Genomic DNA, 42160 nt, shown 5'->3' with positions numbered 1-42160 from the left:
AGCAGGATGGGGTACTGCCCGGTGCTGAACTCCTCCAGGATCTTGCGGTGGCCCTCCTTGCCGCTGGTGGTGTCGGCGTCCATGCGCAAGACGCCCACACCAGGAAACAGCGCCTTGAGATCCAGTTCCACGCGCTGCGTGCCCACGCCGGTGTAGTTCAGAAGCCGGCTGTTGCATTTGTCGCAGCGCGTTGGCACGCCTCGCTCATACCCGCACAGGTGGCACTTGAGACGCTCGTCCACGCGATGAAAGGTGAGCGAGATGTCGCAGTTCACACACATGGCCAGCCAGCCGCACGCGCCGCACTGCACGTAGCGCGCGTGACCGCGTTTGTTCAGGAACACGATGGCCTGGTGGCCCGCCTTGATGGTCTCGTCGAGGCGTTCAATGAGGTGCTGCGAGAACACCTTGCCGCGGGACTCCTCCTCGCGCATGTCCACAATCTGAATATCGGGCATGGCACCGCCGCCCACGCGGTCGGGCAGGCGCAGCAACTGGTAGCGCTTGTCACGCGCCAGGCGCAACGACTCCGCCGACGGCGTGGCCGAGCCCAGCACCACGGCGAGCCCTTCCTCCTTGCCGCGCACCATGGCCACACTGCGCGCGTGGTAGCGCGGCTTGTCGTCCTGCTTGTACGACTCGTCCTGTTCCTCGTCGACGACGATGAGGCGAAGGTCCTGTACCGGGCTGAAGACCGCACTGCGCGGCCCCACCACCACGCGGTGCTCGCCCTGCTGGATGCGCTCCCAGATGTCGAAGCGCTCCGGGCCGGTGAGACGGCTGTGAATGATGGCCACCAGGTCGCCGAAGGCACGGCGGTAACGCGCCGTCGCCTGGGGCAAGAGGCCGATCTCGGGCACGAGTACGATGCAGCCGCCGCCGCGGTTGATTACCTCGCGGATGGCGCGCAGGTAGACCTCGGTCTTGCCGCTGCCGGTGACACCGTAGATGAGCGAGGGACGGAACTCGCGCGCGGAGATGTCCTGCTCAATGCGCGTAAGCGCATCAAGCTGGGCAGGCGTCAATGTCTCGACAACGCTCTCGAGTGACTCCAGCGGCGAGACCTTTTCAACGGCATCAATGCACACGAGGCCGCGCTTGGCGAGTCCGTCGATGACGTCGCGCGCGTATCCCCACTCCGAGAGGATGGCCGGAATCGGCGCCTCGCCACCCGCGCTCAACAGTTCGGTGAGCAGCGCGAGCTGCTTCTTGGCGCGCGAGAGCTTCTTTTGCACGGCGGCGTACGCGTCGCTGGCCTCGCCTGCCGCGCGCAGCGCGTCGTCGGCGATGCGCAAGAGCCCGGTGGGCCGGGGCTTTACCTTGGCGCGCTTCAAGCTGGGCGGGATAACCGCCTGCATCGCTTCGCCGCGCGAGCATCCATAGTAGGAGGCGATCCAGTTGGCCAGCTCCAGCAGGTTGGGGGGCGCAAAGGTCTCCTGCAGCCCGGCGATCGGGCGGGTGCGCGGCACGTCGCTGGTGAGCGCCAGCTCCACCACCACGCCGTTGAGGTTGCGCCTGCCGAAGGGTACCTCCACGCGATAGCCCACCTGCACCCGCCCGCGAAACTTCTCGGGGATCTCGTAGGTGAACGACTGGTCCACCGGGATGGGCAGGACGACAGACGCGTAGCGCGGCGTCGACGCTTCGATGAGCTGCTCGGGAGGCATGGCGGGGAGTATAGCGGATTCGCGGCGGCGGATGCCCACAACCGTTACGGACGTGGCAGGAACCACAAGGCGTAGAGCGTGAGCGCGAGGGGCGGAACCAGGATAATCGCAAACGTGTACCAGCCGAGCGTCTTGGCGCGCCCCGTGGCCACGGCGATCATGCGCCCGGTGATGGTCAGTGTGATGACGCCGATGTAGAGCGCCATCGCGGCGGGAATCCATCGGTACTCGGGCTGATCGCGCGCGGCCATCGGCGCAATCGCAATCATCAAGACCGCCATCAGGAGCATCGAGAACGGCAACAGCCAGATCAAAATACGGCCGCCCCAGTTGTCCGCCTTGCCCGTGATCCCGAAGTGAATCGGAATCTCCTCCGGGAGGTCACCGTAGCGCGTGGCCACCAGGACGAAGGTCAACACGAACGCCACCGCGGCCAGGCACCAGAGCAACAGGACGGGCGTGGAAGGCGCGATGTTCATGGACGCCCCCCTACAGAGTTCCTTCTTTGAACGCCCGGATGAGTCCTTCCGCGGTGCGGGCGGCCAGCGCGGAAATCGTCAACGCGGGATTCACGGACCCGCCGGTCACGAACACGCTCCCGTCCGAGATGAAGAGATTGCGCACATCGTGGGTACGGCCCCACGCGTCGACCACGGAGGTCTGCGGATCGTTTCCCATGCGGCAGGTGCCGAGGTAGTGCGACGATTGCCCGGGCATGTAGTCGACCTTCCAGATTTCCTTCGCGCCCGAGGCCTCCAGCACATCGGTGAGATCCCTGCGGATCGCCTTCTCCATGGCGCGATCATTGTCATAGAGCTCGTTCACCAGACGCGGCGCCGGCAATCCAAACGAGTCCTTCACGGTGGGGTCGAGCATGATCCGGTTGCGTTCGTCGGGCAGCTGTTCGCCAATGGACGCCACGCACACGGAATGCCCGAACAGCTCCCGCACCCGGTTCTTGTGCGCCGCCCCCCATCCCGGAATGCGCCGCGCCATGCCCAGCGGCCAGTGCGAGTTGGCAGTCACGATGGTCGTCCATCCGCGCGCGAAACCGTTGGACGACCGCGTGGCGTAGTTGTCCTGGATCATGCCACCCGTCGGCGTGCCGCGCCACGGGTCCAGCCTCTCTTCGAATCGCCCGTGCGCGAAGATCGCGATGTGCTCGAAGAAGTTCTTCCCCAGGAGCCCGCTGGAGTTGGCCAGCCCCTCGGGGAACCGGCCGTTGGCGCTCATGAACAGCAGGCGCGGCGTCTCCACGGCGTTGGCGGCCAGCACCACCGCCCGGGCGAGCACTTCCTGCTCACGGCCCTCCGGGTCGAAGTACAGAACGCCGCGCGCTCTTCCGTCCGTTCCCATGAGGATCTGGAACGCGGTGCACTCGGTGCGGATCTCGATGTTCCCGGTGGCCTCCGCCGCGGCGATGTAGGTGACGTCCATGCTCGACTTGGCGGCAATCGAACATCCAATGTGACACGTTCCCGCGCCCACGCAGGCGGGACGGCCCTTCCACTCTCGCGACGGTATCGACACCGGCTCGCGCACCAGGTGCAGACCCAGCGACTGTGCGCCGCGCTTGATCGCATGGCTCGCAAGGTTGAAGGGATGCGGGGGGTTGGGAAACGGCGTGCTTCGCGGCGGATCAAAGGGGTTCGCCTCCTCACCGCCGGGACCGGACACGCCGAGCTCGTATTCCACGCGGGCGTAGTAGGGCTCGAGGTCGGCGTAGGTGATGGGCCAGTCCGCGCCGACGCCATCTTCGCTGTGCGTGCGAAAGTCGGATTCGTGCAGTCGTGGCGACATCGCGGCGTACTTGAGCGTCGAACCACCAACGCCCTTCACTCGCGTGTAGGTGAATTCGCGCGCGGAACCCACCGTGTACACGTCGCGCTGCTTCTGCTTCTTGAAGGCGAACTTGGCGAACTGTTCGAAATCGGTACGGTCGGAAATATAGTCGACGTACGGATTGAAGCGCGGCCCCGCCTCGATAACAACCACCGCAAGGCCCGCCTCCGCGAGTTCCTTGGCCACGACGGCGCCACCCGCGCCCGAGCCAATGATGACGACGTCCACTTCGCCGCGCTGCTTGAGCAGCGGGTGCGCAACGGGCGGGACCGGCCGGGAGGCCAGCGAATCGACGGTCTCGCGCAGGCTCGGGGCCTGGTTGCTCTTGAGACGCGGGCGTGGTTCCAGCAGGTTCTCGTAGCCGTGCGGCATGGGCGGGCCGTCATAGCCGAGCCACAGCCAGCTCACCTCGCTGGTGTAGAACGCTTCTCTCGTGTCGCGCAGCACCACCGGAAACAGATCCGCCGCGGGCACCGACCCGTTGAACGCGCCGACAAAACGCCCCAGCTTCCGTGTCACCTTGCCGGCGGCCGAACGCGACTGGAGCGTCGCCTGGTACATCGCCTCGACGTCCTTGAACAACTGCCCGCGCTTTTCCGACGGCAGTGCTGCAAAACCTGCACCGAACCGGCGTCGCGCGATTTCGTCGAAAGACAGCAGTCCGCGGGTATAGAGACGCTGCTTCTGTGGTGACACCGCCACCCAGCCACCAATGGTGGCAGCCGCGGTGGGTCCGAGCACGCTGAGTTCCGCCGCGCCGGGAATGTCGTCCTCGGTGGGCACAACCAGGCTGGCAATCGCCTCCACGATCTCACTCTCGCGGGCGGTGAACCATTTCCCGTCCTGCGCCGAACGCTGCTGGTCGAGTTCGGCGAGCGCCTGGCGACGGCTCGCGGGGAGTTTGTAGAGGCCCTCGGTGACACGGGCCACGGAGGTTGCGGCCGACTTGCGGAGCCGGCGACGCAACTGTCCCACATTTCTGCGAAGTGACATCATCCACCTTTTACGCGAGCGCATAACCGTCGGACCCTTGCCCCCCGCGCACTACACGGGCCGGAAGTTCGGGCACCAATATACCCACGCTCATCGTGCGAGCGCAACGCCGCACATCGGCCGCCCTTCAAAAGACGACGCGCGCCGGAAGGCCGACGCGCGTCGCATGGCAGCACTACAGGAACCAATCTACTTGCGGCAGCCCAGGATCTCCTGGATCCGGTCGATGAGGCGGCTGGGGCTGAACGGCTTGACAATGTAGTCCACCGCACCCACCTCGTAGCCCAGGCGCTTGTCCAGGTCGCGCCCTTTCGCAGTTAGCAACACCACCGGGATGTTCTTCGTTTCCGGGTCACGCTTGAGGCGCCGGCAGGTTTCGTACCCGTCCAGCACCGGCATCATGACGTCGAGCACGATGAGGTTCGGCTTTTCCTGCTTCGCCTTCTCGACTGCGAGCTCGCCATTGTTGGCGGTGATAACCTCAAACCCTTCCGCCCCAAGGCTGAAGTCGAGAATGTGCAGAATGTAGACTTCGTCGTCTACGATGAGAATTTTGCCCAGCGCCATTCCTGCCTCCTATGCAATTCCTGCCTAGCGCGGCGTCTCCTCGACGCTCGCGGGCGCCTCGGCTTCGCTACTCGTGGTTCGGAAGCGATCCGCGTGCCGATTCACCGAATTGATGAAAACTTCCACGACCTTCGGGTCGAACATGGTCCCGCCGCGGTGCCGGATGACCTCGACGGCCTCATTGAGGTTGTACTGCTTCTGATACGGACGGTGCGAAATCAGCGCGCGGAATGTGTCCGCGACACGGATAATGCGAGCCTCCAGGGGTATTTCATCCCCGGAGAGTTTTCCGGGATAGCCGCTGCCATCGTAGTTCTCGTGGTGGTACAACACGGCGTCACGCACACGGGGGATGAACTCGATCTGCTTGAGCATGTCGGTCCCGACGATGGTGTGCTGCTCCAGGTGCTCGCGATCCTCGTCGGTGAGTTCGCGTGGCTGCTTGATGATGTTGTGCCCGATCTTGGCCAGGCCCAGGTCGTACACGTTGAACACGTAGCGCAGGGTGGCGCTCTCCGCGGCGCTCATCCCCATGCGCTCGGCCACGTCGCGCAGCACGGTCGACAGTGCGTCGGCCGCGTGCGGATCGATGTAGCGCTTGGCGTCCAGAATCGACTTGAAGGTGGCGCGCACGTCCTCGAATTCGCGCGACTTCTCCTTGAAGTGGGACAACGCGTCCAGCGCCAGCACCACGCGCTCCGCAAACAGCTCCAGCAACGCGTGGTCCGCGTCGTCCAGCGTGTCGCGGCCCACCGGCTCGGTAACGTTGATGACACCGATGACGCGGCCATCGCGACGCACCGGCACCGACAGGAACGACTTGGACTCGTAGCGCTTGCCGTTCGTGGCGCCGCCCATGCGGTTCTCGTTTTCCACGTTGCGCACCAGGAACGCGCTGTTTCCCTGCGCTACTTGTCCGGCGATGGACTCGCCCAGGCGCACCCGCGCGTGCTCCACCACGTCCTCGTCCAGCCCGATGGCGCTCTCGATGCGCAGCTCCTTGCCGTCGTCGTCGATCATCATCAGGGACGCGCGCTTGACGTGCAGCAGCTCCGCCACCAGCTCGACCACCAGTTCCATGTAGCGCTCCACCTCGAAACGGCGTGTGGAGACGTAGTCGGTCAGCAGCTCGCTGCGCACCACGGCCTGCTTCTTGGGCACGACCACGACGAAGCGCGCGCCGCGCCCGGGCACGTTTTCCACCCAGATACGGCCGTCGTGCCACTCCACGATATTCTTGCAGATCGCCAGCCCGATGCCGGTGCCACCGTGGCGGCGCGTGGCGGTGCCATCCACCTGGTGGAAGTGATCGAAGATCTTCTCTATCTGGTCGTCGGGAATTCCGATGCCGTTGTCCTCCACGATGATGCGCGCGCTCACCACTTCGTCCTCCAGGCGCACCCACACCTGCCCGCCTTCCGGGGTGAACTTGGACGCGTTGTGCAGCAGGTTGATCACCAGTTGTTTCATCAGGTCACGCTCGGCGCGAATCTTGACCTCGCCGCGCGGCAGCTGTGCGTTCAGCGTGATGCGCTTGCCCTCGAAGTTCTTTTCCAGCTCACCGGCGGCAACGGTGACAATTTCATTGAGATTGCACGACGTGCGCTCGAAGCGCACCGCGCCCGACTCCATCTGGGAGAAATCGAGGATGTCCTCGATGAGGCCCATCAGACGGTTGCTCTCCTCCTGGATGACCACCAGGAACTCCTTGAGGATCTCGCGGTCGATGGAGCCGGCATTCTTGAGCAGGGTCTCGCAGTACGCCTTGATGGACGTCAGCGGCGTGCGGAACTCGTGCGAGATGGTCGCCACGAAGTTGGACTTCATCTTGTTGAGGCTCGAAAGCTTGTCCGCGTAGTGCTTGAGCTTCTCGTTCTTCTCGCCCACCTCGCGGTAGCGATTCAGGTTGCGAATGGCAATGGTGGCCAGGGTGGCGATGGTCTCGAGCGTGTCGATGACGTCCGCAACAGAGCGGTCGGGGTTTCCCGGGTCCTCCACCGAGATGTAGCCGATGGTCCGCTCGCCCGCGTCGTCGTCCACCAGTGGTACGATGAGCCGCTCCACCGCCTCCCACTGGTCGTCCACCAGCACGCCGGGCTCCTCGCCTTCGCGGATTGCGGGTGGGGTTCCCGACACCGGGGTGAGGTTCTTCAGGAAGTAGCTGCGTCCGACCCGCGACCGCGGCTCGGCCATCATGTCGTACTCCGCAACCGAAATGCGGTGGTTCATCACCGTGTCCTGCGCGTCGGCGTTGAGCCCCACGTAGGCCTTCGGCTCGAAACTCTGGGTCCGTTCATTGAGCACGCGGATGATCACCGTTTCGAAGCCGAGGTTCTCGCGTACCAGTTCCGCGACCATCTGCAGGAGTTCCTTGACGTTCTTGTGCTGCTGGATACGCAGGCCGATTGCCAGCATGCGCTCCATATCCTCCGCACGCCGCACCAGCGAGCGCGACTGATCCCGCTGGCGGCGTAGCTGCGAGCTGGAGTCGTCGTACATGTCTGAGGCCACGCGGCTGAGCAAGTTAAGTTCGCTGCGTGCCTTCTCCGCCTCAAAGGTGCGTACTTCCGCCTCCCGCTGCATGCGCGTGCCGATGACGATGTAGTTGGTGTGCAGCGACAACAGGCCACCGATGAGCGCCAGAATGTCCGCCATCTGCGCGCCGCGCAGGAACACCACCGCGCTGTGGCCGCTGCTCATGCCGGCCGCAACCACCAGCAGCCAGGATACGGTCAACGATCCCACCAGCAGGAACATCACCGGCCGCACTTCGCGCATCGCCGTGCGTGCCGTGGATACCATCGCACCGCTCACGCGCACGGTGGCACCCAGCAGGACCGCGGTAATCAAACCCAGGAAGGTGATGCGGCCGCTTTGCACCTGCGGCACCACCGCGTAGATCAACCCGGCGGTCAGACCGAAGACGGCGGCCTGGTACTTCACCGCGCGCCATTGCGCGCGCGCCTCGGCCTCCACCTCTTCGCGTTCCCGCGCGTGCTCCTGCTTCGCGCCGTCTTCGCCCATCTCCATGGCGTTCGGACAGAAGTCGCACACCGTGGGCATGCTGCGCGCGGCCAGGTACAGGCACAGGAAATTGAGCAGGACGTAGAGCGCGGGCGGACCCGACGGCGCCGCAATCATCGCGCCCGTGAACACCACCGCGGTAACGCGGCTGGTCCCGAAGGCCAGCGTGGCCAGGGTGCGCGAGAAGAACTGCGACGTATTGGTGGTGATGGCCTCACGCCACAGCGTCAGGAACACCAGCGCCACCAGCACGCCCCCCAGCAGGAGGTACGTGCCCGGGGTGGCAATCCCGGTTACGTGCGCTATGACAATCGGCTGCATCATGGCTGTTCCAGTGACCCTCTATCCCTTGGGCGCGCCCACCGGCGTTCCACCCAGCCGCCGCTTGCTTTCCTTTTCCTCGCGCGACGACAGCTTCCCGTCCTCCCTGAGAACGAGTATGAACGCCTCCACCACCTCGCGGTCGAACTGCGAACCCGCGTTCTTCACGATCTCCTGCACCGCTTCCTCCACCGTCTTGCGGGTGCGATAGGGGCGGCCAATGGTCATGGACTGGAAGGCGTCGATGACCGCAAGTATGCGCGCGCCCACCGGGATTTCCTCGCCCTTGAGGCCCATGGGATACCCGGTGCCGTCGTAGCGCTCGTGGTGGTAGAGAATGATGTTGCTCACCGCTTCCACGAACTCCAGCGGACGAATGAGCTCCGCGCCGCGCTCGGGGTGGCGTTGGATGCGCATCATTTCCTCGGAAGACAGGTTCAGCGTCTTGTTCAGGATTTCGTCGCTGATCTCGGTCATGCCGATGTCGTGCACACTGGCCACGTATTGCACCACGCTCACGTCCTTCTCCGAGAGCCGCATCTTGCGTGCAATCTTCAGCGCGTGATCCACCGCCTGCTCGATGACCTTGGTCTTGGTCTGCGTCTCGAGCATGCGCCGGAACGCGTCGATGGTGTCCTGCAGGAAGCTGTGCGAGTCCTCCACCATGCGCACGCGCTCCAGCGCCCGCGAGATGCGCTCGCTGAACGACATGAGCAGGTTGAGGTCGTCGTGGTCGAAGGGCGCGCCGCTGAGCTTGTTGTTCACGTTGATTACACCGACGATGACGTCGTTAACCCGCAGCGGCACCGTCACCAGCGACATGGTCTCGTACTGCGGGTTGTTGGGCGCGGTGAACACCTCGTTCTCCTCTATATTGCTGATGAGCAATGGCTCGCCATTCGCCGCCACCTTGCCCGCGATACCCTGGCCCACCTTGACCCGGGTGCTCTCCACCACCCATTCCTCCAGGCCGTACGACATCTTGATGAACAGCTCCTGGCGCGACTTGTCCAACAGCATCAGCGAAACACGCTTGGCGTTGAGGAGCTCCGCAATCATCTTCACGATCAGCTCCAGCATTTCGTGCAGTTGCTCCCGCGCGTCCACGATCTCGCCGATGTAGCCGATGAGATCGTTGAAGCAGGCCTCGCGCGGCAGCGTGAACGAGAACGTGCTGCCCACGTTCTCCTCGCTCTCCACCCGCACGGAGCCGCCATGCTGTTCCACGATGTTCTTCACGATTGCGAGGCCGAGTCCCAGGCCCTCCATCTTGGCGGACACCTGCGAACGCGCGCGGAAGTACTTGTCGAAGACGTTGCCGATTTCGTCGCGCGGGATGCCGATGCCCTGATCCGACACGCTCACCACCAGGCTCACCGCCTCCTCGCGCGCGCGCACCGTGATGGTGGTGCCTCGTGGCGAGTACTTGAGCGCGTTGGAGATGAGGTTGATGAAGACCTGCTTGATGAGGTCGGCATCGCCGTCCACCCGCGGCAGGGAGTCCGGCACATTGACGCTCACCGTGACATCCCGCTCCTTGAGCGAAGGGCTCAGCATGGACAGGACTTCTTCCACCACGGCGTGCAACGCAATGGCCGAGCGCGACACCGGGCGCTGCCCGAATTCAATCTTGGAAACATCCAGTACGTCGTTGACGATTCGGATGAGCCGGTTGGTCTCCTTGTGCACGATGTCCAGGAACTCGCGGCGCTGCACAAAGGTCGGGTCCTCGATGTTGTTGGCCAGCGTCTCCACGTAGGCCTTGATGGAGGTGAGCGGCGTGCGCAACTCGTGCGACACGTGCGACACGAAGTCCGACTTGAGAATGTTGGCCTTCTGCAGCGTCTCCATCTGCCGGTCCAGGTCCCGGATCTTGCGCTCCAGCGAGTCGTACAGGCGGCTCTTCTCGATGCCGTTGGAGAGTTGCTGGCTCAGCGTGGTCAGGAGCCTCATGTGCTGCTCGGTGATCGACTTGGGCAGGAAGTCGCCGGTGTAGATGACGCCGATGACCTGCCGCCCGGTGGTCAGCGGAAAGCCCACCAGCGAGCGAATGTCGAAGTGGTTCAGGAACTCGCTGCAGTTGGCGCGCTTGTCGCGGGTGGTGTCCTCCACCACGATGGGCGTGTTGTGGGTCCAGATCCACTCGCTCAGGCCGCCGCGCCGCATGCGCTTCTCGATCTTGCTCTCGCGTGTCGGCGTGATACCCACGAATACCGAGTGGGTGATCTCCTGCTTCTGGTTGAACAGAACAATGCTCGCCCAGGGGCGGTTGAGCAGAAGCGTGACCTCCTTGGCCACGATGCGCAGCAGCGTTTCCAGCGACATGGCCGCGTTGATGCCGGTGGTGATATCGTAGAGCCGCGTGAGCTCGTCGATGCGCGATTCGGTTTCCTGCTTCTTGCGGCGCAGGCGCTCCAGGGAGACGTTCATGCGATCCTGGAACGCGTTGGACAGGAATATCACCAGGCTGACGAATGCGGTCATCACCAGCAGTGAGCCCGCCACGAAGTGGGCGTTCTGATAGACACCGGGTGCGTTGTGATAGACGGTCTGGTGCGAAATGGTTCCGTTCATCTCCAGCACCGCCAGGGCGGCCAGCGCCGCGATGGAGGCGCTCACGAAGCACGCCACCGTGGTCTTCCACGGGAAGGTGTTGCACACGAAGAACAGCGGAATCGTGAGCATGAACAGGAACGGGCTCTCGATGGTCCCGGTGAGCTTGATGAGCGCAATCACCGCGGCCAGGTCGACGTAGCTGGAATACCACAGCAGCGCGCCGTTGCGCCGCTTCTTGTCCCACCCGAAGTGTTGCCCGATCAGCTCCCAGACCCATTCTCCGATGTACTGCAGGAACGCCGCGGCCAGAAACACCACGACCAGCGCATTGGTCGGATAGGTGAAGTCGCCCAGGAAACGCGCGGCGAACACAATTCCGAAGAATGCGAACAGCTCGATGAATCTGAGGTACAAGATGCTCAACGGATTCGACTCCAGGGCACCGGGACTCCCATCCCAGTGTGGAAACCTCTTCACGGCGACACCACCCCCGCCCACCGGTTTACGACGGAGAGCGGGAGCGTTACGTAGACCGTCGTTCCTTTGCCTTCCTCACTTCGAATCGACACGTCTCCCCCACACATGTCGACCAGGCTGCGCACCAGTGTCAGTCCCAGCCCCGAGCCGCTGGTTGTGGCTTCGTCGAGGCGAACGAAGGGCATGAAGATGCGCTTGATGTCTTCCGGCGCAATGCCCTTGCCCTCGTCGGTCACGCGAATCTTGATGAGATCGTCATCCGACACGCCGCGCATGTCTTTGCTTACTTCCAGCTCCAGGCCGACGACGCTGTTCTCCGGCGAGTAGCTCAGACCGTTTTCCAGCAGGTTCAGCACCACCAGCTTGAGCGCATTGCGGTTGATGGTCGCGGGCGGCAGCGCGTCCGGCATGTTGATCTTTACGCGCGTGCGCGGCCGCAGCTCGTCGGGAATCTGGTGCACGGCCTCCTCGATGACCTCGGCGACGTTCAACCGCTCGGCGGTCGGATCGCCGTTACCACCGTCCACCTTGAGCAGGTCCAGGTAGAACGCGTTGAGTTCGTTGAGCAGGTCGCACTCGGCGCGCGCCTTGTCGATGAAGGACAGCGCCTCGGACAGGCCGGCGCGCTGCACGTCTTCGCGCGCCAGCTGCAGGTAGCCACTGATGGCCGAGGTCGGCTTCTTCAGCTCGTGCCCCATGATGAGCCGCGTCGACGCGATGATGCGCCGGTAGCGCTCCAGGCGCAGGCGCAGCGCGTTGGCCTCGATGCGCGCGTCGTTGAGCAGCGCCTCGATGGTCGCGGTCCTGTCGTCTGCGGTGCGAATGTCCATGTTCTTGTTCAGCTCTTCGGTTTGGTGCGGACCATGTGCGCCGGAATGTCCTGGCGTCGCTCCTTCACCACCACGCTGCCCTCGATGCGTTTGCCGTAATCCTTCAGACTGGTCGCGATGTCGTTGACCTCGGCGAAGTGTTCGATCTGGTTGTCGGTGCTCTTGACCACCGCGATCGTCACCGCCATCACCGGCACGCGCTTGAGCATGCCCTGCCGGTCGCGAATCTCCAGGTAGCCGCGCTTGACGTCGTCCGGGTTGAGCAGCGTCAGGCTGCCCTTGTCGAACTCGTCCACCACGTACTGCGCCATGATCTCGGCGCGCGACGGCGCCACCACCATCACGAAGTCGTCACCGCCGATGTGTCCCACGAAGTCGTCGGCGCCGCCCAGCTTCTGCACCGCGCGGCGCAGGATCTCGGCCATGTAGCCGATGATCTCGTCGCCCTTCTGGTAACCGTAGTAGTCGTTGAAGCCCTTGAAGTTATCGATGTCGATGTACAGGAAGGCGTAGGGGTCCTTCTTGGCCACGCGGGCAATCATCTCGCGCTCGATGGCGGTGTTGCCGGGGAAACCGGTGAGCGGGTTGGCTTCCTTCTGGCGGATGTTCCACTCCAGCACGTTGCGCACGCGCAGCAGAAGCTCCTCGTTGGAGTACGGCTTGACCAGGTAGTCGTTGGCCCCGCCCTCCAGGCCGGCCACGCGATCGCGCTGGTCCCCACGCGCAGAAAGCATGATCACGGGGATCTGGTTCAGCGTGAAATCCTGTCGCATTTTGCGACAAACCTCGTAGCCGTCGATCTTGGGCATCATCACGTCCAGCAGTACCAGGCTCGGCTTTACCTCGGCGGCGCGCGCCAGGGCCTCTTCTCCATCTGCTGCGAGAAACACCTGATAGCCCGCCCGCTCCAGAGTGAAGCGCAGGATCTGACGGATATGCGGCTCGTCGTCGGCGACGAGGATGCGGTAACTCGAGTTGTCAGGAGCGTGCATATCGCCTCGAACGTGAACTCACAACGACAGTTAACGTGCTTCTACCGGGCAAGGAGCATGCCAAGGAATGCTTCGCGCTGCGCCGCGTTGCGACGCATGATTGCGCGTTACGTTTGCACGAACCGCGCCGTGGACGACCGCAGACGCGGCACGCCACAACGCGGAACAACGGGGAACAATGAGGAAGAACGGGGGAGCGGGCTGTTGGGGCTCAACGCCCGCGCGTCAGGGGAAACGCCCGGTCAGTTTTGCAGGCGCCGGCGGCGCCCCAGCACGGCGGCGGCAAAGAGGATCATGGTGAGCACGGCGTACCACGCCGCATTGCCGGATTCGACACCGGCATCCAGACATCCGGAGAAATCGAACGACGGAACGCGCTGGATCATCGCGTACCACAGAAACGTGTAGAGAGCTTCGAAGAACTTGCTCGAGCCCGTCCACACGCCCAGCGCCATGGCCAGCGACGGAACAAACGCGATTCCCACCAGCCACACGAGCAGCGCGCCGGTTTCGCCGGCGAGCTGCATGCGGATGGCGATGGGCGCGGTCATGAGAACTCCCAGGCCGATGCCCGCGATCCACGTGGCCGGAAGCTGCCGCGAAAGCGGGCGCGGCGCGGAGAAGAAGATGGATTCCGTTCCGTGTACCCGCTCGCTGGAGCCCAGGCGCGACCACAACAGCACCGGCCACAGAAACGCCAGCGGCAGCACGGGAAAGCGGAGCATCTCCACGGACATGAAGATGGACATGATCGCCACCGCCAGCGGGCCGGCGTACCACCAGCGCAGACCGCGCGTCAGCAGCTTCCACTCCGCGACGATCATCACACCCGGCCGCGCCGCGCTGGACGCGCCCGCCAGCGGGGTCAGATGGACGTGCGTTGCGGATGCTGGCTGTGTCTCCACCGCGACGGCGTCCGCCGCGGCACGCCCACGCCTGCGCCGGCGGCGCCGCGAGCCGGTGCGCGCACGCGCCGGATCGAAGCGGTCAAACGGAATCGCCGCCACCGCGCCCACCGCAAGACCGGCGAGAACCCACAGGGCCCGCCACGCAATCACCTTGCCCGTCCAGTGAATCCCGTCCCACCGGAACGTCTCCATGACCCACAGGCCATCGGCCTTGATGTGGATGCCCATCGACATGGACGGGCTGGCGGGATCGAAGGTGGGAAACGCGCGCGCGCACGCCTCCACCATTCCGGGCCACGCCACGCCCATTCCCAGGATATCGTTGTGCATCGCACTGGTGTCCGGATTCCCGAAGGCTCCCACGGTGAGGAGCCCCGTCCACCCGAACACGAACAGCACATTGCCGGGGCCGCCGCGCAGCCCGGGGATGGTCTCGAACAGCACCGCAAACGCGGCCGTGATCATGAGCACCGGAAAGGTGAGCAACAGGAAGGGCGAGAACAACTGCCACATATTGATGGAACGGTCTTCCGCGCGCAGGATCTGCATGCCGATGGCGGCCACCGCCACCACTGTCGCCATCGCTGCCAGCACGGCGAAGTTGCTCAACGTCTTTCCCAGCGTGTACTGGAGTTTGGAGGTGGGCGTGGCGGCGATGATCTGTCCCACGCGTGTGCGACGGTCGCGGTCCACCGCGTTCTTCACCACGAAGAATCCAATCATCGAGACAAACGTTCCGCAAAGGAGCGCGAGTGATGTCCCGATCCACGCCGAGTTGTAGATACCGCGATAGGAATCGAGCGAGAGCGTGACGTATTTGCTGGGGTTGGGCGGCACGAAGGCATACGCGAGGCAAACCGCCACCACCATCGTCACCAGAAACGCGTAGCGGCGCACGCGCTCGCGAAAGTCCGCGCGCGCCAGCTGGTAGAGGCGCCGGAGTGCGGTCATGCGGTGGTGGCGCCGGCGGGCGGCGCGATGTGCAGCAGGTAGGCGTCTTCCAGCGTGGGTGTGGCCGCTTGTGCCGACGGCGCCGGCTTCTCCTGGTGGACCACGCGCACGCGCACACCGTCGCTGCGGCGCAGGGTTCCGCTGATACGATGGCGCTGCTTGAGCGCCGGCAGTTCATCGCTCGGCACCACCCATTCCCACACCTTTCCCTCCACCGAGCGCAGCAGTTCCTCCGGCATGGCGCATGCCACCAGGCGGCCGCCCGCGATGAGGGCGATGCGCGTGGCGGTGGCTTCCACGTCGGAGACGATATGCGTGGAGAGAATCACGATGCGCGCACCCGACAGCTCGGAGAGCAGGTTACGAAAGCGTACGCGCTCCTCGGGGTCGAGACCCGCGGTGGGCTCGTCCACGATGAGCAGCTCGGGGTCGTTCAGCAGCGCCTGCGCGATACCCACGCGCTGGCGCATTCCGCCGGAAAATCCGCCCAGCGGGCGCTTGCGAACATCGGACAAATTGACCAGTTGCAGCAGCTCGTCGATGCGCCGCGCCGCCGCGCGCGCCCCCACGCCCTTGGCCGCGGCCACGTACTCGAGGAACTCCTGCGCGGTGAGGTTGGGGTACACGCCGAAGTCCTGCGGGAGATAGCCCAGCACGTTGCGCACCGTGTCGGGCGACTTCGTGATGTCGGTTCCGTTCCACAGCACACGGCCGTCGGTGGGGCGCGTGATGGTGGCGAGGATGCGCATCAGGGTGGACTTGCCCGCGCCGTTGGGGCCCAGCAGCCCCAGCACGCCGGGCGCCAGTTCCAGCGAGAAGTCGTCCAGACCCCGCACGCCGCCGCGGTAGGTCTTGCCGGTGCCTTCGATGGAAAGCTTCATGGATATTCGTCTACGACCAGGAGGTGATGGGGCCGCGCGTGAACACGTCCAGCGCGGCACCGTCGTCGCGGCCCGAGGCGAGCAACAACTCCGCGGTACGCGCCACCATGGCGCCGTTGTCGGTGCAGAACTCGATGAGCGGCGCGTGGTAGGCAAGACGCGCTCGCTCGCACGCCGCCTGCATCGCCGTGCGCAGGGGCCGGTTGGCGGCCACGCCGCCCGCCAGGTACACGTCGCCCACGGTATGGGCGCGCGCGCACGCCACCGTGCGTTCCACCAGCGCATCCACGATGGCCGCCTGTGCGGAAGCTGCGATGTCCGCGACGTCCTGTTCGCTGAGTGATGGGCGCGACTCCACGTGCTGGCGCACCGCGGTCTTCAGTCCGGAGAAGGAAAAATCAAAACCGCCGCGGTCGCGCATGGCGCGCGGAAAGTCGACGGCGCGCGGGTTTCCGCTCTCGGCCGCCTTCTGCACCGCGGGACCGCCGGGAAAACCGAGGCCGAGCAGCTTGGCGATCTTGTCGAAGGCCTCACCGGCCGCATCGTCGCGCGTGTTGCCCACCAGCTCGTAACGTCCGGCCTGCGTGGCGAGGTAGAGCGAGGTATGGCCGCCGGATACCACCAGCACCAGGCACGGGTAGCGCAGCCCCTCGCCGCCGAGTTCGTTGGAGAGGACGTGTGCCTCGATATGGTGCACGCCGACCACGGGGATGCCGAGCCCCAGCGCCAGCGACTTGGCAAAGCCCACGCCTACCAGCAACGATCCCACCAGGCCCGGACCGTTGCTCACCCCGATGCCACCGATGTCAGCGCCCCGCAGGCTCGTTTTCGCAAGCAGCGCGTCGTACACTGGCAAGAGCGCGCGCAGATGCTGCCGCGATGCGATCTCCGGCACCACGCCGCCGTATTCCTCGTGGATCACCTGGCTCGCGGTGAGGTTGCCGAGCAGACCGCGGCCACGCGCATAAAGCGCGAGCGACGTGTCGTCGCACGACGTTTCGATTCCGAGTACGATCATGGCATTGAACGCGCCCGCGAGGGGGCGGTTAGAGGACGCTTTCGCCGCTTTCGCCGGTGCGGATACGGATGGCATCCTCGACGGGCAGAATGAAGATCTTGCCGTCGCCGATGGAACCGGTGCGCGCCACCTTCACAATGGTCTCGACCACGTTGTCGACCTCATCGTCGGTGACGAACATTTCCAGCTTGCTCTTGGGCAGGAAGTCCACGCGGTACTCACTGCCGCGGTACAGCTCGGTATGGCCCTTCTGGCGCCCGAAGCCCTTGACCTCGGACACGGTAAGCCCCTTGATCCCGATTTCCATGAGCGCCGACTTGACGTCGTCGAGCTTGAACGGCTTGATGAATGCTTCAATTTTTTTCATTGTTACTGAGGGGAGCCGGCCCTCGCTCCACGAACCCTAGTTTAGTGTGGTGAAATGGCTTACGCAAGTGGTATGTTCGCGGCGAGCGGCCCTCCCACCACCATGCCCGAGCACGTTCATCAGAAGCTTCGCGCCGTCGTGGAGGACGTCCACGAGGCAATGATGCGCTCCCTCGTGGACGCGCCCGCCGCCGATCACCCCCCGCAGGATCTCGCCCTTGAAACCCGCATCGCCGAGTGCGGTTTTGGCGCATCCAGCGCGGTTGCGTCCAGTTTTCAGCGGGTGTGCGAGCGCGTCCTCGCCGCCGATCTCAATGACGAGGACGTCATCCTCATCGTCGAGGCCTGCCTGCGCAGCGCCTCCCCCGACGCCGCCATCGTCAACCTGGAGCGCTACCTCGAGAGCACCGGCAGCGTGTCCGTATTCCTGCGCACCATGCTCGCGGCGCCTCCGGTTCTCAACCTCGTGACCACGGTGTTCGGCGCGAGCCAGCACCTCGCCGATATTCTCGTGCGCCAGCCGGGTTTCGTGTACTGGCTGATGGAACAGTCCACGTGGGACTCGCCGGACGACGTGGACAGCTTTTCCGAGTGGCTCGCGCGCGAGGTGGAGGCGTTCCGCAGCGTGGAGGGTAAGCTCAATGCGGTGCGCCGCGCCCACCGCCAGGCGCTGCTCAAGATCGGCGTGCTCGACATGGTGAGCGGCGCGTCGGTTGAGGAGGTGACGCGCCGGCTGAGCGATCTCGCCGACGCCATCGCGCGCACCGTGCTGGACGTGGTATTCGACGAACTCGGTGACGACGCCCGGCCCCGCGGTATCGCGGTCATCGCGATGGGAAAGCTGGGCGGTCGCGAGCTCAACTACAGCAGCGACATCGACCTCATATTTGCCTGCCAGGAGTGCGACGACGACACGCTGCACTTCTACACGCGCGTGGCGCGCCGCTTCGCCGACGCCATGTCCGCGCTCACCGAGGAGGGCTATCTCTACCGCGTGGACCTGCGCCTGCGCCCCGACGGCAAGGCGGGCCCGCTGGTGAACACCGAACAGGCACTGCTGATCTACTACGAGAACCGTGGCCGCCCGTGGGAGTTCCAGGCCATGATGAAAGCGCGCGCCATCGCCGGCGACCTTGCGCTGGGCGAGCGCTTCCTCGACTCGATCGGCAAGCTCATCTACAGCAGCGCACTGCCCTACTCGCCGCTGGAGGCGGTGGGTGCCATGCGCGACCAGATCAAGGAGAACCTGCGCGCCAACCAGCGCGGCCACAACATCAAACTCATGGCGGGCGGCATCCGCGATATCGAGTTCGTTGCCCAGGCCGGCCAGATCATGCACGCGCCGCAGCACAAGGAGTTGCGCACGCCCAACACGCTGGTGTCGCTTTCCACGCAGCGGCGCTTGAAGCTGCTCAAGGAATGGGACGCGGATAACCTCATGGCCGCGTACCGGTTCTTCCGCCTGGTGGAGCATCGCCTGCAGATGATGCACCAGCTGCAGACGCACACGCTCCCGGATTCCGACGAGGAAATTGCGCTGCTGGCAAGGCGCGTGTCGCACGGGCCGCTGGGGTCGTTCACCACGGAGAGTTTCATCGACACGCTCTCGCGGCACCTGAACAACGTGCGCGCGTTCGCGGACGCGTTCTTTGCGGGCGAATCCGTGCACCCGCACTCGGTGCTGCTCATGCTCCCCGAGGACAGCGAGCGCGCGGTAACCATCCTGCGCCAGGTCGGCATCCGCGACGTTCCGCGCGCCATGCGCACGCTGCACGGCATGGCCTACGGCTCCTTTCCGCGCCTGCTCGACCGGCGCGCGCGCGCCGAGTTCGAAAAGCTGCTGCCGTTTCTGCTGGAGGACGTGGCCGCCACCGGCGATCCTGACACCGCGCTGGTGCGCGTGGCGCAGGTTGCCGCCGCGGAGAAGAGCGAGTCGTCTTTTTACGGTTTGCTGGTGGACTCTCCCGCGGCGCGGCGGCTGCTGGTGGGTATCGCAGGGATGTCATCGCTGCTGACGCGCGAGCTTTGCGCGCAGATCGGCGTGCTGGATTCTCTCATCGGCGACGGGGGCGAGGCGGTGGACCAGATGCTCGCCGAGGTGCCGGAATGGGAGCGTTTTTCGGCGCGCGAAGCGTTTGCCAGGGGCTCGCGCGCAACCACCGAGCGTCGCGAGCGCCAGCGGCAGTGGTTCGAGCGTCTGCGGTTGCTGACATTCGCGGAGTCGTTTCGCAATGGCTTCCACCCCGGGCCACACGGCATCACCGGCGAGAAGGCGCGCGCCGCGGGTGCGCGCGTCCATCTGGCGGCCGCCTTCGACGAGATGGTTCCGGAGAAGGAGCGCGTGGCGGTGTTCGTCATGGGCTCGTACGGCGTGGGGGAACCGCGCATCACCAGCGATCTCGACCTGCTGGTGGTGGCCGACGGCGTGGACCTGCCGGACCTCATGCAGCGCGTGCAGGCCATCAACCAGTGGTTCACCGACGGCCGCATCCTCAAGCTCGACTTCCGCCTGCGCGCGGAGGGTGCCAGCTCACCGCTGGTCCAGGATCTCGCCTTCTACGACGAGTACTTCAAGACGCGCGCGTCGCTGTGGGAACGGGTGGCATTTGCCAAGTGCTCGCCCTGGTGGGGTGGCGAGAAGGCGCGCCTCGGGTTCCTGCGCAAGCTGCGCGCGTTCGTGGCGCGGCCGTTTTCGGCGGAGGAGATCACCGCGCTCGCCCAGATGCGCGCGCGTGTCGAGGGGCTGGCGCCAAAGAAGTTCGTGGAATGGGATACCAAGCGCTCCGCGGGTGGCCGCTACGACATCGAATACATCCTCGCGGTGGGCATGGCGGCAACCTGCATGGATCGCGTGGACTTCTTTACCATGAGCACGCACGAGCGCATCGACGCGCTGCTGGGAACCGGCTACCTGACCGCTGACGAAGGGGCCCTGCTGCGCGATGCGGTCGATCTGTTTACGCGCGTGGAACACTTCATGGAGCTGCAGGAGATGAGTCACCCGGGGACGGAGGAAAAGGCGCGCTGGCTGGAAGGTCACCTGGCGCGGCTGTCCGAAGAGACCGGCGCGCCCGCGTCACTCGCCGCGCTGACGGATACCAAGACCGGGGTGCGCGGCGTCTACACCCGCCACCTCGATCAATCAATCTGACCCCGCAACGTTTCGCGGATGGTCCGAAGCGCATCGGCATCCCGCACCTTGCTCCCCGCTTCGTCCCGCACGTAGAACGAGTCGATGGCCCGCGTGGCTTCGGTGGAGATACGCGCGCGCGCAATGGAGAGCCCCTGCCCGGACAGCGAGCGGGTGATGGTGTACAGCAGACCCGGGCGATCCTGCGCAAACACGTCGATGATGGTGTAGTCCTCCGAGGTGTCGTTCTCGAATTGTACACGGGTCTCGATGGGAATTCGTGGCTTGAGAACGCGGCGCCAGCGGCGAGCGTGGTCGTGGGTGGCTTCCTCCAGATCGAGCTTGCCGTCGAAGATCTTCTTCAAGTCGGCGCGGATGTGCTCGAAACGTTTGAGCATCTCCTGCTGCGGCAGCAACCCGTCGCGGTCGATGGGTTCCACCACGAACACATCGATCACCTTGCCGTCGCGGCGCGTAAACGCAAACGCATTGAGAATGGTGAAGTCGTTGATGGCCAGCACACCGCACAGCTCCGACAGGCGGTACGGCTTGTCGTGGGTGCAGAAGGTGATCTCGTGCGCGGCACCCGCGATGCGATGGCTCACCAAGAAGGGCTCGCCGTCCAGGCGCTCGATCATGCGCATGTGGTCACCCACCATCTCCGCGGTCATGGTGAGCAGGTAGCCGCCGGGCAGCAGGTCCAGGTGCGCCAACGCACGGGCACGGTCGCCGCCGCTGAACGCGGCCAGCAGGTTCTCCTTGTGCTGCCGGTATACCTCCTCCGGCGCCTTCTCGCGACGCGCCATGAAGTCGTACGCGCGCGCGTACAACTCCCACAGCAGCGTGCGCTTCCACTCGTTCCACACCAGCGGCGAGGTTGCGCGGTAGTCCGCGTAGGTCAACAGGCACAGGTACTTGAGCCGGGTGCGGTTGCCGACGCGGTCGCAGAAGGCGGTGATGGTGCCGATGTCGGTGGGATCGCGGCGCTGGCTGAAGTGCGACATCACCAGGTGCTGCGCCACCAGGAAGCACACCAGCTCGATCTCTTCTTCGGCCAGCCCCATGCGCTCCAGGATGACGCGCGAGAGCACCGCACCGCGCGCGGCGTGGTCGTGGCCTTCGATCTTGCCGATGTCGTGCAGCAGTGCGGCCAGAAACAGAATGCGTTTTTGCGGCAATTCCGAGTACAGCCGCACCAGGAAGTCCCCCGCCGCCGGGTCCGATTTGCCCAGCGACACCAGGTTCTCCAGCACCTTGAAGCTGTGTTCGTCGACGGTATAGTGGTGGTACAGGTCGTAGCGCTTGAGGCAGGTGAGCTGGTCGTACTCGGGGATGATCTTCATGAGAAAGCGCGTCTCGTGGAGTGAACGCACCACCAACGCCACGTTGCGGTCGTCGTCCAGCAGCGCCGGAAAACCGCGGCGCATGCGCCGCACCACGTCGGCGCCGCCGAGCTCCTCGTCGAGCACGTGTTCGAGCCGGCGCCGCAACGCCCGCTCCAGCTTCTGCCCGCCCGCCTTCTGCTTCTCGAACACCAGTAGCGGGTTCTTGCGCAGCGACGGCAGGCGCAGCGCCACATTCAAACGCGAGCCGTCCTTCTTGAGGCGCGATCTCCCCAGCAGCACACCCACGTTGTTGCCGTAGTCCAGCGCTTGCAAACAGTCCGCGGTGATGCGGTAGATGGCGCGCGAGTGGCGGTAGTACTCGCGCATGAAGAACTCCACCGCCAGGTGGTCGCCGCGCTTTCGGTAACCCAGCGCATCCGCCACTCCCTGTTGCGCGGCCACGATGAGCGAGTCCTGCTTGGACTTGGTGGACAGGTGCAGTTCCACGCGCACGCGGGTGAGAAAGTCGTACGCGGCTTCCAGTTCGCGCCGCTCGCCGCGTAACAGGAGCCCCTTCTGGCGCAGCGCCTTCAGGCCCTGCTCGGTGCGCCCCACCGACCCCAGCCACACCAGCGTCTGGTAGTCGCGCAACCCGCCGGGGCTGGACTTCACGTTGGGCTCGATGAGCTGAAAGCTGTTGCCGAACTTTTCGTAGCGTTCGATTACATCGGCGGTCTTGCGACGCAGGAACTCCTCGCGCTCGTTGCGGCGCACGCGGCCAATCTTCTTATCCAGTGCGCGCGCGACCCGGCGCGATCCGCACACCCAGCGGCTCTCGATGAGCGCGGTCTTGGTGTCCATGTCGCGGGTGAGGGCGGTGTCGGCTTCCACCACGGACTCGACTGCGTGCCCGAGTTCGAATCCGCAATCCCACATGAGGCGGATGAACGACGACGCCACCGCTTCCACAATCTTGGTTTTGCGCCCGCAGGTAATGAGAATGTCGACGTCGGAGAACGGCGCCAGTTCCGCGCGGCCGTAGCCGCCCAGGGCCACCACCGCCACGTCGGTTTCGTCCACGGTGAGGCCGTTCTCCTCGGCCGCGTGCTGAAAGAGCAGCCCCACGATGGTGTCCACCATGCGCGTGTAGGACGCGACGAACTCGAGCCCTCGGGTCTGCGGGGTGCGGCCGTCGATGATGGGACGGGTGAGGAGGGCAAAGTACGCCCGCGTCTCCGCCACCAGGTGCTCGCGCGAGGCGAGTGCCTCGGGCGTCATCACGGCCGGGAGCGCGCTGGCGGAACCGGCGCGCTTGCGCCGTGTGCGTGGTTTGGTGGCGGGTTTGCGGGGTGTCACGGAGGGCATTCTACGCCAGGCGCCGGGCAAAAGGAAAGAGAGCGCTGAGCGGTTGGCACGGTCAATGCGTGGTGTTCGGCAGGAGATTGACAATGTCGCCTCGCATGCATACTTGGGCTTCCGTCCTCATCCTCGTGGCTCTCGGCTGCGGCCAGAACGACCTCACCCAGAGCGTAACCCCGGCGCCCCCCACCACGGACGATCTCATCATTGCCGATTGCTACGAGATCCAGGCCGCGCTGGAGGCGTACGCCGCCGAGCACGACGGGTTGTTCCCGGGCGGGTTTGGTGACACGGACGTCAACGTCATGCAGGCCGACCTGCTCCGCCCCAACCGCTACACCGGCCTCATGACCGAGCCGCGCCTGCTCGGGCAGGACCGCCGCTGGCCGGGACAGATCGGCGTCACGCTCTTCCAGGAGTTGAGCCCCTATGGCCAGGAGCCGTGGGGAAGCACCGAAGTGCACGGCTACCGCATCACGGGGCGCGGCGCGCACGACGTGATCATCACTTTGCAGAGCACGGCCTCGGTGTCGCCGGAAGCACTGCAGGCGTATGACACTCTGTGGGAGTCGGTGAACCTGGTTGCGGCCGCACTGGAGCAGTTTCGCGCCGAGAAGGGCGTGTACCCGGCGTACACCGGAGACGAAACTCCGCTTGGGAACACCATGGTCGACTTCCTTCCCGGGGGAACGTTGTTGATGAATCCGATCAGCGACGTGCGTGACAGCCCCACTGATGGCTCTGCTGCTGCTCCTTGTCAGATCGGATACACGGCGCTTCACCGATCCAGCGATGGAACGGTTGACGCTTACGTGTTGGACGTGCTTGGACCTGATGGGGTCTCCGTGATATTCAGCCTCTTGCCCTTTTCCTCCCAGGACTGGGGCGGGTGATATTTGATGAGCTACTTGCAGTGCGCCGTCGAAGCGTTCAAGGCCGCTGGGACAACGGCGAGGTTGTGGGCTACGTGATCAACGGCTTCGGCATTGTCGAAGAGTTCTACCGCATCGAAGTGCTGCCGTAGTCACTCCCACAGTGGGAGTGAATAGCGAATGTCCTTGCGCTCATCGTTTCTTGTTGATGATTCACGCGACGCCTATATAATGCAGACATACACGTCGGCTCCTCCCACTTGACCCTGCTTTCGAGTGAGGAGGCTGTGCGATGTCCCTGCGATCTCTCCCCGACCTTGCCGTTCTCAACCGCATCAAACGACTGTCCGGAGTCGAACGCACGTTCACGCTGCGCGTGCTGGAGTGCCTCATCGAGATTGAGTGGCGCAAGCTGCACTTCGCGCTGGGATACAGTTCCATGTTCAACTTCTGCACGTCGGGCCTGGGTTACTCGGGATCGGCGGCGGGCCGGCGCATCCAGGCGGCGCGCACGGTGGCGCGGTTCCCGGAGATCATGCAACTGCTGCAGGCCAACGAGGTCAACGTGTGCACGGTCTCTCGCGTGTCGCGCATTGTCACGCCGCGCAACAAGGACGAAGTACTCGCGCGCATCCGGCGCAAGACGCTGGACGAGGTGATCGCGCTTGTCGCGGAGTACCGGTTGCCGGAGGCGGTGATTCTCGACCGCGTGCGTGATGTGGTGGTGGCCCCTCCGCGCAGCCCGCTGTTGGAATCGATGCCCTGGCGGAAAAGCAGCTCGTTTGCATCGTCCAACACGCGTCCGCCCAAGGATGACACATCCGCCAGCATGCCCATGCCCGATTCCGGCGATGATGCCCCGAACGCAACTTCATCGGAGCCGTCTGACAGCGCGCCACCGCCGGGCACACTTGAGGGTGATCTGCAACACCGCATCATCCTGCGCTTCGGCGTGAGTGCGGCGTTCATGACCAAGCTGGATCGCATTCGCGCGCTCGCCTGGCACCGTCTGCCTGCGAATGCAACCCTGGAGCACGTGTTCGAACTCGTCCTCGACGACACGCTCAAGCGAAGCGATCCCGTGCTCCGGCGCGAGCAACGCTCGCGCCGCGAGCTGGCAAGAACTGAGACTGTGCAATCCTCACCGTCCAGCACGCCAGGCTCCCAAGCTGACTCACCCAACCCGCGCCAGATTCCTCTTCGCATGCGCGACGATGTCTTCGCGCGCGATCATGGCCGCTGCACGTTCGTTGGCCCCGATGGTCGCCGCTGCGACGCAACGCGCGGACTGCAGATCGATCACATCGTTCCCGTCGCGCAGGGCGGCACCGGCGAGATCGGCAACCTCCGGCTTCTTTGTGCGCAGCACAACCGGTTGCTGGCCGAGCGGCTGCTGGGTGCCAGAGTCGATCGTCCACGCGGTGAGGCCGAACTTGAGGAAACGCCCTGAGGAGCGCTTGTGAAAAGAGTGCGTACTCCCACAGTGGGAGTGAATGTAAAGATCCTCCGGCGGCGGCGAAACCGCGAGGTGAAAACACGAAGGCCCCGATCGTCCGCACGACCGGGGCCTTCGCTCTTGGCAGACCAGAGGAAGGTCTGTCTACGCGTCGTAATACAGGAAGAACTCGTACGGGTGCGGGCGCAGCGACATCGGCCCCACCTCGCGCTCGCGCTTGTAGTCGATCCACGTGCGCACGACATCCTCGGTGAACACGTCCCCCTTGAGCAGGAAGTCGTGATCCGCTTCGAGGGCGTCCAGCGCCTCGTTGAGCGACCCCGGCGACTTGGGCACCTTGGCCAGCTCTTCCGGCGGCAGGTCGTAGATGTTCTTGTCCAGCGGCTCGCCCGGATGGATCTTGTTCTGAATCCCGTCCAGACCCGCCATCGCCATGGCCGCAAAACCCAGGTACGGGTTGCAGGTGGGATCCGGGCAACGGAACTCCACGCGCTTCGCCTTGGGCGACTGCGAGTACATGGGGATACGCACCGCGGCGCTGCGGTTGCGCTGCGAATAGGCCAGGTTCACCGGCGCCTCGTAGCCCGGCACCAGCCGCTTGTAGCTGTTGGTGGTGGGGTTGGTGAACGCGCACAGCGCCTTGGCGTGCTTGATGAGTCCGCCAATATAATGAAGCGCCATGTCGCTGATACCCGCGTACTTGTTGCCGGCGAACAGCGGCGTGTCGCCCTTCCACAGACTCTGGTGACAGTGCATGCCGGACCCGTTGTCGCCGTAGATGGGCTTGGGCATGAAGGTCACCGTCTTGCCGTGCCGCTTGGCCACGTTGCGGATCACGTACTTGTAGATCAAGAGCTGGTCGGCCATGGTGGTGAGCGTGTCGAACTTGAGGTCGATCTCGCTCTGACCCGCCGTGGCCACCTCGTGGTGCTGCGCCTCCACCTCGATGCCGAGGTTCATGATCTCCATCATCATTTCGGTGCGCAGGTCGTGCAGCGAGTCCGCCGGCGGAACCGGAAAGTAACCTTCCTTGAAGCGCGGCTTGTAGCCCAGGTTGGGCTTCTCGTCGCGGCCCGAGTTCCACGAGCCCTCGCTCGAATCCAGGTAGAAGAACGACTGGTGCGGCGAGGCCTCGAAGCGCACGTCGTCAAAAATGAAGAACTCGGCCTCGGGGCCGAAGTAGATGTCGGTGGCGATGCCGGTGCTCTTCACGTACGCCTCCGCCTTCATGGCGATGGCGCGCGGGTCGCGCGAGAAGCGCTCCTTGGTGATGGGATCGAAGATGTTGCACGTGAGCGAGATCGTGGTCTCCTTCATGAACGGGTCGATGAAGGCCGTGTCCGAATCCGGAATCACGATCATGTCGCTCTCGTTGATGCTCTTCCATCCGCGGATGCTGGAACCGTCGAAACCGAAGCCCTCCTCGAAGGAGTCTTCCTTGAGTGAGGCGATGGGCAGGCTGAAATGCTGCCATGTGCCCGGGAAATCGATGAACTTGAGGTCGAGGATGCGCGCACCCTTGTCATGCGCGTACTTCAGGACCTCCTTTGGAGAACGCTTCTCCATCACACCATCCTCCTAAACGTAGAAATCGGGGGGAATCTGGCCGAAAGCCGTCACCAAAAAAGGAACCTTTACACCGGCCCATGGGGGGGGTCAACGGGGAACCTCGGGAGGCCCAAAATAGGTGTGGAAGACCGCGTGTTCAGCGCCCGCCGCGGCCCTCGAGGGCCACGATGGCCGGCCCCAGCGCCGCCAGCAGGTCGCCCGCGATGACGCCGCGCACCCCCCGGCTGCGGGCGGCGAGCTCCCCGGAGCGGCCGTGGACGAAACAGGCAACACACGTGGCATCAGCCACTTGTGCGGGTTGGAGGTCCGCCGAGGGCCCGGGGGCGACGCGGCGCAGGGATCCCACCGTCTGGGCGAGGAAGCTCGCTACCAGGCCGGTGAGCACGTCGCCGGTGCCGCCGGTGGCGAGAGCATTGGTTCCGGACCCGCTTATCCAGACATCGCCGGTGGGGCTGGCGACGAGCGCCGGTGCTCCCTTGAGCAGCAGCGTGACGCCGAGCTTCTTTGCGCTCTCGCGCGCAAACTTGATTCTGTCGAGCGACGCCGTGGGCACGCGCTCGCCGGTGAGGCGGTGCATCTCGCCGTCGTGCGGCGTGATGACGATGGGCGTCCTGGTCTTCTTGAAGTCGGCGGCGTTGCCCGCGAATGCGGTGAGCCCGTCGGCGTCAACCACCACCGGCTTGCCCGCCGACAACACGAACTCGCGCACGAAGGCATCGGTGCTGTCGTGGCGGCCGAGGCCAGGACCGATGGCGACCGCGTCCGCGCGCTCCAGGTACGGCTGCAGCACCGCGGCGGAAGCGGAAGGCGAAATGGTTCCCGCGCTGGTCTGCGGCAACGGCACGGTGATGGCCTCACGCAACGACACCATCGCGCTGCGGATGCCTTCCGGTACCGCGAGGTACAACATGCCGCACCCGCCACGCAGGGCGGCTTCCGCGGTGAGCAATGCCGCACCGCGGTAGGCATCGCTTCCGGCAATCACCAGCACCGTTCCCGCCTGGAACTTGTGGATGTCGGGCGCGCGCTGCGGCATGCGCAGCATCGCCTCGTTGTCGTCCAGCAGATAGAGCGGGTCGGAGTGCTTGGCAACGATCTCATCCGGAAAACCGATGTCGATGACGGCCACGCTGCCCACGTGCGCGCGGCCGGGATAGAACAGGAGACCCGTCTTGGGCGTGCCGATGGTGAGTGTCTGCATGGCACGCACCGCGTCACCCGGCGTCTGGCCGGTGTTGCCGTCCACACCGGAGGGGATGTCCACGCTCACCACGGGAACACCGCGCGCACCGGCGTTGTTCATGAGCGCAATCATCTCCGCCGCGCGCCCGCGCGGGGCGCCTGAGACACCGGTTCCAAACAACGTGTCGATGACGATGGAGACGTCGGCGAGATCCTCGCCCGCGCGCTGTGGGTAGTCGGGGCGCGAGGCGTCCAGCTCGTGCAGCGCCGAGGACTTCATGGCCGCGAGGCGCTGGTGGTTCTTGGTGGTGTCGGGGGTGAGCTCCGTGGCGGGCTTGAGGAGATGGATGGAGCACGACCAGCCGGCTTCAAGCAGGTAGCGCGCAACCACGAGGCCATCCCCGCCGTTGTTGCCGGGCCCCACGAAGACCACAGCCTTGCGCGGTCCCTGCGGCGCGTTGGCGTTGGCGAAGCCGGCCAGGATGGCCCGCGCCACCCCACGCCCGGCGCGCTCCATCAACTCGAGCCCGGGAACGACGTGGGCGATGGTCTCCTCGTCCACTTTCTGCATCTGCCTGGCGGTAAGAACACGCATGGGTGTCATTGTAGCGCCCGCGGGCGGCGTTGTCATCCGGGACTGCACGGCCCGTTTGACGGCGAAGATTCCGTTCTGGTAGCGTTCGGACCAGACCGGGTGAATAACACATGTCCAAAGTCATCATTTGTTCAATCGGCGTCTCTGTTGACGGCTTCGCTGCCGGCACCGACCAGAGTCTCCAGAATCCACTCGGGGTCCGCGGGCCCGAGTTGATGGAGTGGTTCTTCGACACGCGCGTGTTTCGTGCCATGCACGGCGGGGAAGGCGGCGAGACCGGCGTCGACAACCGCATAGCCGAGCGCGGATTTGAGAACATGGGCGCGTGGATTCTGGGGCGCAACATGTTCGGGCCCGTCCGCGGCCCCTGGCCCGACGACAGCTGGAAGGGCTGGTGGGGCGACGAGCCACCGTATCATGTGCCCACGTTCGTGCTCACACACCACGCGCGGCCATCGATCGAGATGAAGGGCGGGACCACTTTCCACTTTGTGACCGACGGCATCGAGGCCGCGCTTTCACGTGCGAAGAAAGCCGCGGGCAACCGCGACGTGAGAATCGGCGGCGGCGCGGCGACCATCCGCCAGTATCTCTCGGCCGGGCTGGTGGACGAGGCGCACTTCGCGTTGCGGCCGGTGGTGCTGGGAACCGGCGAGCACCTGTGGAACGGACTCGACCTGCGAGCACTGGGCTATAACGTTGCGGAAAACGTGGCCGGCGAGCGCGCGCTGCACGTCATCCTGCGCAAGTCCTGAGGGAGCGCATGCCTGGCATGATCCGAAAAGTCTGCATTGTGGGTGCTTCCGGCAAGCTCGGCCGCTACATGGTCCAGCACTGTCTCGGCCGCGGCTACGCGGTTACCGGCGTGTGCCGCGCGAAGAGCGTGCACAAGCTGGATCCTTTCAAGGACCGCATGACGATCATTCCGGGTGCCACCAACGACCGCGAGGTCATCCGGCGCGCCGTGGCGGATTGCGACGGGGTCCTCACCGTGCTCGTGCCGTGGGGGGTTCACGATTACTCGTCCGGAACCGCGCAGGCCGTGCTGGATTTCTCGCGGACCGATGCGCGCCTGGTGTTTTCCTGCGGCTGGCACATCACAAAGGATGGCAAGGACGTCTACTCGCCAGCCTTCAAGACGGTGGTCGCCGTCTTTTCCCGGCTGGCCCGGCTGGCCCGGCTGGTGGACATCGACGATCAGGTGGAGGCATGCCGCCGCATCTTCGCGAGCAGCAAGCGGTGGACGGTGGTTCGCGGCAGCGATCTCGAGGAAGGAGAGAGCCAGGGACTTCCGGTGTGGAGCCGTCACGTGGGCGATCCCATCCTCAAGAGCAACCGCACCCGCCGCGTCGACTATGCACTCTTCATGGTGGATGCGCTCACCAACGATGCCCTGGTTCACGAAGCACCCGCCATCGTCGGTTGCCAGACCGCTTCCGCTCTGGCGAACGCGCGTCGGGCCGACTAACGCGCGCCCGCGCCCTTGTTCAGCTTGTCCACGATGTCCACCAATTCGTAGATGTCGTTGATGTCGTAGTTGGCGCCGCTATCCTTGGACGCCTTGGTGTCGCCGTAGCGCGCGAACACGGTTACCATCCCCAGCTTGCCCGCGCCGGTGATGTCGCGCTCCGGCCAGTCGCCCACCATGATCGCGTCCGGCGGTGAGAGCTGAAAGTAGTCGAGCGCCCGCTGGAACGGCTTGGGGCTGGGCTTGCGCACGCCCGTGTCCTCGAAGGTCGTCACAAAGTCGAACATGTGGTGGAGTTGCAGGTAGCACAGCCGCAGCCACGCTTCCTTGCGCGGCGCGTCGGACACGACCCCCAGCTTGATGCCGCGCTTCATCAGCTCGATCAAGGTCACCTTGACGTGCGGGTAGAGCACCAGCGACGCCTCCTTGGCCCGCCGGTAGCCCACGATGCCCGCGGCGTGGATCTTGTAGTCCACCTGGCCGATCATCTCCTCGAGCGCGTGGTCGAACACGCTCTGGAACTCGATTCCCTCGCGCTCGTAGATGGCGTAGATCTTCTGCTTGATCTCCTCCGGGGGAAAACGCAGGCCCGCGTCGACCATGGCATCCACGGCGGCGTCCACGGCGTTCTCCTTCATGCGCATGAAATCGGTGAGGGTATTGTCGAGGTCGAAGATGACGGCTTTTATCATGGTGGCTATACTCGTCGTTCCCGTTCTCGCGGCCGGGGCCGCGTTGTTGTAAGATGGTGCCGGAGAGGACCTTATTCTAGTGGAAGAGACCACCCCACGCAACACCCCCCCCGACGTGTTCACCGCCGTGAACAACTACTTCCTGTTGTTCTTCTGCGCGAGCTGTGTGCTCTCCAGCATGTACATCCAGCAGCTCTTCGCGCTCCTGGAGCACTACCGGGTGGGCATCGGGGTGTCGTCGCTGCTCGGCATCATCATCCCGGTCTACCTGCTCACGCGTCGCTTCCCGGCCGGCATCCGCGGGCAGTTGCGCATCGCCCGGCCGCGCTGGCCGCGGCTGCTGCTGGTGATCGCCGCCACCGCGGGGGTCGTAGTGCTGGTGGACCAGATCTACGTGATCACCCAGCACTTCAGCCCCGTCCCGGACGACTACGCCGAGGCCATCCGCGAACTCAAACCCGAGGGGCCGCTGCAGTTCCTGGTGATCCTTATCGGGCTGTGCATGCTGGTGCCGCTGGCCGAGGAAGTGGTGTTTCGCGGCCTGATCCAGCAGATCTTCCAGCGCAACCTGGGCGCGCTGCTGGCGGTGGCGCTGTCCGGAGCGGTGTTCGGCGCGGTGCATCTGAACGCGCACCTGCTCATCAGCATCACCGTGTTCGGCTGGTACCTGGGGTGGGTGTACTACGCCACCGGCAACCTCACCTACACCATGGTCTCGCACGCACTCTTCAACCTGGCGGCGCTGGCGCAGTTGACGTGGTCCGATGACGCGGTGGACGGCGGACTGCCGATCTACCTGCAGGACACGCGCATCGTCGTGGGCGCGCTGGTGATCTTCGTCTTCCTGCTCTTCAAAATGAAAGAGGGAGGCCCCGAAACGGAACCTCCCTACACACAACCGGTCAACTGACGGACGGCGACTTACTTGACGGACGTGCTGATGTCACGTCCGACGCTGATCTCCCCGTTGTCGATTCTGATATTGAACCCACAGTCCGGGTTGTTGCACACCCACGCCTTGTACATGATGGGCGCGCCGTCGCGGCCGTAGTCAGACAGGGGCAACAGCAGGCCCTTGTTGCATTTCTGGCACGCTGGAAAAACTTTCTCCATATCGGCGCCGTCCACACGCCCCCGCATGAACGACATCGTCACCTCCCTTTCATCACCGGCCCCGACGCCCACTCGAACTAACTCCGAGTAAGACAATCTGTTGCGCTGCATCGGGGCAACGCGCGAATTATCCCGGCGGCCGCGGGGGGGTGTCAAGGGGTATGTCGGCGTGCCCTCATGAAATACGCTCAAGCCGCCCGGCGTTACAGCAACCGTTTCACCACGAACACGCCGACCATGGCGAACAGGATGGCCATCTTTCCCAGCGTGCCCACGATGAAGCCGATCCACGCCGCCACGCCGGCCTTGCCGGCCTGCATGAAATCGCGCCGCGCAATCAGCTCGCCCGCCACCGCGCCCACGAACGGCCCCAGCAGAATGCCGGTGATGCCGAAGAATACACCCACCGTGGTGCCGATGACCGCACCCCACATGGCCTGCTTGCTCGCGCCCACGCGCTTGACTCCCAGCGCGCTGGCGATGGCGTCCACCACGTAGGTGAGGCCCAGCAGCACGGCGATGATGATGAGCGTCCACATGCCGACGTACTGAAAGCCCTCCGCCCACGCGGCCAGCACCAGCCCGATGAACACCAGCGGGGCGCCGGGAAGCACGGGTGCTATCACACCGACGAAACCGGCCACCACGCAGATGGCGGCCAGGGACCATAAAATGATGGATTGGGTCATTGGTGCTACGCCTCGCGTTCAGCCCGGGCACGGCCCAGGAGGTCCATGACTTCCAGAACCGGCGCCCAGTGATCCAGGTATCCGTTGTCCAGGTGGGCCTCCTGCACCTTCAGCAAGCCGGCGACGTCTCGCAACAACGCGTCAACATGCTCATAGTTGAGGCCGGCGACGATATCCACGTCCTGCGTTGCGCGCGGGATGCCGTAGAGGGAACTCGCGAACGACCCGCCGATGAAATTTCGAATGCCAACGTCCTCGAACATACGCGCGAGCCGGGCCACGACCAGAGCTGGCTCGGCCACCATCAGTACCCCTCGACCTCGACATCCCAGCCGAAGGCCTTCTTAAGCAACCCGGGATCCATGGTGCGCGACGCGAGGCGCAACATGAGTTCGCGTTCGTCCGCATGGGGATGGTGCCGGCGAATGTCTATCAACGCCAGCTCGTTTACGGTGCGAATGAGGGAACAGACAATCGCGAACTTCTGGGCGGCCGACATGGCCCGGTAGCCCGCGACCATTCGCGCCTCAATGTCGGGGTGGGTCTCGTTGACAGGATCACCGATCATTGGCAGAGGATAACACAACCGGACGGCGTCAGGTCTTCAGCGTCTTCTTCTTGGCCTCGCCGTTAGCCGTCTGCAAGCGTGTCAGCGGCCAGCCATTACCTCGGAGAAAAGATCATACGCCCTGATTCGCACTTCATCAACTTCCAAAGAAGGCGTTTTGCGGTTCTTTCCCGGCCCAAGTACTTCGGGGTACGCCGCACGGGCCACTGACTTTGCACCGCGGATGACCACCAAGACATTCCCTCGAACAAAGAACGTATCGTTGGCCGAGTCCAGGTCGCAGTACACAGTGTACCTTCCAAGCGAATCGCCGTTGCGTCGAAAAACCTCAAAGGTGCCAATCCCATTCTCTGCAGGGACTCCAGACAGTTCCGCGGAGGGACGAACCATGAAACACCCCCGACCCAACCAATGGACGGACGCCACACGTAGCACCGTACTGTTCGGGGATTGAATGTGAGCTCTCTCGACGAAGGATAGGTAGCGATCTTCATCGCCATTCCATTCCGGAAGGTCGATCGATTGACTCACACCATCCACTGGATGGCCAATAAAAACACGATACTCGCCACTCGGGTCGGCATAAATGATGGTGCCATCCTCGGCTATGTCCCATCCGTACACCGCAAAGGAAGCGCCGCTCGAGGTTCTTACCGCACCCGTTTCGAAACCTCCAGGGTTCTCAGAAAACAGTTCTGTGGCGCTGCCATCGGCCCGCAATCGGGTGACGAAACTCACGGGTTCATACTGCGCAAAGGAATCGCTGACCTCCCTACGACTGCCGAGCCCAGAAAGAATTAGTTCGTCGGCACGCCCGAACTCGGCCCGTACCCATATCACGCTCGCATACCCTCTTCTAAGCGAAGATATGTCGTATGGATCGCACAGATTCCCCGCGGGGGTAAAGCACGGCGCCCTGTTCGAGATACCCTGGATCACAGCGCACTTTCCACCTGAGGCATTGGCCAGTTTCGATGGCCCGCTAATATCGCCGGGTCCTTCCCCTTCTCTTCCCAACGCCGGAAGCTCTAAGCCAGTTAGGGTTATGCGGCGAACATTACAATTTTGCTGGTCAAGAACATACACAACACTGTCGCCGACTGCTACGTCCGCGACGACGCCGAGCGGCCCCGCCATCACCTCGTCCGAAAGATCGAAGAGCATGACAGGCTTGTGGATGGACGGGGCCACGGTCTTCGGGACTGCAGCGGCACCGCTGATCAGCGCAGACACAAGTAGCGCCACGGTCCCAGCGACCTGCTTCTTCATCAGGACGTGTAGTTGCACCAATGAGAAACTTGCTGCTGCGCCTGCATGACGTTCCACGCTTCCCATGTACAAGTGCTTCCAGTCGCCCACATGTCGATTACGCAGTGATCATATGCGGTTTGCCAGCCATAAAGCGACACAACTCGGCGTCAGGTCTTCAGCGTCTTCTTCTTGGCGGCCGGGAACAGCACGTTGTTGAGGATCAAACGGTAGCCCGGCGAGTTGACGTGGAGATTGAGGTCGGTGGGCGGGTCGCCGACGGCGTGCTGGTAGTCTTCCGGGTCGTGGCCGCCCAGAAAGGTGAACGTGCCGCGGCCCGCATTGCCGTGCAGGTACTTGACATCGTCGTGCACCGCGTCTTCGCCCAGGATCACCACGCTCTTCTTGACCACCTGCTTGCGAAAGCCCGTGGTCTGCCCCAGGAAACCCTTCACGAAGCTCACGTGATTCTGGGTGAGCATGGCGGGCACCGGGTCGTACTTGGCGGAGAACTCGAACAGCGTAAAATAGTCTGCGTCGCTGCCGCGCGCGGTGGCGTAGTCGCTGGTGTCGATGTCGGAGAACTCGTACACCAGCGGGCTCGTTACCAGCTTGAAGCCCGTGAACGCGAAGCAGCGGTCGTAGTCCAGCCTGTCCTGGAAGCCCGGCGTGATGCCGTCGTAGTCGAACTCCTGCGCCACGATGTCCACACCCGCCGCCGAGAGCGCGATGTCGTAGGTGTCGCACGCCGAGCACATGGCAAACAGGAAGCCGCCATTCTGCACGTAGTCACGAATCTTGTTGGTGACCGCCTTCTTCTCGTCGGACACCTTGGTGAAACCCAGCCTGCGCGCGCGCGCCTCGGAGTCGCGCTGGTCGGCCTGGTACCAGTCGGTGTGGCGGTAGGCCGCGTAGAACTTGCCGTACTGGCCGGTGAAGTCCTCATGATGAAGGTGCAGCCAGTCGTACTCGGGGAGCTTTCCCGCCAGCACCTCCTCGTCGAACACGCGCGCGTAGGGAATCTCCGCGTACTCCATGGCCAGCATGACGGCGTCGTCCCACGGCTGCTTGAGCGTGGGCACGTACACCGCCACCCTGGGCGCCTTCTCCAGTCGCACCGTCTCCATGTTGTTCTGCGCGATCTCCGCTGTGATCTGCGCCACGTCGGAACCGCTCACCATTTCGAACGACACGTTCTTGAGCCGCGCGTCCAGAATGACGGCCTCGGTGGCCGGCATGAGAAAGCTGCCGCCGCGGTAGTTCAAGAGCCAGTCCACCGTCTGCCCGCGCTCGAGGGCGTGGTACGCGAGCCCGTATGCCTTGAGGTGGTTGGTCTGCTTCAAGTCCATGGGAACGAGGATCTGCTGGGCGAAGGCGGGGGCACCCACGACCACCAGCGTGACGACCGTGACAATCCAAGACAAGCTACGGCGCATACGTCGCCCCCTGTTGCATGGCGCGTACGCGGGTGATATCGCGGCGGATGTCGTCGAGGAGTGCGTACTCGGGGTACGACATCAATACCTGCTCGTACTCGTGCAGCGCTCGCTCGTACTGTCCCAGGCCCACTTCGTACACGCGGCCGATGGCGCGCAGCACCACCGGCGACATCTCGTTGTCCGGGTAGTCGTCGAGGAAGCGCCGGAACGCGGCGATGGCGGCGTCGTTGCTGCCGCGGTCGAACAGCAGCAGTCCCATCTCGTGCAACGCGCGCGGGCGCACCGGGTCGTCCAGGCCGCGGCCGCCGATGCTCTGGTAGCGCACCAGCATGGTCGTGGTGTCGCCCACCATGTCCGCCTTGCGCGCGGCGAACCAGTCGTCAAGCGACTGCGACTTGTACATATTCGCCTCTTCGATCACCCACGCCGTCTCGATGGCGTCGTTGGAGTACGCCGACGACGGCGCCAACTCAGCCAGCGCCGTGAGCGTGTCGCGCGCCAGCGAGTACTCCTTCTTCACGGCCAGGTTGACGCCGGTGTAGTACAGCCCCGCCTGCGCCAGGTCGGGATTGCCTGCGCGGGTGAGCGCCCTGAGGTAGTTGTCGGCATCCGCGGTGCGGTCGTCACCGATGTACACCTCGGCGATGCGCGCCGCGAAGGTTCCGCCCAGCCGCCGCGCGTTCACCGAACCCGACTTGTAGGCGTTGAGCGCTTCGTCGGGGCGCTTGAGTTTCTTGAGCAGCACGTCGCCGCGTTCGATGTACGCCTGCTCCGCGAGTTCCGAACCCGGGAAGCGCCGCGAGATGTCCTCGTACTCCTTCACCGCGCGCTCCAGGTATGCCGCGCGCTCGGTGGCCGGCACCGCCGGGTTCATGCCGGAGCCGTACTGGGTGTAGATGTCGGCGAGGATCCACTTGGCGCGGTCGATGTCGGGCGCCTTCTCGTGCCCGTGCACGTACGCCTCCGACGCGCGCAGCCCGAGGTCGAGGTAGCGCGCGCGCTGCGGGCGCGGCTGGGTGGCGGTGCGGTTCATGGCGTCCTCGGCCAGTGCCAGCAGCGTGGTGCCGTCGGACGACTTGTCGGCGTCGGCGCGCAGCGCCATGTCGAGCGCGTTCTCCAACAGCCCGCTCTCCAGGTAGAAAGCGGCCAGCACGTCCATGGCGGCAAAGCCGTCGTTGCCGCTCTTGTTGGCGCGTGTGTTGAGGTAGGCCACCAGCGCGTCCTGACCGGTGTCCGCGTCGCGCAGCACTTCGATCATGCGCGCGCGCACCAGCCGGTAGCTGCGCGGCTCCGCCACCACGAAGTCGAGGTACTGGTCCAGCGCCTTCTTGTTATCGCCCGCCTGCTTGTAGAGCGTGGCAATTTCCAGCGTGAGCGCCTGGTTCTTCGGGTTGCGCTTGCGGCCCTGCTCGAGGATGTCGATGGCCTCGTCGGTGCGGCCCAGGTCGCGCAGCGCGCCCGCGACAATCTTGTACGCGCCGATGTTGTAGTTGTTGGCCTCGAGGATGCGGTTGAAGAGCTGCATGGCCTCGCGCTCGCGCCCGTCGGTGAAGTAGATGGAACCCAGCGACTTGCCCGCATCGAGGTTCATGGGGTTGGACTGCAGCGCCGCCTTATAATAGAACACCGCGGAGTCCGCCTTGCCCACCACCTGCATGCCGTAGCCCAGGCGCGAGAGAATGTCGTCGCGGCCCGGGTAGCGCGCGTTGAGCTGGTGCAGCAGCGCAATGGCGGCGTCGGGGTTGACGGCCATGAGGCGCGAGGCCTCCATGATGTCGGCGCTCACCGTGAGCGGATCGGCGCGGAAGGGGCGCGGCGCCCGTTGCTGTTGCTGCGCGGCCGCGGACGCGGCCAGCACCAGCACGGCGCATGCTGCAAACAGAAACCGGAACTTCACGTCAGTTGCCCCGCGGTGCGGCGTCGGCCGGCGATTCGTCCGCGAGTGCGCGGAAGTACATGCGGATCAGGTCTTCGAACTCGCCCGGCGCCTTGAGCTGCATGGCGCGCTGGATCTCGTCGCGCAGCGACTGCGCGTCGGCGCTCTCGGGACGGCGCCCCAGCGTGCGCGAGAACACCTCGTCGGCGGTCATGCTCTCGCGTTCCTTCTCGTAGTCGCGCGTGTGCACGGAGCGCTCGGCGTCGAGCATGCGCGAGAGGATGCGCTGCTGGCGGCTCACCAGGTCGTCGTTGAGGTTGCCCTGCTTGAGGCTCTCCACCACCGCTTCCATGTCCTGGATGGCGCGGTCCAGCTTGCCCAGCGGCTGTTGCTCGCCCCGCATGGACTCCTGAATCTGCTTGGCAATCTCCTGCAACGAGCGCTGCTCTCCCGCCAGACGGTCCAGTTGCGCCTGCCGCTGCTGGCGCAGCGCCTCCTCGGCAATGCGCATCTGCATCATGGACTGCGTTTCTTTAATGATGTCCTGCTGGCGCGGGATCATGGACTGCAGCATCTGCTGCGCGCTCGGTTTGCCCTGCCCGCTCTGTCCCGACGAGCAACTTTGCGCGCTGCGCAGCATTTCGATGGTGGCCTTGTTGAGCGACTCCACCGCGTTGCTGGCGTGCGCCGTGCTCATGTACGGCTTGTTCTGTTCGAGGAACAGCATGGAACTCTGCATGCGGTTGATGGCCTCGCCCAGCGACTCCATGAGCGCGGGCGGCACCATCATGGACATCATGCCGATCTTCATGACCTCGTCCGCCACCTTCTCGGTGGCCTGCAGGTAGCTCAACTGGTCTTCGGCGAAGTTGTCCCACGACGACGGGTCGCTCTCGCGCACCGCTCCCTCCTTGAGCCCGCCGGCCAGCGCCTCCTGGCGGAACGACAGGTCCAGCGTCTGGCGCGCAAACTTCTGGAAGTTGGCCGCCATCTGCTGGTTCTGGTTCTGCTGCATGGACTGCTGCGCCTGCTGCGCGCGTTTGAACAGGCTCACCATCTTGTCCATGGCCTCCTGCTGCTGCTGCATGGCCTGCTGGCGCTGCTGCTGCTGGAGGTTCTGCGCGGCGTTCTCCATGTTCTCCTGCGGGCCCTCGGGCGACTTCATGTCCTCGGACATCTGCTGTAGTTCCTTCGACACCTGTTGGTCGTCCATCTCGCCGGCGAGGTCCTCCGCCGACTTCTGCATCTCCGCCGCCTGCTTGGCCAGTTCTTCCTGCCGCTCGGACAGTTCGTTCATCTTGGCGCCGTCCTGGTCGGATGCGTCGCCGGTCTCCTCGTTGAGGTCGGCCTGCTTCTCCATGAGGTCCTGCGCCTTGCGGACCATCTCCTCCATCTTCTGTTCCTTCTGCAGCTGCTTGAGCAGGCTCGCCGTGCGCTCCAGGCGCTCCAGCATCTCCTCGGTGTTGAGCTCCAGGTTCTCCAGCGCCTGGCGCACGTCCTGCGGGCTCATCTTCTCCATGGCCTGGCGCAGCTCTTCCATGTACTTCTGCAACTCGGCGGAGTTGATCTCGTCCATCAGCTCGCGAATCTCTTCCAGCTTCTTGCCGATTTCCTGCGTGGTCATCTCGTTGTCGGAGAGCTGCTGCAGGGTCTTGTCGAGCGACTCCTTCACCTCGGAGAGTTTCTCCTGCACCGACTTCTGGTTCTCGATGGCGCGGTCGAGTTCCTTCTTCTGCGACCACTCCATTTTTTCGGTCTTCAGGTACTCGCGGGAGATCTTCTCCAGCTGCTCGCTCAACTGCTTGCTATCCTCGATGGCGCTCTCCAGCGCCTCGGCGCGCTTGCTCTCGTCTTCGCGCGCGTTGTCGTACAGCTCGGCAATGGTGGGCATGGTGATGTGGAATATCTTGCTGCGCGCCACCCCCGGCCCGGTGACCACGTTGTTGTCCGCCACCTCCACGTAGTACTCCACCGCGTTGCCCGGGAAGAGGGTGATGCCGGAGAGGTCCCATCGGTAGGCCACCGCCAGTTCCTTCCGGTTCTTCTGCTCTCCCAGCGGCACGGTGATGCGCGAGAACTCGTCCGCGCCGGTGCGGCGGTGGTGCAGCGTGGCGCGGGTGACGCCGTAGTCGTCCGCGGCCACAAAGCCAATGTCCACCTGCTGCGTGCGCGGCATGTCGGTGTCTTCGCCGGGCTCCAGCACGTCCACGCTGGGCGGGTTGTCCTGGAAGACCTCAATGGTATAGGTGAGCGGATCGCGGGTGGCGAAGCCCAGCGAGTCCTCCAGCAGTACGCGGTACTGACCGTCCGCGAGTGCCGCGAACTCGAACGACAGGTCGCGACCCTCGTGCGCCACCGGCTTCCTGTCGGTGGCGCCGAACTGCACCCACGCCGCGCGCAACGGGTTGTTGCTGCGCGCCTCCACCTTGACCTGCGTGCCCTCCAGCGCCTGCACGTTGCCGGCGTTGTCGGTGAGCGTGGTGACGGGCTCGCCCGTATACGCGGGCGGTGTCAGCGTCACGCGCACATCGGTGAGAATGGGCTCGTGCACCACGGTGATGGTGTACGTGCGGCTCTTGTAGTTTCCCGCCTGGAAGTAGTACGACGTGGTGTTGCGGATGTCCTTGAAGGTGTAGTCGTAGCGGTCGAACGCCAGCTCCGCGGCCGGGTCGCGGCGCACGATCTGCGTGGGCTCGGTCTTCCAGAAATCCGCCGACAGATTAAAGGATACTTCCACCGGCATGTCGCTCTCGCCCAGGTCGAGGCCGCTCACGGTGACATCGCTGCCCGCCAGCACGGTCACGTTGCCCGGCTGCGCCTGGATGTTGGGGCCGTGCGGCGCGGCGGCGATCTCCGCCGGCGAAATCACGCGGCGCCCGGCGTCGGTGACGATGCGCGGGTTGAAGAGCGAGATGCCCAGCAGCACCACCAGTCCGCCCAGCGCCACCGGAACCAGCGCGAGCTGGCGCCGGTCGAGGAAAATGGAGCGCACACGAATGCCGGAGAGCCGCTCCACCGCCTGGCGGATGACTTCCTTGACCAGTTCGGGCGAGTAGCGCTGCGAAGCCTTCTCGTCGCGGCTGAACTCGAAGCCGGCGCGCACCAGTTCCTTCAGGTCCTGCCGGCGCTCGATCTCATTTGCAAGCCGGTCTACCCCGGGCATGCGGACCAGCGGCACCACGATGAACCACGTCACCATGGCGACGATGGCGGCAACCGCAATGCGCGCCACCCACGTGGCCACCGCGAGACTGGGTGCGGAAACGAACGCGGACCAGATGACGATGGCGAGCAGAATCCACGCCACGCCCGCGAGAACGCTCACCAGACCGGCGCCGAAGTGCAGTGCGGCCGCGCGCAGCAGAATCGCTCGAAGGTACCCGCGCAGGGCGTCGTTGGCGGCCGGTTTCATCGCGTCTCTCTTTCCGTCACAGGAGCACGCTCTGGGTGAGCGCGTACATGAGGACGTTGGTTGCCATCTTCATGGCGAGTTCGCGCTTGGCGGGCGGATCCCTGTGCACATCCGGATCTTCCAGGCCATCACCGATGTCGGACTCGTACGAATAGAAAATCACCAGGCGGTCGTCGACGGTGACGCCGAATGCCTGCGGCGGCTTGCCGTCGTGCTCGTGAATCTTGGGCAGCCCCGGCAGGTCGTAGAAACAGTGAAAGATGGGGTGGTCCGCGGAGAGCTCCTCGAAGGGGCGGTCCGGGAACACGTCGCGCACCATGGCGCGAAACGACGCGTCCATCCCGTAGTTGTCGTTGGCGTACAGGAAGCCACCGTCTTCCAGGTAGGCACGCAGCGCGTCGCGCTCCTCGTGCGAGAGCTTCACCGTGCCGTGGCCGGTCATGTACAGAAACGGATACGCGCGCAGGTTCTCGTCGGTGAGGGTGACCACCTTCTCTTCCTTGAAGGTCTTCACCCCGGTGCGGCGCTCGAACTCGGAGAGCCAGTTGGGAATGGACGAGGGGTCCGCATACCAGTCGCCGCCGCCCGCGTACTTGAGCCGCGCGATGCGCACGCTGTACTCCTCGGCGGGGTCGCCCTTGACGGCCTGGGCGCTCGCCACGGCCGGCGCGAAAACCGCGCCCGCCATCGCCACCGCCAGCACTGCCAAAAAGGGGTTCCGCATCATGTAACTCCGTGACATCAATTATAGTTAACCGCGCGGGTATCTGCAAA

31 protein-coding genes are annotated in these 42160 nt (G+C 64.6%); 6 read left to right on the top strand and 25 right to left on the bottom strand.

Features of this window, described 5'->3' with window-relative positions; genetic code table 11:
• The 12 genes from priA to OEX18_12135 all read right to left on the bottom strand — a co-directional run.
• A partial coding sequence (gene priA / locus OEX18_12190) for a primosomal protein N' (GenBank protein ID MDH4338023.1) occupies window positions 1-1667 on the bottom strand: 1667 nt, incomplete at its 3' end.
• Between the two features lie 44 nt (window positions 1668-1711).
• Window positions 1712-2146 carry a DUF1648 domain-containing protein gene (locus OEX18_12185; protein MDH4338022.1) on the bottom strand — a complete coding sequence of 145 codons (435 nt, stop codon included), beginning with the start codon at window positions 2144-2146 and terminating at the stop codon, window positions 1712-1714.
• 10 nt (window positions 2147-2156) lie between these two features.
• Window positions 2157-4502 (bottom strand): GMC family oxidoreductase N-terminal domain-containing protein, encoded by a 2346-nt coding sequence (locus OEX18_12180; protein ID MDH4338021.1) that lies wholly within the window; start codon window positions 4500-4502, stop codon window positions 2157-2159.
• A 189-nt stretch (window positions 4503-4691) separates the two neighbouring features.
• Window positions 4692-5069: a response regulator gene (locus OEX18_12175; GenBank protein MDH4338020.1), complete on the bottom strand. Its 378-nt coding sequence runs from the start codon at window positions 5067-5069 to the stop codon at window positions 4692-4694.
• A 24-nt stretch (window positions 5070-5093) separates the two neighbouring features.
• A complete protein-coding gene (locus tag OEX18_12170; GenBank protein MDH4338019.1) occupies window positions 5094-8417 on the bottom strand; it encodes an ATP-binding protein in 3324 nt (1107 codons plus the stop codon).
• Between the two features lie 18 nt (window positions 8418-8435).
• Entirely contained in the window at window positions 8436-11393 is a 2958-nt protein-coding gene (locus OEX18_12165) for a GAF domain-containing protein (GenBank protein ID MDH4338018.1), read from the bottom strand.
• A gap of 50 nt (window positions 11394-11443) precedes the next feature.
• Window positions 11444-12277 (bottom strand): HAMP domain-containing histidine kinase, encoded by an 834-nt coding sequence (locus OEX18_12160; GenBank protein MDH4338017.1) that lies wholly within the window; start codon window positions 12275-12277, stop codon window positions 11444-11446.
• An 8-nt stretch (window positions 12278-12285) separates the two neighbouring features.
• Window positions 12286-13269: a response regulator gene (locus tag OEX18_12155; protein ID MDH4338016.1), complete on the bottom strand. Its 984-nt coding sequence runs from the start codon at window positions 13267-13269 to the stop codon at window positions 12286-12288.
• 242 nt (window positions 13270-13511) lie between these two features.
• Window positions 13512-15128, bottom strand: coding sequence for an ABC transporter permease (locus OEX18_12150; GenBank protein ID MDH4338015.1), 1617 nt, complete (start codon window positions 15126-15128; stop codon window positions 13512-13514).
• Complete coding sequence (locus OEX18_12145) at window positions 15125-16009, bottom strand: ABC transporter ATP-binding protein (GenBank protein ID MDH4338014.1); 885 nt, start codon at window positions 16007-16009, stop codon at window positions 15125-15127. Before OEX18_12145 ends, OEX18_12150 begins: the two co-directional genes overlap by 4 nt.
• Before the next feature lie 10 nt (window positions 16010-16019).
• Entirely contained in the window at window positions 16020-17027 is a 1008-nt protein-coding gene (tsaD, locus tag OEX18_12140; protein ID MDH4338013.1) for a tRNA (adenosine(37)-N6)-threonylcarbamoyltransferase complex transferase subunit TsaD, read from the bottom strand.
• Between the two features lie 28 nt (window positions 17028-17055).
• The gene (locus OEX18_12135; protein MDH4338012.1) at window positions 17056-17394 is read right to left on the bottom strand and encodes a P-II family nitrogen regulator; all 339 of its coding nucleotides are present in this window, start codon (window positions 17392-17394) and stop codon (window positions 17056-17058) included.
• Between the two features lie 54 nt (window positions 17395-17448).
• Here OEX18_12135 and OEX18_12130 point away from each other — a divergent pair, with 54 nt between their 5' ends.
• A complete protein-coding gene (locus OEX18_12130; protein ID MDH4338011.1) occupies window positions 17449-20544 on the top strand; it encodes a DUF294 nucleotidyltransferase-like domain-containing protein in 3096 nt (1031 codons plus the stop codon).
• Here OEX18_12130 and glnD read toward each other — a convergent pair.
• Window positions 20532-23204: a [protein-PII] uridylyltransferase gene (gene glnD, locus OEX18_12125; protein MDH4338010.1), complete on the bottom strand. Its 2673-nt coding sequence runs from the start codon at window positions 23202-23204 to the stop codon at window positions 20532-20534. The genes OEX18_12130 and glnD overlap by 13 nt on opposite strands.
• A 92-nt stretch (window positions 23205-23296) precedes the next feature.
• Between glnD and OEX18_12120 the strand changes: the two genes are divergently transcribed.
• The gene (locus OEX18_12120) at window positions 23297-24100 is read left to right on the top strand and encodes a hypothetical protein (GenBank protein MDH4338009.1); all 804 of its coding nucleotides are present in this window, start codon (window positions 23297-23299) and stop codon (window positions 24098-24100) included.
• A gap of 271 nt (window positions 24101-24371) precedes the next feature.
• On the top strand, window positions 24372-25529 hold the full coding sequence (locus tag OEX18_12115) for an HNH endonuclease (protein ID MDH4338008.1): 1158 nt from the start codon (window positions 24372-24374) through the stop codon (window positions 25527-25529).
• Window positions 25530-25679: 150 nt separating this feature from the next.
• Here OEX18_12115 and glnA read toward each other — a convergent pair whose 3' ends face one another.
• Both glnA and OEX18_12105 read right to left on the bottom strand, forming a co-directional pair.
• A complete protein-coding gene (gene glnA, locus OEX18_12110; protein ID MDH4338007.1) occupies window positions 25680-27101 on the bottom strand; it encodes a type I glutamate--ammonia ligase in 1422 nt (473 codons plus the stop codon).
• Window positions 27102-27240: 139 nt separating this feature from the next.
• Entirely contained in the window at window positions 27241-28881 is a 1641-nt protein-coding gene (locus tag OEX18_12105; GenBank protein MDH4338006.1) for an NAD(P)H-hydrate dehydratase, read from the bottom strand.
• 110 nt (window positions 28882-28991) lie between these two features.
• On the opposite strand from OEX18_12105, the gene OEX18_12100 reads away from it, so the two are divergent.
• Together OEX18_12100 and OEX18_12095 are read left to right on the top strand one after the other, a co-directional pair.
• Window positions 28992-29636, top strand: a complete 645-nt coding sequence (locus OEX18_12100; protein ID MDH4338005.1) for a dihydrofolate reductase family protein — start codon at window positions 28992-28994, stop codon at window positions 29634-29636.
• 17 nt (window positions 29637-29653) lie between these two features.
• Complete coding sequence (locus OEX18_12095) at window positions 29654-30349, top strand: NAD(P)H-binding protein (protein ID MDH4338004.1); 696 nt, start codon at window positions 29654-29656, stop codon at window positions 30347-30349.
• Here the strand turns inward: OEX18_12095 and OEX18_12090 are convergent.
• Complete coding sequence (locus tag OEX18_12090) at window positions 30346-31041, bottom strand: HAD-IA family hydrolase (GenBank protein MDH4338003.1); 696 nt, start codon at window positions 31039-31041, stop codon at window positions 30346-30348. The two genes, OEX18_12095 and OEX18_12090, sit on opposite strands and share 4 nt — an antisense overlap.
• A gap of 79 nt (window positions 31042-31120) precedes the next feature.
• Between OEX18_12090 and OEX18_12085 the strand changes: the two genes are divergently transcribed.
• Window positions 31121-31951 carry a CPBP family intramembrane metalloprotease gene (locus OEX18_12085; GenBank protein ID MDH4338002.1) on the top strand — a complete coding sequence of 277 codons (831 nt, stop codon included), beginning with the start codon at window positions 31121-31123 and terminating at the stop codon, window positions 31949-31951.
• 11 nt (window positions 31952-31962) lie between these two features.
• Here the strand turns inward: OEX18_12085 and OEX18_12080 are convergent, their stop codons facing one another.
• The 9 genes from OEX18_12080 to OEX18_12040 form a co-directional block, all read right to left on the bottom strand.
• Entirely contained in the window at window positions 31963-32190 is a 228-nt protein-coding gene (locus tag OEX18_12080; GenBank protein ID MDH4338001.1) for a hypothetical protein, read from the bottom strand.
• Between the two features lie 167 nt (window positions 32191-32357).
• Window positions 32358-32843 carry a DUF456 family protein gene (locus OEX18_12075; protein MDH4338000.1) on the bottom strand — a complete coding sequence of 162 codons (486 nt, stop codon included), beginning with the start codon at window positions 32841-32843 and terminating at the stop codon, window positions 32358-32360.
• A 5-nt stretch (window positions 32844-32848) separates the two neighbouring features.
• Window positions 32849-33148 carry a hypothetical protein gene (locus OEX18_12070; protein MDH4337999.1) on the bottom strand — a complete coding sequence of 100 codons (300 nt, stop codon included), beginning with the start codon at window positions 33146-33148 and terminating at the stop codon, window positions 32849-32851.
• The gene (locus tag OEX18_12065) at window positions 33148-33411 is read right to left on the bottom strand and encodes a hypothetical protein (protein MDH4337998.1); all 264 of its coding nucleotides are present in this window, start codon (window positions 33409-33411) and stop codon (window positions 33148-33150) included. The genes OEX18_12070 and OEX18_12065 overlap by 1 nt, the downstream gene beginning before the upstream one ends.
• A gap of 81 nt (window positions 33412-33492) precedes the next feature.
• Entirely contained in the window at window positions 33493-34680 is a 1188-nt protein-coding gene (locus OEX18_12060) for a hypothetical protein (protein ID MDH4337997.1), read from the bottom strand.
• A gap of 149 nt (window positions 34681-34829) precedes the next feature.
• Complete coding sequence (locus OEX18_12055) at window positions 34830-36008, bottom strand: asparagine synthetase B (protein ID MDH4337996.1); 1179 nt, start codon at window positions 36006-36008, stop codon at window positions 34830-34832.
• A gap of 76 nt (window positions 36009-36084) precedes the next feature.
• Entirely contained in the window at window positions 36085-37995 is a 1911-nt protein-coding gene (locus tag OEX18_12050) for a tetratricopeptide repeat protein (protein MDH4337995.1), read from the bottom strand.
• Between the two features lies 1 nt (window position 37996).
• Window positions 37997-41386, bottom strand: a complete 3390-nt coding sequence (locus tag OEX18_12045) for a DUF4175 family protein (GenBank protein MDH4337994.1) — start codon at window positions 41384-41386, stop codon at window positions 37997-37999.
• 16 nt (window positions 41387-41402) lie between these two features.
• Window positions 41403-42113 (bottom strand): DUF4159 domain-containing protein, encoded by a 711-nt coding sequence (locus OEX18_12040; protein ID MDH4337993.1) that lies wholly within the window; start codon window positions 42111-42113, stop codon window positions 41403-41405.
• Window positions 42114-42160: the final 47 nt, after the last annotated feature.

Source organism: Candidatus Krumholzibacteriia bacterium (assembly GCA_029865265.1).
GTDB lineage: Bacteria > Krumholzibacteriota > Krumholzibacteriia > WVZY01 > JAKEHA01 > JAKEHA01.
Note: the sequence above shows the minus strand (reverse complement) of the source record. Positions and strands in the feature narration are given on the sequence as shown.

Coding starts and splice junctions, on each gene's coding strand:
- OEX18_12185 (MDH4338022.1), bottom strand. CDS start 2,146: ATGAACATCGCGCCTTCCACGCCCGTCCTGTTGCTCTGGTGCCTGGCC.
- OEX18_12180 (MDH4338021.1), bottom strand. CDS start 4,502: ATGTCACTTCGCAGAAATGTGGGACAGTTGCGTCGCCGGCTCCGCAAG.
- OEX18_12175 (MDH4338020.1), bottom strand. CDS start 5,069: ATGGCGCTGGGCAAAATTCTCATCGTAGACGACGAAGTCTACATTCTG.
- OEX18_12170 (MDH4338019.1), bottom strand. CDS start 8,417: ATGATGCAGCCGATTGTCATAGCGCACGTAACCGGGATTGCCACCCCG.
- OEX18_12160 (MDH4338017.1), bottom strand. CDS start 12,277: ATGGACATTCGCACCGCAGACGACAGGACCGCGACCATCGAGGCGCTG.
- OEX18_12155 (MDH4338016.1), bottom strand. CDS start 13,269: ATGCACGCTCCTGACAACTCGAGTTACCGCATCCTCGTCGCCGACGAC.
- OEX18_12150 (MDH4338015.1), bottom strand. CDS start 15,128: ATGACCGCACTCCGGCGCCTCTACCAGCTGGCGCGCGCGGACTTTCGC.
- OEX18_12145 (MDH4338014.1), bottom strand. CDS start 16,009: ATGAAGCTTTCCATCGAAGGCACCGGCAAGACCTACCGCGGCGGCGTG.
- tsaD (MDH4338013.1), bottom strand. CDS start 17,027: ATGATCGTACTCGGAATCGAAACGTCGTGCGACGACACGTCGCTCGCG.
- OEX18_12135 (MDH4338012.1), bottom strand. CDS start 17,394: ATGAAAAAAATTGAAGCATTCATCAAGCCGTTCAAGCTCGACGACGTC.
- OEX18_12130 (MDH4338011.1), top strand. CDS start 17,449: ATGGCTTACGCAAGTGGTATGTTCGCGGCGAGCGGCCCTCCCACCACC.
- OEX18_12120 (MDH4338009.1), top strand. CDS start 23,297: ATGTCGCCTCGCATGCATACTTGGGCTTCCGTCCTCATCCTCGTGGCT.
- OEX18_12115 (MDH4338008.1), top strand. CDS start 24,372: ATGTCCCTGCGATCTCTCCCCGACCTTGCCGTTCTCAACCGCATCAAA.
- glnA (MDH4338007.1), bottom strand. CDS start 27,101: ATGGAGAAGCGTTCTCCAAAGGAGGTCCTGAAGTACGCGCATGACAAG.
- OEX18_12105 (MDH4338006.1), bottom strand. CDS start 28,881: ATGCGTGTTCTTACCGCCAGGCAGATGCAGAAAGTGGACGAGGAGACC.
- OEX18_12100 (MDH4338005.1), top strand. CDS start 28,992: ATGTCCAAAGTCATCATTTGTTCAATCGGCGTCTCTGTTGACGGCTTC.
- OEX18_12095 (MDH4338004.1), top strand. CDS start 29,654: ATGATCCGAAAAGTCTGCATTGTGGGTGCTTCCGGCAAGCTCGGCCGC.
- OEX18_12090 (MDH4338003.1), bottom strand. CDS start 31,041: ATGATAAAAGCCGTCATCTTCGACCTCGACAATACCCTCACCGATTTC.
- OEX18_12080 (MDH4338001.1), bottom strand. CDS start 32,190: ATGTCGTTCATGCGGGGGCGTGTGGACGGCGCCGATATGGAGAAAGTT.
- OEX18_12075 (MDH4338000.1), bottom strand. CDS start 32,843: ATGACCCAATCCATCATTTTATGGTCCCTGGCCGCCATCTGCGTGGTG.
- OEX18_12070 (MDH4337999.1), bottom strand. CDS start 33,148: ATGGTGGCCGAGCCAGCTCTGGTCGTGGCCCGGCTCGCGCGTATGTTC.
- OEX18_12065 (MDH4337998.1), bottom strand. CDS start 33,411: ATGATCGGTGATCCTGTCAACGAGACCCACCCCGACATTGAGGCGCGA.
- OEX18_12060 (MDH4337997.1), bottom strand. CDS start 34,680: ATGAAGAAGCAGGTCGCTGGGACCGTGGCGCTACTTGTGTCTGCGCTG.
- OEX18_12055 (MDH4337996.1), bottom strand. CDS start 36,008: ATGGACTTGAAGCAGACCAACCACCTCAAGGCATACGGGCTCGCGTAC.
- OEX18_12045 (MDH4337994.1), bottom strand. CDS start 41,386: ATGAAACCGGCCGCCAACGACGCCCTGCGCGGGTACCTTCGAGCGATT.
- OEX18_12040 (MDH4337993.1), bottom strand. CDS start 42,113: ATGATGCGGAACCCCTTTTTGGCAGTGCTGGCGGTGGCGATGGCGGGC.